The 41,098-nt window shown below is 65.8% G+C and carries 39 protein-coding genes and 1 rRNA gene; 17 read left to right on the forward strand and 23 right to left on the reverse strand.

Going from position 1 to position 41,098, the window contains the following annotated elements:
• Both ACT3HL_RS16665 and ACT3HL_RS16670 read right to left on the reverse strand, forming a co-directional pair.
• A 16S ribosomal RNA gene (locus ACT3HL_RS16665) occupies window positions 1–222 on the reverse strand; the annotation flags it as partial.
• A gap of 880 nt (window positions 223–1,102) precedes the next feature.
• Window positions 1,103–1,435, reverse strand: coding sequence for a non-histone chromosomal MC1 family protein (locus ACT3HL_RS16670; protein WP_445087884.1), 333 nt, complete (start codon window positions 1,433–1,435; stop codon window positions 1,103–1,105).
• Between the two features lie 184 nt (window positions 1,436–1,619).
• On the opposite strand from ACT3HL_RS16670, the gene ACT3HL_RS16675 reads away from it, so the two are divergent.
• Together ACT3HL_RS16675 and ACT3HL_RS16680 are read left to right on the forward strand one after the other, a co-directional pair.
• Entirely contained in the window at window positions 1,620–1,817 is a 198-nt protein-coding gene (locus ACT3HL_RS16675) for a hypothetical protein (RefSeq protein WP_049987936.1), read from the forward strand.
• A 57-nt stretch (window positions 1,818–1,874) separates the two neighbouring features.
• A complete protein-coding gene (locus ACT3HL_RS16680) occupies window positions 1,875–2,954 on the forward strand; it encodes a quinone-dependent dihydroorotate dehydrogenase (protein WP_445087885.1) in 1,080 nt (359 codons plus the stop codon).
• A 123-nt stretch (window positions 2,955–3,077) separates the two neighbouring features.
• Here ACT3HL_RS16680 and ACT3HL_RS16685 read toward each other — a convergent pair whose 3' ends face one another.
• From ACT3HL_RS16685 to pheS, 5 genes are all read right to left on the reverse strand, one after another.
• Window positions 3,078–3,521, reverse strand: coding sequence for a hypothetical protein (locus ACT3HL_RS16685; protein ID WP_445087886.1), 444 nt, complete (start codon window positions 3,519–3,521; stop codon window positions 3,078–3,080).
• Between the two features lie 291 nt (window positions 3,522–3,812).
• Window positions 3,813–4,106 carry a hypothetical protein gene (locus ACT3HL_RS16690; protein ID WP_445087887.1) on the reverse strand — a complete coding sequence of 98 codons (294 nt, stop codon included), beginning with the start codon at window positions 4,104–4,106 and terminating at the stop codon, window positions 3,813–3,815.
• A 201-nt stretch (window positions 4,107–4,307) separates the two neighbouring features.
• Complete coding sequence (locus tag ACT3HL_RS16695; protein WP_445087888.1) at window positions 4,308–7,019, reverse strand: valine--tRNA ligase; 2,712 nt, start codon at window positions 7,017–7,019, stop codon at window positions 4,308–4,310.
• Window positions 7,020–7,120: 101 nt separating this feature from the next.
• On the reverse strand, window positions 7,121–8,968 hold the full coding sequence (locus ACT3HL_RS16700; protein ID WP_445087889.1) for a phenylalanine--tRNA ligase subunit beta: 1,848 nt from the start codon (window positions 8,966–8,968) through the stop codon (window positions 7,121–7,123).
• Window positions 8,968–10,500, reverse strand: a complete 1,533-nt coding sequence (gene pheS / locus ACT3HL_RS16705; RefSeq protein ID WP_445087890.1) for a phenylalanine--tRNA ligase subunit alpha — start codon at window positions 10,498–10,500, stop codon at window positions 8,968–8,970. Before pheS ends, ACT3HL_RS16700 begins: the two co-directional genes overlap by 1 nt.
• Window positions 10,501–10,884: 384 nt before the next feature.
• Here pheS and ACT3HL_RS16710 point away from each other — a divergent pair, with 384 nt between their 5' ends.
• Window positions 10,885–11,172 (forward strand): amphi-Trp domain-containing protein, encoded by a 288-nt coding sequence (locus tag ACT3HL_RS16710; protein WP_445087891.1) that lies wholly within the window; start codon window positions 10,885–10,887, stop codon window positions 11,170–11,172.
• A gap of 37 nt (window positions 11,173–11,209) precedes the next feature.
• Here ACT3HL_RS16710 and ACT3HL_RS16715 read toward each other — a convergent pair whose 3' ends face one another.
• The 3 genes from ACT3HL_RS16715 to ACT3HL_RS16725 all read right to left on the reverse strand — a co-directional run bounded on the left by ACT3HL_RS16715 (window position 11,210) and on the right by ACT3HL_RS16725 (window position 14,799).
• Window positions 11,210–12,892: a tryptophan--tRNA ligase gene (locus ACT3HL_RS16715; protein WP_445087892.1), complete on the reverse strand. Its 1,683-nt coding sequence runs from the start codon at window positions 12,890–12,892 to the stop codon at window positions 11,210–11,212.
• Window positions 12,889–13,992 (reverse strand): tRNA-intron lyase, encoded by a 1,104-nt coding sequence (gene endA, locus ACT3HL_RS16720; protein WP_445087893.1) that lies wholly within the window; start codon window positions 13,990–13,992, stop codon window positions 12,889–12,891. The genes ACT3HL_RS16715 and endA overlap by 4 nt, the downstream gene beginning before the upstream one ends.
• 66 nt (window positions 13,993–14,058) lie before the next feature.
• Entirely contained in the window at window positions 14,059–14,799 is a 741-nt protein-coding gene (locus tag ACT3HL_RS16725) for a DUF91 domain-containing protein (protein WP_445087894.1), read from the reverse strand.
• A gap of 125 nt (window positions 14,800–14,924) precedes the next feature.
• Between ACT3HL_RS16725 and ACT3HL_RS16730 the strand changes: the two genes are divergently transcribed.
• Window positions 14,925–15,575, forward strand: coding sequence for an HAD-IA family hydrolase (locus tag ACT3HL_RS16730; RefSeq protein ID WP_445087895.1), 651 nt, complete (start codon window positions 14,925–14,927; stop codon window positions 15,573–15,575).
• An 11-nt stretch (window positions 15,576–15,586) separates the two neighbouring features.
• On the opposite strand, the gene ACT3HL_RS16735 is transcribed toward ACT3HL_RS16730, so the two are convergent.
• Entirely contained in the window at window positions 15,587–17,929 is a 2,343-nt protein-coding gene (locus tag ACT3HL_RS16735; RefSeq protein WP_445087896.1) for a DEAD/DEAH box helicase, read from the reverse strand.
• A 453-nt stretch (window positions 17,930–18,382) separates the two neighbouring features.
• Window positions 18,383–18,814, reverse strand: a complete 432-nt coding sequence (locus ACT3HL_RS16740; protein ID WP_445087897.1) for a hypothetical protein — start codon at window positions 18,812–18,814, stop codon at window positions 18,383–18,385.
• Between the two features lie 91 nt (window positions 18,815–18,905).
• On the opposite strand from ACT3HL_RS16740, the gene lipA reads away from it, so the two are divergent.
• Complete coding sequence (lipA, locus tag ACT3HL_RS16745; protein WP_445087898.1) at window positions 18,906–19,838, forward strand: lipoyl synthase; 933 nt, start codon at window positions 18,906–18,908, stop codon at window positions 19,836–19,838.
• 48 nt (window positions 19,839–19,886) lie between these two features.
• Here lipA and ACT3HL_RS16750 read toward each other — a convergent pair whose 3' ends face one another.
• Window positions 19,887–20,291, reverse strand: coding sequence for a hypothetical protein (locus ACT3HL_RS16750; protein WP_445087899.1), 405 nt, complete (start codon window positions 20,289–20,291; stop codon window positions 19,887–19,889).
• 170 nt (window positions 20,292–20,461) lie between these two features.
• On the reverse strand, window positions 20,462–21,856 hold the full coding sequence (codB, locus tag ACT3HL_RS16755) for a cytosine permease (RefSeq protein ID WP_445087900.1): 1,395 nt from the start codon (window positions 21,854–21,856) through the stop codon (window positions 20,462–20,464).
• Between the two features lie 128 nt (window positions 21,857–21,984).
• Here codB and ACT3HL_RS16760 point away from each other — a divergent pair, with 128 nt between their 5' ends.
• Both ACT3HL_RS16760 and ACT3HL_RS16765 read left to right on the forward strand, forming a co-directional pair.
• Complete coding sequence (locus ACT3HL_RS16760) at window positions 21,985–23,283, forward strand: amidohydrolase family protein (RefSeq protein WP_445087901.1); 1,299 nt, start codon at window positions 21,985–21,987, stop codon at window positions 23,281–23,283.
• Between the two features lie 147 nt (window positions 23,284–23,430).
• Window positions 23,431–24,486: a DNA (cytosine-5-)-methyltransferase gene (locus ACT3HL_RS16765; protein ID WP_445087902.1), complete on the forward strand. Its 1,056-nt coding sequence runs from the start codon at window positions 23,431–23,433 to the stop codon at window positions 24,484–24,486.
• A 27-nt stretch (window positions 24,487–24,513) separates the two neighbouring features.
• Here the strand turns inward: ACT3HL_RS16765 and serB are convergent, their stop codons facing one another.
• Complete coding sequence (serB, locus tag ACT3HL_RS16770) at window positions 24,514–25,164, reverse strand: phosphoserine phosphatase SerB (protein ID WP_445087903.1); 651 nt, start codon at window positions 25,162–25,164, stop codon at window positions 24,514–24,516.
• 131 nt (window positions 25,165–25,295) lie between these two features.
• On the opposite strand from serB, the gene serA reads away from it, so the two are divergent.
• Both serA and ACT3HL_RS16780 read left to right on the forward strand, forming a co-directional pair.
• A complete protein-coding gene (gene serA / locus ACT3HL_RS16775; protein ID WP_445087904.1) occupies window positions 25,296–26,888 on the forward strand; it encodes a phosphoglycerate dehydrogenase in 1,593 nt (530 codons plus the stop codon).
• A 240-nt stretch (window positions 26,889–27,128) separates the two neighbouring features.
• Window positions 27,129–28,070, forward strand: a complete 942-nt coding sequence (locus ACT3HL_RS16780) for a ferritin-like domain-containing protein (protein ID WP_445087905.1) — start codon at window positions 27,129–27,131, stop codon at window positions 28,068–28,070.
• Between the two features lie 61 nt (window positions 28,071–28,131).
• On the opposite strand, the gene thrC is transcribed toward ACT3HL_RS16780, so the two are convergent.
• From thrC to ACT3HL_RS16800, 4 genes are all read right to left on the reverse strand, one after another.
• Complete coding sequence (gene thrC / locus ACT3HL_RS16785; RefSeq protein ID WP_445087906.1) at window positions 28,132–29,397, reverse strand: threonine synthase; 1,266 nt, start codon at window positions 29,395–29,397, stop codon at window positions 28,132–28,134.
• 76 nt (window positions 29,398–29,473) lie between these two features.
• Window positions 29,474–29,860, reverse strand: a complete 387-nt coding sequence (locus ACT3HL_RS16790) for a helix-turn-helix domain-containing protein (RefSeq protein ID WP_445087907.1) — start codon at window positions 29,858–29,860, stop codon at window positions 29,474–29,476.
• Between the two features lie 87 nt (window positions 29,861–29,947).
• Window positions 29,948–30,187 (reverse strand): hypothetical protein, encoded by a 240-nt coding sequence (locus ACT3HL_RS16795; RefSeq protein WP_445087908.1) that lies wholly within the window; start codon window positions 30,185–30,187, stop codon window positions 29,948–29,950.
• A 120-nt stretch (window positions 30,188–30,307) separates the two neighbouring features.
• Window positions 30,308–31,018, reverse strand: a complete 711-nt coding sequence (locus ACT3HL_RS16800; RefSeq protein WP_445087909.1) for a DUF5828 family protein — start codon at window positions 31,016–31,018, stop codon at window positions 30,308–30,310.
• 336 nt (window positions 31,019–31,354) lie between these two features.
• Here ACT3HL_RS16800 and ACT3HL_RS16805 point away from each other — a divergent pair, with 336 nt between their 5' ends.
• The 3 genes from ACT3HL_RS16805 to ACT3HL_RS16815 all read left to right on the forward strand — a co-directional run bounded on the left by ACT3HL_RS16805 (window position 31,355) and on the right by ACT3HL_RS16815 (window position 32,770).
• Window positions 31,355–31,774: a cupin domain-containing protein gene (locus tag ACT3HL_RS16805; protein WP_445087910.1), complete on the forward strand. Its 420-nt coding sequence runs from the start codon at window positions 31,355–31,357 to the stop codon at window positions 31,772–31,774.
• Window positions 31,775–31,776: 2 nt separating this feature from the next.
• A complete protein-coding gene (gene upp, locus ACT3HL_RS16810; RefSeq protein ID WP_445087911.1) occupies window positions 31,777–32,457 on the forward strand; it encodes a uracil phosphoribosyltransferase in 681 nt (226 codons plus the stop codon).
• Window positions 32,458–32,557: 100 nt separating this feature from the next.
• Window positions 32,558–32,770, forward strand: a complete 213-nt coding sequence (locus tag ACT3HL_RS16815) for a DUF7569 family protein (RefSeq protein ID WP_445087912.1) — start codon at window positions 32,558–32,560, stop codon at window positions 32,768–32,770.
• Between the two features lie 62 nt (window positions 32,771–32,832).
• Here ACT3HL_RS16815 and ACT3HL_RS16820 read toward each other — a convergent pair whose 3' ends face one another.
• From ACT3HL_RS16820 to ACT3HL_RS16835, 4 genes are all read right to left on the reverse strand, one after another.
• On the reverse strand, window positions 32,833–33,681 hold the full coding sequence (locus tag ACT3HL_RS16820) for a hypothetical protein (RefSeq protein ID WP_445087913.1): 849 nt from the start codon (window positions 33,679–33,681) through the stop codon (window positions 32,833–32,835).
• Between the two features lie 61 nt (window positions 33,682–33,742).
• Window positions 33,743–34,459, reverse strand: coding sequence for a YigZ family protein (locus tag ACT3HL_RS16825; protein WP_445087914.1), 717 nt, complete (start codon window positions 34,457–34,459; stop codon window positions 33,743–33,745).
• A gap of 165 nt (window positions 34,460–34,624) precedes the next feature.
• Window positions 34,625–35,128 (reverse strand): ACT domain-containing protein, encoded by a 504-nt coding sequence (locus ACT3HL_RS16830; protein ID WP_445087915.1) that lies wholly within the window; start codon window positions 35,126–35,128, stop codon window positions 34,625–34,627.
• 39 nt (window positions 35,129–35,167) lie between these two features.
• Window positions 35,168–36,916 carry an AAA family ATPase gene (locus ACT3HL_RS16835; protein WP_445087916.1) on the reverse strand — a complete coding sequence of 583 codons (1,749 nt, stop codon included), beginning with the start codon at window positions 36,914–36,916 and terminating at the stop codon, window positions 35,168–35,170.
• A gap of 754 nt (window positions 36,917–37,670) precedes the next feature.
• On the opposite strand from ACT3HL_RS16835, the gene ACT3HL_RS16840 reads away from it, so the two are divergent.
• The 5 genes from ACT3HL_RS16840 to ACT3HL_RS16860 all read left to right on the forward strand — a co-directional run bounded on the left by ACT3HL_RS16840 (window position 37,671) and on the right by ACT3HL_RS16860 (window position 41,001).
• A complete protein-coding gene (locus ACT3HL_RS16840; protein WP_445087917.1) occupies window positions 37,671–38,312 on the forward strand; it encodes a GTP-binding protein in 642 nt (213 codons plus the stop codon).
• 5 nt (window positions 38,313–38,317) lie between these two features.
• Complete coding sequence (locus ACT3HL_RS16845) at window positions 38,318–38,707, forward strand: OapB/ArvB family protein (RefSeq protein ID WP_445087918.1); 390 nt, start codon at window positions 38,318–38,320, stop codon at window positions 38,705–38,707.
• A gap of 276 nt (window positions 38,708–38,983) precedes the next feature.
• Window positions 38,984–39,934, forward strand: coding sequence for an OapC/ArvC family zinc-ribbon domain-containing protein (locus tag ACT3HL_RS16850; protein WP_445087919.1), 951 nt, complete (start codon window positions 38,984–38,986; stop codon window positions 39,932–39,934).
• 128 nt (window positions 39,935–40,062) lie between these two features.
• On the forward strand, window positions 40,063–40,152 hold the full coding sequence (locus tag ACT3HL_RS16855) for a hypothetical protein (RefSeq protein WP_445087920.1): 90 nt from the start codon (window positions 40,063–40,065) through the stop codon (window positions 40,150–40,152).
• A gap of 42 nt (window positions 40,153–40,194) precedes the next feature.
• Window positions 40,195–41,001: a DUF7089 family protein gene (locus ACT3HL_RS16860; protein ID WP_445087921.1), complete on the forward strand. Its 807-nt coding sequence runs from the start codon at window positions 40,195–40,197 to the stop codon at window positions 40,999–41,001.
• Window positions 41,002–41,098: the final 97 nt, after the last annotated feature.

The raw sequence follows: 41,098 nt of genomic DNA on the forward strand, positions 1-41,098 counted from the left end.
CGGCCGCAGCCACATCCTGCAGCGCCGGAGCGTTTCTGGCTTTCGGCAATTCCAGCGTGAAAGCGCTATGACGCATTGGCCTCAGTTTCCCGAGGATATTCGTCTCTGCAGGGTAGTTTGGCCACGTGTTACTGAGCTTTTCGCCGCGAGTCTGAACTCGCACGACTAGCATGGCTAAATCGGACTCCGATAGCAATGGCCTCCGGCAGGATCAACCGGAATGGGTTCCCAGCGGTCTGTGACGACCGCGGGGAGGGTGGCGGGATTCTCACTCTCACAAGGAGAGTGAGGATCACCAATATATCACATTGCGTGGTCCGTTCGATTGGGTGGTTCGGGTCACCGGACAGGTGACACCGAACCACCAAGGCTAACATCAGATTCCATCTGTACGGCGGACCGCAGGGGTGGAATCCTCATCTCTTGCGGACATAGGGATACGTCGGACTGCGCCATAAAGGCACCGGTCCTCGTTCGCCTGCCGGCCGAAGCCGGCTGTCCGAGCGGGCGCGGGGTCGAACCGCACCCAGTCGCGGTGTGTCGTTCGCATTCGATCGGAGATGACTCGAACACTTAAGCCCGTCGTGTCGTCCCCGGCTCGTTCGAGCCGGAGGCGACGGCGACAGAGCGGATCGAGTCCGGTCCGACCGAACGAAGCTCCCGGGCGACCCCGGGTGCGTTCCGCGTATTTCTACGGATGCCGGGTAAATATAAAAGGCCGTCGAACCGTCCCCGCCTCGTTATGCGATTTCACACCGTGAGTGCGTGATTCGCTCAGCGGTGTATCGTAACGGTCCGTAGATTCTCGCCAAACGAGACGGCGGGAAGCTGTGATGCCGTGGGATGACTCCGATCAGCCCTCGAGGCGGCGTCGCAACTCGAGGGGTGCGAGGATACGGCGCGGTCGGAGGCCGACGCGTCATCCCACGCTGAGCGCGTGCGGTCGGGTCGGGTAGTAACCGCGCGTCCGACACTCACGGGGGGACGAACAAAGCGATGTCGGAGACGGGACGAAAGAAGTGTCGAGGACGGAGCGAAGCCGCCAAGTGTGTCTGCTAACGCCGATGCGCGTATCGCATAGCCGCGGGGGCACTCGCGCGCGTTACTCCTCGAGGTGTTCGATCCCCTGTTTGGCGACGTTCCCGCGGGTCACCGTCGAGACCTCGTTATCCTGCATCCACCCCGGCTTGTCGCTCGGCGCCGAGTCGTGCCACGCCCACGCGTGATAGACGTGTACCCGATCGGTCCCGCGCTCGAGCAGCCTGATCTCGGTGGGATCGGCTTTCGCCCCGTCCTCCGACTCATAGGAGTCGTAGCCTTCGAGTCGACGGGCGGCCTTGAGCGCCGCCTGTCGCGGCATCCGTCCGGTGAACTGTTTGGTCTTCTCCCCGTTCTCCAGCATCACGAAATTCCGTTTACCGTCCTCGCGCACCATTGGTGTGGTCCTCTATGACAAGGAAGCGCAGGGTCTGGTATAAATATATCGGCAAAATAGACTGCTGCGTCGGGGTCGGTACCCGATATCGCGGCCGACGCCGTGTCAGTTCGTGAGGGACCGAGGCAAGACGTAAACAACACTTATGTATATCCTGTGGCGAATCTTCGCCTAGACAGCTCCGATGGTTCGGAAAAAGAAGCTCAGCCCGAGTGGCGCGAAAGACGAAGACGGCGAGTACCACAACGTCCACGTCAATCTCCACGAGGACGAACTCGCCGTGGCCGGGATGGAGATCGGCGACGAGGTGTTCGTTCGGGTTCGAGACGGCAAGATCATCATCCAGAAAGCCGACCCCGACGCGGTCGAACACGACTTCTGAGGGGCCGATGATCCGACGCACCGGCCGGTCGGCGTCCGATCGCCGATCTGACGACAGATGCAGCACGCACTCGCCGTGATCCAGCAGACATACCGCGCACTCAGGCCCGCGCTCTTCTCGCTCCCCGCAGAGACCGCACACCGAGTAGTACACCGCGGGCTCCGGACGGTCCAGCACACGCCGATCGAGGACGCCCTCCGAGACCGACTGCGAGTCGGCGACGGCCGGCTCGCGGTCGACGCGTTCGGGCAGTCGTTCGACAACCCGGTCGGCGTCGCCGCCGGGTTCGACAAGAACGCCGAGTTACCCTCGGTCCTCGGCGCGCTCGGGTTCGGGCACGTCGAAATCGGCGGCGTCACCGCGCGCGCGCAGCCGGGGAACCCGCGGCCGCGGATGTTCCGCCTCGCGGCGGACCGCGCCATCATCAACCGGATGGGTCTCAACAACGAGGGCGCCGACGCCGTCGGCGAGCGCCTCCGGGCGAGTCGGGACCCCGGGATTCCCGTCGGTGTCAACGTCGCGCTCTCGGAGGCCGTAGACCCCGCTGCGGCCCCCGAAGACTACCGATACACCTACGAGCGCGTCGCTGACGTTGCGGACTACCTCGCGGTCAACGTCTCCTGTCCGAACAGCGAGGGAATGCGCGACCTCCAGAACCGCGAGTCGCTGGAGGCGATCCTCGGCGAACTCGTCGACGCCGGCGCGTCGCCGCTCCTTGTGAAGCTCTCGCCGGACCTCCCCGACCCCGCCGTCGAAGACGCGCTGGCGGTCGTCGAGGAGTTCGACCTCGACGGCGTTATCGCGACCAACACGACGACCGAACGGCCGTCGGGGCTCGAGAGCCCGAACCGCGCGGAGAAAGGCGGACTCTCGGGCGCGCCGATCGAAGGCCGCGCGACCGAGATGGTCCGCTTCGTCGCCGAGCGGACCGACGTCCCCGTCGTCGGGGTCGGCGGCGTCGCCGACGCCGCGGGCGCGTACGCGAAGATCCGCGCGGGAGCGAGCCTCGTCCAACTCTACACCGGCTTGGTCTACGAGGGACCGACGCTCGCGCGCGACATCAACGAGGGACTGCTCGGACTGCTGGACCGCGACGGCTTCGACAGCGTCGAAGACGCCGTCGGTGCCGATCTGTAACCGGAGACGTCGTCGAACGCTTCACAGGGGAATTGTTACCCTCGATTCGCTGAATTCGCTGTGAGGCAGATCCTGCGTATTGATCGTAACGGATACGTTCAAAACCCACCTCCACAAGAGAACTCAGTTCTGACTATCACACTCACCTATTGAGCCATAGATTATCCTCGGATCCCCGGAGCCGTTTGGTTGATTCGTCGTAATTTCAAGTGTGATCTCGATACAGGATTGCCCATCCGCGTCTTCGACGAGATCGGCTCGAACAGCGTCACCGGTGTCAGTTTTTGGAATATGTGCATATAAGATGTATTCACCAGTCTCGGCGGGTAGTTCATCGAAGGTCACAAACTGATTTGGAGCAGGCGAAGCTGTGACCGTGCGCCAGAGAACGATCTCGTCACCGTCAATTAAGAGGACGCTTGCTCGCACATCACGGGCAAGTCGATTTCGAAGGGTTATCTCCGAAATTTCGATTCCAGATGATGAACTCGCTTTCGGGAGAGAACAGCCGGCCGTAGTTGCGAGAAGCAATGATCCACCGAGTTGGAGGGCAGAACGGCGCTTCACGTTGCGGACTAATCGAGTCACTGGTGAATATCTGTGGAAGTACACGTATTATTGAACGGATTTGCTGAATCTACTCTCTGTATCTCGTACGGGGTTTCTGGTCTACTCTCTGTATCTCGCACGGGGTTTCTGGCAAAGTTCAGATAAACCTCCATCTATATTGGTGTGTGAATATCCTGCCTTGATTGATCTCCAAACGTTGTTTTCACGTCCAGTCACGGCGAACCAGCCGATAGAACAAGCCGTGCGAGTACCTCGGTTATTGCGAAGGTCGTCCTGAGTCCGGTTCACTTACTCGACTTCGAGCGTGTCCAATGCTTCACTGAAGGTTGTCACGGGAACCACGTCAGCCGTATGGTCGTGCAGGAGCGGCGGGCCGAGCAACGAGGTCAGCCCTTCGAACGTATCTGACTCGATCAGCAGGTAGAACGTATGCTCGTTTGGTGCCACGAACGAACTCTGTACGGTCACACCGAGTGATTCCGGGGCGTCCGTTAACCGCGTGATCAACTCGCTCGCCTTCCCTTCGTGTTCGTCACGCGCCCAGCAGTTCTCGGGGCTATGGGTCAACTGTACGTGGAACATCATAGTCAACTCCCATACGACGAGTGAGACGGTAACTGTATGTACTGATAACATACAACATACACCGGTATAGACGCAGGTAGTTGACTGAGCTGTGACGTTGCTCATCTACACCGACCAATCAGAGATTCCGAAGGAAGTGTGGAACCCGTTCTCTGAGCCGCCCGTAAACGGCAAATAGCGGTGGGGGCCCGGCGGCGTCTACTCTCCGCGGTGGACGATCACGACCGCGTCGCCGGCCTCGATCATCTCGCCGTCGCCGGTGTAGCGCCGCTCTTCCTCGATCGCAAACATCTCGGCGGCTAACTCGACGCCGGCGACGTGCAGTTCGTCGCCGACAGTCTCGTACTCGCCCGCGTCGAGCGCGGCGTCGATCTCGGAGACCTGACTGCCGAACTCCGGGCCGACGAGCGAGTACTCGAGGTCGACGCCGGTCACGACCGACTCGATCGACGGCCGCTCCTCGAGCGTCGCCAGCTCGTCGACGTGCATCACGCCGGAGATGTCCTCTTCGAAGCCTGCGATGTCGCCCCAGACCTCGACGCGATCGAGTTCGGCGTTCATCGGGAGCTGGCGGTCGCTCTTGTACTTCCGGAGGGCGCCGACGACGGCCATCGCCGTCTCGCCCGCCGCGAAGTCGGCGTCGACGCCGAGCGGGTCGGGCCAGCCGCTCCGGTGGACGCTCGCCTCGGCGTCGTACATATCGCGCCAGAGCTCCTCGGCCGCGTGCGCGAGGATCGGCGAGAAGAGCTTGAGGAACCGACGGTGAGCGACAGAGAGGGTGTACGCCGCGGAGGCCGCCGAGGCGTCGGCGGCGACGCCGTCTCCGTCCGCCGCGTCGCGAACGCGCTGTTTGGCGATCTCGAGGTAATCGTCGCAGAACGTGTGCCAGAAGAACCCGCGGAGGCCGTCGCGGGCCTTCGAGAACTCGCGGCTCTCGAATCGCTCCGTGACCCGTTCGATCTCCCGGTCCAACTCCGCGAGCAGCCAGCGGTCCAACTGCGTGAGATCGGCGTGATCGAACGCGTCGCGGTCGGGCGCGTCCTCGGTGAGGCTCTCGACGAGTTTCGAGGCGTTCCAGAGCTTCCGCAGCAGCTTTTCGCCCGCGCGGAGCCCCTTCTCGGAGTAGGGGAGGTCGTCGCCGACGGCCGAGCCGGCGGCCCAGTAGCGCGCGGCGTCGACGGGGAACTTCGAGACGACCTCGTCGGGGGCGACGACGTTCCCCTTCGATTTCGACATCTTCTCTCGGTTCTCGTCGAGCACCATCCCGTTGATCATCACGCTGTCGAACGGCACCTCGCCGGTGTGCTCATAGCACTTGACGACCGTGTGGAACAGCCAGAAGGAGATGATGTCGTGGCCCTGCGGGCGGAGGTCGAACTGGTAGAGCTCGGGGTTCTCGAAGGCGAACTCCTCGCTCTCTTCGTCCCAGTCCCAGCCGGCGTTGATCAGCGGCGTGAGCGACGACGTCGCCCACGTGTCGAAGACGTCGTCCTCGGGGACGAACTCGTCGTGGCCGCACTCGGGGCAGGCGTCGACCGGCGGGTCGTCGCTCAGGGGATCGACCGGCAGGTCCCCCTTCTCGGCGACGACGACGTGCTCGCACGCCTCGCAGTACCACACCGGGAACGGGATGCCCGAGGAGCGCTGCCGGGAAATCGCCCAGTCCCACTGGAGCCCCTCGATCCAGTTCTTATACCGGGTGAACATCTTCTCGGGATACCAGTCCATCTCGCGGCCGGCTTCGAGGTACTCGTCGGTTCGATCGAGCAGTTCGATGTACCACTGGTCTTTGACGAGGAACTCGACGCTCGTCCCGCAGCGCTCGTGGACGTTCACCGTGTGAGTGATCGCGCGTCGGTCGAGCAGCGCGCCGGCGGCGTCGAGGTCCTCGACGATGGCCTCGCGGGCCGCCGACGAGGAGAGCCCCTCGTACTCGCCCGCGACGTCGGTCAGCGTCCCCGACTCGTCGATGGCGATCCGGAGGTCCAGATCGTGCGCTTGGTACCACTCGATGTCGGTCTGATCGCCGAACGTACAGCACATCACGATGCCCGAGCCGGTCTCCATGTCGACCCGCTCGTCCGCGATGATCGGGACCTCCTGATCGAAGAGGGGGATTCGCGCCTCCTCGCCGACGAGGTACTGGTTCTCTTCGTCGTCGGGATGGACGAACACCGCGACGCACGCCGGCAAGAGTTCCGGGCGGGTCGTCGAGATGGTGAAGGTCTCCGCCCCGGCCCCTGCGGCGTCGGCGTCGCGCTCGCCCCCGCCGACGTCGGTTCCGGCAGCGCCGGTCCCGACGACCTCGAAGGCGATGTCGTGGAAGTGGCTCGGCTGCTCGTCGTCTTCGGTCTCGACCTGCGAGATGGCCGTCTCACAGTCGGGACACCAGATCGCCGGCGCGCGCTGGCGGTACTCTCTGCCCTGTTCGTAGAGGTCGATGAAGGAGAGCTGGGACGTCCGCTGGACCGCCGGCGAGATGGTCCGGTACGTCTGGTCCCAGTCGATCGAGATGCCGAGGTCCTGCATCTTCTCGGTGAACTCGGCCTCGTACTGCTCACAGACCTCGCGGGTCATCGCTTGGAACTCCCGGCGCTCGTAGTCCTGGTGGCGGACGCCGAGTTCGTCCTCGGCGAGGCGCTCGGAGGCGATGCCGTTGTCGTCGTAGCCGAACGGGAAGAAGACGTCCTTCCCGCGCATCCGGTTGAACCGAGCGACGAAGTCCTGCAGCGTGAAGCCGTAGACGTGGCCCCAGTGCAGGCTCCCGGATACCGTCGGCGGCGGCGAGTCGATCGAGAAGGCGGTGTCGGGGTCCGCTACGTCGCCCTCGTAGGCGTAGAGGTTCTCCTCGACCCACCGGTCCTGCCACTTCGCCTCGACGGTCTCCGGGTCGTATTCTCCGCTCGGCATTCTCGGGCGAAAATACCGGCGGGAGGGCTGTTAAGTCACTCGATTACTCGATCGCTCGCGCGAGTGTCGCTCCACATCCGAGGTCGCACGCGACCGTGGGACTACTCCGCCAGCGCCGCGAGGTCGAACTCGAACGCCGCGACCGGGAGTTCGAGGTCGTGTTCGACCAAGACGCGCGGGTGGAGTTCACCGACGACACCGACCGCCTCGCCGTCGATCACGACCGACGCCGCGCGGCCGTCGATGAACGAGGGGTGCTCCGTCGCCGGCGTCGACAGCTCGACGTCGAAGTCCCGACAGATCGCCTGCAGGCGGGCCTTCGCGTCCTCGTACGTCGCGTCGTGGCTCGCAAGCACGCCCGCGACGTGCTGTCGCTCGCGGACGCGCGTGTTGACGTCATCGTCGCGCTCGGCAACGAGCCCGACCTCAGCGAGGTTCTGCGGGTACGCGCGGTGAGTGTTGTTCTCCAAGACCATCACGAGCGAGGGGAGCGCCCACGTTCGGAGGATCCCGTAGTCCTCGCTGTACGGTTCCGTGATCCGAACCGGCTCGCCGCCGCCGAGGTAGTCGCTTCCGGGTTCGACGTTCATCCGGTCGTACACTTCCTCGGCGCTCGTCATATGGAAGTTCAGGAGGTCCTCGAAGCCGAGACCGGTCAGGACGCTCCGCGCCGCGGCCTCCAGCCGCGAGCGCTCGTGGCGACCACCGACGGTCCCGACGTCCGGGTACCTCGGTTCGAGCTCGTCGAAGCCGTACGCGCGGCCGACGTCGTCGACGAGGTCCAGCGGGTGGAGCACGTCGACGCGGTACGGCGGGATCGACACCTCGTAGGTGGTGCCGCTCGCGTCGCCGTCTGCCGCGTCGCCGTCTCCGTTCGCGGCCGTCTCCGTGTTGTCTCCGTTCGCGGCCGTCTCCGTGCCGTCTCCACCCGAAACGACGGCGTCGAGTCCGGAGCGCTCGAAGAGGTCGACCACCTCGCTCGGTTCGAACTCGACGCCGAGCATCGTCTCGATGCGGTCGTGGGAGACGGACTTCGTCTCCACCTCGAAGTCGGGGCGGGCGAGCGTTCGGCCGGCGCCGGACGCGCCGTCGGCCGCACCCTCGGCCGCGCCGCCTCCGGAGCCGCCGTACTCGACTTCGACCGCCTCGATGGTCGCGCCGCGGGCCGACAGCGCGTAGCAGATGATGTTGCACATCCGGTCGATCGTCCACTGGTCGGTCCCGGTGAGTTCGACCAAGAGGTCCGTCGAGTCCGTCGAGACCTCGGTCCGGCGGCCGTTGATCACCGGCGGGAACGAGAACAGGCCGAGTTCGTCGTAGATCGCCGGGTAGCGGTCGTACTCCGCGATGAGGTCCGCGTACGTGCGCCCGGTCGGGTGCGCTTCGAGCACCTCGGCGGGCGTCATCTCTCGATCGCTGTCGAGCGGGACGAAGGTGTCTCCCTCGGGGTCGATCCCGGTGTAGGTGACCGAGTTGCCCCCGCTGTCTTCGGAGAGTACCTCGCCCTTTATCGCCACGAGGTCGTGGATCCCGATCGCGCCCTTCGCGCGCTTTCTCCCCATCGTGGCGTGAAGCTTCTCCTGCAACTGGATCAGCGAGTCCAGTCCGGCCTCGTCGAGGTCGACGCCGCGGACGATCGCCCCTGTGACGTAGGGGCGCTCGTCCGGGACGTCCTCGTCGACGACGAGCGTGAAGTCCGGGTCGTTCGTCTTCGGGACGTCGACCCCCCGATCGTCGCCGTAGTGATAGCGCAGCGATCGCGCGACGCCCTCCACGGAGAGCCGGTCCAAGCGGTCGGGGCCGAACTCGAACTGCAGCAGGCCCTCTTCGGTCTCGCCCTCGAACTCCAGGCCGAGGCCGAACAGGTCGGATTTGAGCGTCGCGTCGTCCTTCTCGTCGTGGCCGGTCAGTTCCCGGAGCTCGTCGGGGTCGATGTCGACGACGGGCATCAGTACGTCACCTCCGCGCCGCGGAGGAACTCGAGGTCCGCGAGCGTGCCGTGCAGGTCGCGGATGTCCTCCGCGCCCGTTGTGAGCATCGCGAGCCGCTCCAAGGCGAGACCCCACGCCATCACGTCGTGTTCGACGCCGAGCGGTTCGAGCACCTCGTCGCGGAACATCCCCGAATTGCCGATCTCGATGAGTTCACCCGTCGTGGGATGGCGGCCGAACAGCTCGAAGGACGGCTCGGTGTAGGGGTTGTAGTGCGGTTTGAACTGGACGTCCGTGATGCCGAACTGCTCGTAGAACTCCACGAACGTCCCCATCAGGTCCCGAACGGAGAGGTTCTCGGCCATCACCCAGCCCTCGATCTGGAAGAACTCCAGCAGGTGCGTCGAATCCAGCGTGTCGTTGCGGTACACCTTCTCGAGGGAGAAGTACCGCTGGGGGGGTTCGAGCTCGCCGACCTCGGTCCCGGAGAGGTACCGCATCGACAGCGATGTGGTGTGACCGCGCAGGGCGATCGCCCGCGCGAAGTCCTCGGACCACGGCGAGTGGTAGCCGTCGCCGTCGGGACCGACGCCCTCGCGGTGGGCGCGCTCGACGCGGTCGACGAGGTCCGCGGGGAGGTCTTCGATCGGCGGGACGTCGAGGGCGAAGCGGTCCCAGTGGGTCCGCGCCGGGTGGTCCTGCGGCATGAAGAGGCAGTCGTTGATCCAGAAGTCCGCGTCGGCGTGGGGGCCCTCCATCTCCTGAAAGCCCATCCCGACGAGGACGTCCTTCACGCGCTCTGCGGTCTGTCTGAGCACGTGTGTCTTGCCGCTCCGAACGTCGGGCGCGTCGGCCTCGACGTTGTACTCGGTGAATTCTACTTCCCGCCACTCGCCGGAGGTGAGCAGCTCGGGGGTGAGCCGATCCACCGTCTCGGCGGTCTCGACGCCCTCCATCAGCGCCGTGACGCCCGCGTCGGTGAGCGTGACCGTCCGAACCGTCCGCTCGTGACGGTCGAGGAGGTTGCGGGAGACGAGCTGATCGAGGACGTCGTCGCCGACGTCCGCCGGACCCGCTCCGGGCGCATCGTCCGCATCGTCGGCCGCGAATCCGGCGAGCGCGACCGCCTCGGGATCGGACTCGGCGTCCGCGTCGCCCTCGGCGGAGAGTTCGCCGCTGTCGATTCCGCCGTATCCCTTCCGGCCGAAGTTCGCGAGCGCGATGTCGACCTCGGGGCCGTCGAGGTCGGCCGCGCCGATGACGCGGCCCATCTGCACCGGCTCGTCGGCCGCGCCGGCCTCGACCGCCGCGCGGTACAGTCGCACCTCGGGGAGACCGGCGTCGACGTAGTCGCGACCCTCGTCGGTCAGTTCGTACTCGGTCGACTCCGACTCCTCGACGTCGAGGAGGCCGTCGTCGCGGAGCTCGAAGGCGGCCCGCGTCGCCGTCTCCGGCTTCAACCCCGCTTCCTCGGCGAGTCTGTCTATCGGCGTTGCGTCTGTCGCACTCGCGGCGTTCAGCACCGCGACCTGTGGTTGGGAGAGTTTCATTCTGTATCGGGTGTCGTCTCTGCGAATCGGTCGTTGTCGCGTCTACCGACCGGCCGCCAGTTAGCAGTTCCGAAGACCGCAGCGCGAGCGCGGCCGGGGGACCGAATCGAACGGTTTCGACGCCCGCCGCGACGCCGGGTGGGGACACGGCGCGCTGGCCCGGCGGTTCCGCCGCCCTCAGGCGCTCCGGAAATCGAACGTGGACCCGTCGCAGTCGGTCGGTTCGAGAGCGACGCCGCAGGCTGAGTACTCGGGTCCGTGGCGCATATCCCGAGCGTCACCGCCGTCGGGCAAAACGGTTCCGGATTCGTGCGAACAGTTGCCACGGGACGGACGCTCCCTCGGAGGCGCGCGTTTATCAGTCCACACAGCGAACTGTCAGATATGCCCGAAGAAGTGCTGTTCAAATCGGAGAGTCGACAGAGCCGAGAAGCCATCGCGTCGTACCTGCGGAGCGTCGCGGACAAACTGGACGGCGGCGGCCCGATCACGCTCGCGGCCGGCGAACAGTCCGTGACGATGGAGCCGCCCGCGCAGCCGACCTTCGAGGTGAAGGCCGAGCGGGAGGGCCCGGCCGACGGTCCCGGAGAGCTGAGCATCGAACTCGAGATCGAGTGGGACGAAGGCGGCGACGACGGCGCGGGCGGCGACGGCGATCTGACGATCGAATAGCGGAACGGCCCGCCGAGGGGGCGCGTCCGACCTCGACTCAGTCGTCGCCCGGCGCGACGCCCCGCCGCGGTGATTCCAGCGAGATGTCGAGGTCTTCGAGAACCGCCTCGGCCTCCGCGCGTTTCTCTTGGTGGTCTGCTAAGAACTCGCGCATCAGTTCGGCCGCCTGTTCCTTGCAGCCGCCGCAGAGGCGCTCGCCGCCGACGCACTCGTCGTAGACCTCCTTTGCGAACTCGTCGTCGTCGCCCGCGAGCAAGTAGGCGTACAGCTCGTAGACGGGGCACTCGTCGGCTCGTCCCCCTAACTCGCGCTGCTCTTCGGCGGTGTCGCGGCCGCCGGTCGTCGCGGCTTTCACCTTGTCGTAGCCCTCCTCGGGGTCGTCGAGCAGCGAGATGTGCGAGGCGGGGATCGACGAGGACATCTTTCCCCCGGTGAGGCCGGTCATGAAGCGGTGATAGATCGACGATGGCGGGACGAAGCCGTAGCCGCCGTGGTCGAGTTCGACCTCGCGCGCGAGCGCCTCCGCCGCCTCGGCGTCGAGGTCGAAGGCGTCGACGTGCTCGTCGTAGCGGCGCTTCTCGCCGTCGACCGCCTCGACGAGCGCCTCGAAGGCGTCGTCGGTCGCGTTGAGGTCGAGGAACCGAACGCGGGGGCGAAGCGGCTCCATCCCGGCGTTCCCGAGCTTCTCGACCGCGGAGTCGCGAACGTCGTCGGCGACGACCACGCCGAGCCCGTCGAGGGTCGCGCGGTCCGCGTCGGCGAGCCACGCGCCCGCCTCCTCGCAGCGCGGACGCGCCGGGTCCTCGGCGTACGCCTCGCGCTCGTCGTGGACGGCCGCGACGAGCGCCCGTTCGGCGTCCGTCAGCTCGAAGCTGGCGAACGCCTCGGTCACCTTGAAAAAGCGCATCCGCGCGGCGAGGTCGCGGGCGAACCGGACGTGCGGGTCCTGATCGGGGCCGACCGGGATAACCGTCGGCTTCGGCTCCTCGAGCTGCGGGTAGAGGATGTCGGCCATCTGCGTGACGACCGACTGCATGTGCGAGACGTTCGTCTCGCCGTCGAAGCCGTAGATGCCTTGGAACTCCGAGAAGTTCGCCTTCGAGCCGAGTTCGAAGGCGAGGTCCTGAAGCTCGCGGTTGTCGGACTGACGGTAGAGCTCCCCCTCCGCGGGGTCGAAGCCGAGCGCGAGCAGGCTCAGGAGGTAGTCGCGGGCGTGCTCGTCGATCTCGCTCCACGTCATCCCGCGGGCCGCGTGGGCCTCCAAGTCGGCGATCAGGCCGTAGGCGTCTGCGCCCTGCTCTTGATGCCAGATGATCTCATCGAAGACGAGTTTGTGGCCGATGTGGGGATCGCCGGTGGGCATGAATCCCGAGAGGACCGCCGCGTCCTCGCCCTCCCGGAGCGCCTCGGCGACGGGGTCGTAATCGCGGTGCCCGAAGATGACGCCGCGGCGCATCAGGTAGTGCGGGTTCGGGACCGCGGGCAGGACGTCGTCGAACTCCTCGATGCCGAACTCCTCGAAGAGCTTCCGGTAATCGGAGACGGTCGAGGACCCCCACGGGTCGAGCGCGACGTCGTCAGCGCCGGCGGCGGCCGCATCGTCGCTCCGGTCGACGTCCTCGGCGCCGCCGTCGGTCGCGACCGGTGGTTCGCCGTCCGCAGCAGGCGCTGGCTGCTCGTCTGCCGAGTCGGTCTCGCGGGCGTCGTGGTCTCGTGTCATGGGGTGAGTCGGGCTACCGAGAGCCAGTCTATCTCGCCGTTCGCCGCGGTGAGCGCAAAAACCATTCGCTTCCGGACCCCGCCGGCGAGGCGGACGTCGAGTGAGAGGTCTCGCGGGTAGAAGGCGTGGCCGGGTTCGAGAACGCGCACGAGGTCCGCCGAGTGACTCAGCGAGTCGACGCCCGTGAACGCCTCGTAGACCCGGAAGTCCGCGCCGAATTTGAAGCCGCTCTTGGGGACGACGCCGCGGTCTCTGAGCGCCGCGTACGTCCGGAGCCGGCGGTCGAACCGCTCGCCCTCGACGTCGCGGCCGCGGCGGACGACGGCGTCCGCGTCAACGTCGGCGACGCCCCGCTGTGCGAGGTACGCCCCCTCGACGAGCGAGAGCTGAATCGGTCCCGAATCGGCGTTGCGCCCGAGCAGTCGCTGGCCGTAGAAGCGGCGCTCGTAGAGGTCGTCCGCGTCGTAGCAGACCACGCGGTCCTCGAGCAGATCGGTCGCGACGCCGGTGGGGAGCGCGGCGTCGTGATCGGTCGCGTCGTCGCTTGGTTCGTCGACGCCGCCCGCGGTGTCGCCTGACTCACCGATCGTCGGGGCGGCGTCGGTCTCGAAGTACGTGAGTTCGCCGTCCTCGTCGACGACCGCGAGGACGACGTCGCCGAGCGACGCCGCCGGGACGGACTCGCGCTCGCCGACGACGCGGATCCGATAGGCGACCTCGTCGTCCCACGGGCCGTTTCCCCTCGGATAGACGACGAAGTCGAGGCCGTCCTCGGCGGCGGCGTCCCCGCCGACGCCCGGCCACTCCGCCCGCGCGGGCGAGAGATAGAATCCCCGGTCGCGGAGGTCGCGATAGACGATGAACCGCAGCGCCGCGCCGGTCCGAGCGAGGAACTCGCGGAATCCGAGCCGGTCGTCGTCCGCCGCGTCGCCGGCGACGACGGCGTCGAGGTCGCCCCGCGAGAGGAGGTGCGCCGCCTCCACGGGAGCCAGCTCGAGGCGGTTGCGGTCGAGCGGGCGGCCGTAGCCGCGGGAATCGTAGAACCGCTGTCTGGCGTCGCCGCCGACGCGGACCGCGCCGTCGACCAGTGTCCCGTCCATACCCGTTTCCGGGGCCGGCGAGAACATAGGGCCTGCGATCAGGTCGGTTGGACGCGCGAGGGGTCGCTACCGCTCGAACCGCTCGCAGGTCCCGTCGAGACACCGCCGACCGCGCGCGGTCTCGAAAACGGGGAGGCCGCAGTCGCACTCGTCGACGACGACTCCCGCGGGGATCGCAAAGGCCGTCTCACAGTCGGGATACGCGTCGCAGCCCGCGAGGAGGCGGCCGCCGCGGCGGATGATCCGGAGGTCCGAGCCGCACTCGGGACACGTCCACTCGCGGTCGAACCGCTCGCGGACGGCTTCGTCCAGCGACTCGCAGGCGCGGTCGAGACAGAGCTCGAAGGCGTCGCCCGCCTCCGCTCGGATCTTCGGGAGGCCGCAGTCGTCGCAGGTGTCATCGAGGACGGTCGCGCCCGCCGGGAGGGGGTACCGAACGCCCGTGTCGAGGCCGCGGACCGCCCCGCCCGCGCGGACCAGCGGGTCGCCCGTTTCGGGGTGGGAGCCGACCGGCACGCCGGCCTCCGTCACGGGGTACTCGACCCACCCGGAGCTCTCGTGGGAGACGACCCGAAGGACCTGCTCGCCGGCGCGAGCGAGGAGCCCGAAGCCGCCCTCGTCGGTCTCGACGGTCAGCGAGTCGGGGCGGGTCAGCCACGCGACCGGCTGGTAGCCGTCGGCGTCGTGGACTAAGACGGTGCGGTCGGGTTTGACGACGATCGCGACGCGACCGCGCTGAGTGCGGGCGCGGGCCCCCTCGAAGGTCGTCGTGCAGTCGCCGGCAAAGACGCGAATGGTCTCGGACATACAGGGGGCGTGGTCCCGTCATTGATGATATACGTTCGGCCGGACGGGACGGGTGACCCCCGGCCTGTGAGCCGTGAAACCGCATCGCACGAAGGCATTTGGGCGAGCGTCCCGGACCGGACAGTATGGACGTTCCCGACGACGCAGTGCTGTTCGATATGGACGGCGTGCTGGTCGACTCCGAGACGTACTGGCACCGCTTCGAGGACGAGTGGGTGTTCTCGGAGGCGATCGTCGGCGGTACCCCCGCACACGAGGAAGTGACGGGGATGCTGTTCTACGAGATCTACGACTACCTCGATTCGACGTACGGGGCCGCGGTGTCGAGAGACGAGTTCGCCGCGGCGTACGACGAGCGCGCGCAGTCGCTGTACGGTGAGGACGTCGCGCTCACGGCGGGTATGCCCGAGTTGTTCGCCGACCTCCGGACCGACGGGCGGGCGCTCGCAATCGTCTCCTCGGCCCGGCGGTCGTGGATCGAGACCGTCCGCGAGCGGTTCGATCTCGGGTCGCTGGACCTCGTCCTGAGCGGCGAGGAGATCGACGAACCCGGAAAGCCGGAGCCGTACATCTACGAGCGCGCCGCGGCGAAGCTCGGGGTTGACCCCGAAGCGTGCGTCGTCGTCGAGGACTCGATCAACGGCATCGAATCCGCCGTTCGCGCGGGCGCGTTCACCGTGGCGTTCCGATCGACGCACAACGCGGATCTCGACCTCTCCCGCGCCGACGTCGTCGTCGACGGCGTCGAGGAACTGCGCGCGGCCCTGGTCGGGTAGTCCCGGTCTCCCTACTTTTCGACGCCGACCGTCCGCGTCGCCCTGACTGGGTGCAGCGGCTCGTCGGGGAACGTCACTTCGACGACGAACGCCAGTTCCTCGGCGTTCGCTCCGAAGACGCCCACCGGGACGCTCACCGAGTCCGAGAGGTAGGCCTCCTTGGTGGTCATCTCGACGCCGTTCACCGTCACGCGGATCCCGACCGCTCCGCCGCCGCCGGCGTTGCGGACGGTGACCTCGCACATCTCGTTCGTTCCGACGGCGATGCTGCTCGGGAAGTCGCCCCACGAGACGTCGATCGCGGGGAACGACCGGGCGTTCTCGACGATCCGGTCGGCGACCCCCGCAGCGAGGCCGGCGCGCTGGAGCTCCTCGGAGCCGGCGTCGACGACGTCTGCGGGGCTGTGAAGCCCGCCCGTCGCGAGCGTCCGCGCCCGGTTCGGCCCGATGCCGTCGACCGCGGTGAGCCCGACCGCGTCGCGCGGGACGCCGTGTTCGACCCGCGCCTCGACCCGGCGGGCGAGGTTGGCCGCGCGCGGCCCGGCGAACTCCGCGAGGAACTCGCGGAGCGCCGAGAGCAGCCTAAGCGCGTTCTGTCGGATGATCCACGCGTCCGAGCGGAGGTCCGCCGGCGTGCGGTCCTGCATCCCCGCGTGGAGGATCGCGAGCACCTTCCGCGGGCCGTCCTCGAGGTCGGTCGCGACCTCCGAGAGGACCGCGTCGACGGCGTCGGACTCGGACTGCCGCGGCGAGACGGAGTGGAACTCCTCGGCGCCAGCGACCGTTTCGAGGATCCCGTCGGCGTCGATCGTTTCGCGCTCACAGAGGTCGTGAAATCGCTCTGCGGTCTCCAGTCTGAGGTAGTACTTCGAGGCGAGCCTGCCGAGTGCGGTCCCGCCGACCGAGAGGTCCTCGCCCATCTCGACGAAGCCGCGCGCGACGAGCGATTCGAGCGTCTCGCGGACGCGCTCGCGGAGGTTCTCGAAGTCGTACTCGGCCGGCTTCGACTTCGCTCGCCGGTAGTAGAACGTCGTCTCCAGCCACGAGAGCACGTCGTCGAGGTCGCGGATCGTCCCCATCGCGATCTCGGCGTTGAGATGGGAGTCCAGATCCTCGGAGAGCCGCGATTCGATCTCTTTGCCCTCGCGGAGCAACCGCCGGTATTTGTCGGCGTCCGAGCCGTCGCAGACGACCCACCCGTAGCCGACGTCGTCGTAGCCGGGGCGGCCCGCCCGCCCGAGCATCTGGAGGATGTCGAGCGGCGAGATGTCGACCTCGCCCTCCAGCGGGTCGTGGTATTTGGTGTCTCGGATGACCACACACCGCGCCGGGAGGTTCACGCCCCACGCGAGCGTCGACGTCGAGAAGAGCAGTTGGATCTTCCCCTCCTTGAACCACTGCTCGACGCGGTCGCGGTCGCGCTTCGAGAGCCCAGCGTGGTGGAAGGCCACCCCGTCGGGGGCGGACTTCGCGAGCGCGTCGTCGTCGAGTTCCTTCGCGTCGGTGTGGAAGTCGTAGTCGCCGCGCGCGCCCATCGGGATGTCGCGCTCTGCGATCACGTCCCGGGACTTGCCGGCCGCGCGGACCGTGTCCTGTCGCGAGGAGACGAACACGAGCGCCTGTCCGTCGTCGCGGATGTGCTCCTCGGCGAGGTCGAGCGCGCGGTAGAGTCGGATGTACTTGTCCGCGAAGGAGTTGTCCCCGTGGGAGTAGGTCTTCACGCCCGCGTGCAGGTCGACCGGGCGGTAGCTCTCGTCGAACTCGAACGTCGTCGCCGGCGGGGCGTCCAGCCACGCCGCGACGTCCTCGATGTTCGGCATCGTCGCCGAGAGCGCGACGACGCGCGGGTCGCAGATGCGCCGGAGCCGCGAGACGGTCACCTCGAGGACCCCGCCCCGCGTGTCCGAATCCAGCAGGTGGACCTCGTCGATGACGCAGCAGTCGACGTCCGCGATGAACGAGTAGCGCGCGGAGTCGTGCTTTCTCGTCGCGGAGTCGGTCTTCTCCGGCGTCATCACGAGGATGTCCGCGCGCTCGGCGCGCCGGGGGTTCAGATCGCGCTCGCCGGTGACGACGTAGACGGAGTACCCCATCTCCTCGAAGCGTTCCCACTCGGACTCCTTCTCGTTGGTGAGCGCGCGCAGCGGCGCGATGAACAGGGCGGTCCCGCCGTCGGCGAGCGTCCGACAGATCGCGAGTTCCGCGAGCGCGGTCTTCCCCGACGCGGTCGGCGCGGCCGCGACGACGTTGTCGTCGCGTTCGAGGATCGCCGGCGCGGCCTCGCGCTGCATCCGATTGAACTCCTCGAAGCCGAACGCGTCGGCGAACTCGGGGACGACGTCAGCGACTTTCACGCGTCGCACCTCCGAGCGGGCGGGACAGAAGCGACACCCGTCGGAACGAAGTGAGTCAGGGGGGAGACCGAAGCGGAGCGAGTCATACGCGATAGGGGACCTCCGGCGGCAAAGTCGTTTCTCCATCCGCGCGGACGCCACCGTCGGGTCGCCGGCGGGTCGGCGGCGGCACCGAGTCGCCGGCGCCGGCGAGCGTTTATACGCGAAGGCGCGGCCAACACGCTCGTGATCTGACAGCAGCCCCGCGTCGGGTCGCGGTTGCTCGGCACGTCGACGCGGGATCGGAGATCGACGAGCCGGCGGCGAGGCGTCGGCTACGAGGGTGTCGACTGTTTGCCCACACCTCGATCCGCAGTGTCGCGATCGTTCCGAAGTGCGGTGAGTTATCCGCAGTGTCGCGATCGTTCCGGGGCTCTCGTCCGCTCAGGGGCCCCCGATCGGGAGACGTCCCGCTCAGGAAGCGTAGTCGACGACGACGTACGGGAGGGCGATACCGCTACAGAGTTCGCCGAGTGTCTCGCCGAACGTCTCGTCGGGGCCCGGGCCGCCGAGGAGGTTGAAGTCCTCGTCCAAACTCAGCCCGGCCGGTCGGAGGAGCCGGTTCAGATCGGCCTTGAGCTCCTCGATCTCCGCGGTGGTTTCGGGGTTCTCGCTCGCCCATTCGCGGACCGCGTCGCTGTTCGCGCCGAGGCTCCCGACAGTCACTGGCTCGCCGCCGCCGGCGACATCGCGAACGAGTTCGCCGGCTTCCTGTTCGATCTCCTCGTACCGCCGGATCACGCCCCGGAGATCGTCGACCAGCGAGTCGCGCTCGGAGTCCGAAACCGACTGTTCGTCGAGGAGGTCCTCGAAATCGCCGATAGCCTGAGTCGTGTTCACGCTCATAGTACTGTCGCCACGGCAGCACTACTTAGCCGTTCTGGGCAGAGCCGCCAACAACCCGCAGGCTTTTGCGCGGCCGGACGAAGGGAGAAGTATGAGCGGGAGGCGGAAGCCGGACTGGCTGAAGATGCGTCCGCCGTCGGGACGGCAGTTCACCGACATCAAGCAGACGCTCCGCGACCGGGACCTGCATACGGTCTGTGAGGAGGCCAACTGCCCGAATATGGGTGAGTGCTGGAGCGGCCGCAACGGCCCGGGCACGGCGACGTTTATGCTGATGGGCGATCGCTGCTCGCGCGGGTGTAACTTCTGCGACGTCGAGACCGGCGGGATGGACGCGCTCGATCCCGAGGAGCCGGCGAGCGTCGCCGATGCGGTCGCCGAGATCGGCTTGGACTACGTCGTGCTCACCTCGGTCGACCGCGACGACCTACCCGACCAGGGCGCGGGCCACTTCGCGCGGACGATCCGAGAGATCAAAGACCGCGATCCCGGGATCCTCGTCGAGGTGCTCATCCCCGACTTCCGAGGCGATCCGGCGCTCGTGGGAGAGATCATCGAGGCGGGCCCGGACGTCATCGCGCACAACATCGAGACCGTCGAGCGCCTCCAGTGGCCGGTTCGGGACCGCCGTGCCGGCTACGAGCAGTCGCTGTCGGTGCTCGAACAGGTCTCGGCGGAGTCCGGCATCTACACCAAGACGTCGATTATGCTCGGGCTCGGCGAGTACGACCACGAGATCTACCAGACGCTGTCGGATCTCCGGGAGGCCGACGTCGACGTCGTCACGCTGGGGCAGTACCTCCAGCCCTCGCGGTCGCATCTGGACGTCTTCGAGTACGTCCATCCGGACGCCTACGAGACGTGGCGTCGCGTCGCCGAGGAGGAGCTCGGCTTCCTCTACTGCGCGTCCGGGCCGATGGTCCGCTCGTCGTACAAGGCCGGAGAGTTGTTCGTCGACGCCGTGCTCCGCGAGGGGAAGAGCGTCGAATCCGCGCGGCGGGAAGCGCGCGCCGCGGGCGGCTGAGACGGACTCTGTCGGCTCAGCACGACGAGGCGGCCGTTGCGGGACCCGCTAGGCGTCGAAGAAATCGCCGAGGACGGCCCCGACCCAGATCGATCCGATCAGCAGGAGACTGCTCGGCGTGAACACGGGTACCGAGTGCAGCGGCCCCCCGAGGAGACCGACCACGAGCCCGTTCGAACTGAGGTAAAACCCGAGTGCGGCCACGGTGCTCGCGATGAGCCCCTTCTTGATTCCAGCCAACCGGCCGAGGCTGACGTCCTGTCCCGTGATTCCGGTTGCGAGATCCCCAGCGACAACACCGGCGAAACAGCCGAGGATCCAGCTGAGGACCGCGGGAAGCGGGCCGAGGCCGGTGAGATTCAGAAGGGCCGTTCCTAGGATACCGAACTGTCGCTCTATCAGTGCCCCCGCGACGCCCGTCAGCCCGAGCACCGTTCCGCGCCGGATACCCATAGTCTGTAGATACGTGTCGGTAGAATAAAAATTCTGGGCGCGCGGACAGGGTTGTGGTCAGGCGCGCGGTTGCCGGCCGGAACGCCGCTTTCGGGTGGGACAGACGGGGCCGCACGCTCGTGACACACGAGCGGCGGGCGTCGCTGGAGAACGAATTCGACGGCGAACGCTCAGAGATGCGCCGCGTCGTCGGCGACGTCGTGGCCGTCGACGACGCCGGTCGCTTCGAGCAGATGGTAGACCGCGATATGAGCGACGAACGCCGCGATGAGCCCGTTCAGCGCCGCGCCGACGGGACCCGGAACGATCTGCGGGGCAGCGAGGCCGGGAACGATCTGGCCGGCCGTGAATACCGCGACGACCGCGCCGACGACGTAGGCTATGACGCCCGTCCAGCGGACGTTCACGAAGCGGACGTCGTCCATCTTCGGGACGCGCATCCGCCAGCACAGGAGGAAGTCCGCGATGAGCACGCCGCCGAGCGGCGGGACGTACTGTCCGAGCGTCGACAGCCACGGGATCAACAGGCTGTCGGCACCGACGAGCGCGAGGACGATCCCGATCGAGCCACCGACGAGGATGAAGGGCCGCTTGCGGTCGAACTCGAAGGCCTCGCTGCCGGCGACACCGAAGGCGTAGGCCGCGTTGTCGTTGGTCGTCCAGATGTTCAAGATCAGCGCGAGGAGGCCGACCGCGGCGAGCCCCTGGGCCGCGAGCACTTCGTAGAGGTCGCCCGCGGGCGTGACGTTGTAGACGGATCCGCCGACGGCCCCGGAGAGAAAGAGAAAGCCGTTGCCGACGAGGAACGCGATGAGCCCCGCCCAGAATCCGATCCGGGTGCTACCGGCGAAGCGCGCCCAGTTCGGAGCCTGCGTCCCGCCGCTGATGAACGTCCCGACGACGATCGTCACGGCGGCAGCAAAGCCCATCTGGCCCGCACCGGACGCCGAGAACAGGCCGTCGAGGCCGCCGACGTCCTGTACGGCGATAGCGATCGACAGCACGCCGACGACGACGAGAACCGGGACCGCGACGAACGAGAGCGTCTCCATTCCTTCGTAGCCGAAGTACGCCGTTGCGAGGTGGAGGACGCCCCAGACGAGGATGAGCGCCGCCGTGAACGTGGGCGTATCGAGGCCGAAGAACGTCGCCGTCGGGATGGCGACCATCGGGATTGTGACGCCGAACCAGCCGACCTGCGTGCCGCCGAGCATCAGGTCGGCGAACTTGGCTCCCCACCTCCCGAAACTGTACCGCGCCAGAAGCACGGTCGTGAGCCCGGCCTTGGCGGCGATACCGCACAGCGTCGCGACGTAGACGCCGAGAATGGCGTAGCCGACGGCCATCGCCGTGAGCATCGGGCCGAACCCCATCGCCGCGCCGACCTCCGCGCCGGCCCAGAGCGTGCCGGCGAAAAACACGAAGCCGAGCAGGACGGCGGAGATGCTCGCGAGACCCTTGCGTTCGTCCCCCGGGACGTGATCGAGCGGGTAGTCCGGGTCGGGGAGGTCCTCGTTCCCGAACACGAACCGTCGCCACGCGGACGTGTCGTCTTCTGTTGCCATTAGTCTCCGCTTTCGCCGTGTTTTTATAAAATTGAGGGATGGTGACTACATTTGTTGTCACAGACGCGTACTGATTCCCGGAGAGAGCAGAAATCGTTAACCGTGAGACGGCCGCGTCTGCGAGTGAAATGTCCGACTATATCGTCACGAACGGACGGACGATCGACAGCGAGGCAGTCGACGTCGAGATCCGCGGCGGGGCCATCGAGAGGATCGCGCCCGCGGGCGAGGGCGACCGAGACGCGTTCCCCGCAGATCACCGGCACGACGCCGACGGTCGACTGGTGACGCCGCCCCTCATCGAACCGCACGTCCACCTCGACGCGACGGGGACCGCGGGCGACCCCTCGTGGAACGACAGCGGCACGCTCGCGGAGGGGATCGAGGTGTGGGCCGAATACAAACGGGACATCACCGTCGAGGACGTCCTCGAACGGGCGACGAAAACCGTAGAGTGGTACGCCTCCCACGGCGTGACGCGCATCCGGACGCACGCGGACACGACGGACCCGTCACTGACGACCGTGGAGGCGCTCGTGGAGCTGAAATCGCGCGTCTCCGACCTCGTCGACCTCCAAGTGGTCGCGTTCCCGCAGGACGGGATCCTCACCGACGAGAGCCACGAGGACCTCCTCGCGGAGGCCGTCGAGGCGGGCGTCGATCTCGTCGGCGCGATCCCGCACAACGAGTACACCCGCGAGGACGGCGTCAAGAGCGTCGAGATCGTCTGCGATCTCGCTGAGAAACACGGCCTCCCGCTCGATCTCCACATCGACGAGACGGACGATCCGGGATCGCGCTTCACCGAAGTCCTCGCCAGCGAGGCGATCAAGCGCGGGATCGGCGACCGCGTGACCGCGAGTCACACGACGGCGACGCACTCGTACAACAACGCGTACGCGGACAAAGTGATCTCGATGCTCGCCGAGAGCGGCGTCTCGGTGGTGACGAACCCCCCGGACAACTCCGTCCTGCAGGGCGCGTACGACGACTACCCGCGGCGGCGCGGTCACACCCGAATCGACGAGCTCCGCGCCGCCGGCGTCACGGTCGGCATCGGTCACGACTCCGTGCTCGACCCGTGGTACCACTACGGCGTCGCCGACCCGCTGGACGCGGCGTTCATCCTCGCACACTACGCCCACATGGCGGGTCGCGGCGACGTCGACGTGCTCTGGGAGATGCTCACCGGAGCGAACGCCGAGGTCTTCGGCGCGGGCGGAGGCGACGTGGGGAAGTACGGACTCAGCGAGGGCAACGAGGGCTCGCTGGTCGTCTACGACAGCCCCAACGGATTCAACGCGCTGCGGCGGCGGGCGCCGCGAACGCTCGTGCTTCGAAACGGCGATCCGATCGCCGAGACCGAGCCGAGCGCGACGACCGTCCACCGGGCGGACGGCGCGGTCGACGTCGACTACAAGCGGTAGATCGCCCCGTCGTTCCCGGCATCTCCCGGCCCATCCGTCCTCGACATCTCCCGGCCCCGCCGCTCGCGACAGATCTCACAATCGTCGTTCGCGATATGTGCCGCGGCGTTTAAATACGATCGCGAACGAATCCCCGGCAGACGCCGAATGTCGGGCCGCGACTCCGATCGCTCATCGATCAACGTACTCGATCTGTTCTGTGGCGGCGGCGGTCTCTCGGAGGGCTTCCTGCAGGCCGGCTACGACGTCGTCGCGGGCGTCGACGCCAACCCGGACTTCCTCGCGACGTACGAACACAACCACGAGGACGCGCTTGCGATCCAGGCGGACCTCTCTTCGGTCGGTCCCGAGGAGTTCTTCGCGACGCATCCCGTCGAGCGCGGCGAGATCGACGTCGTCATCGGGGGACCGCCGTGCAAGGGATTCAGCATCGCGGGCCACCGCGACCCCGACGACGAGCGCAACTACCTCGTCGGCAACTTCATCGACTTCGTCGAGTTCGTCCAGCCGGCGGCGTTCGTGATGGAGAACGTTCCCGGAATCAAGTCGATGGAGGGCGGCGACACGCTGCGGGCGATCCTCGAGGGCTTCCAGCGCGCGGGCTACGAGAAGCCCGCCTACGAGACGCTGAACGCCGCCGACTACGGCGTTCCGCAGAACCGCCGACGAGTGATCTTCCAAGGCCGACGCGACGGCTCGCGGGCGACGTATCCCGAGCGGACCCACGGCCCTTCCAAGCAGGCGGCGCTGACGGGGAAGCAGTTTCGGCCCCACGTGACCGTCGAGGAGGCGCTCTTAGAGCGCGAGGGGGACCAGCGGGCCATCGAAGACCTGCCGAACCACGACGAGACGGACCACTCCGAGGAGATGGTCGAGCGGATCGCGGAGGTCGAACCCGGCGAGAGCCTCTATGAGAGCTACGGCGACAGCTGGCGGCGACTGCCGCGCGAGGAGCCCTCGATCACCGTCAAGGAGAACCACAACGCGCCGTTCATCCACCCCGTCGAGGACCGCGTCGGGACCGTTCGGGAGTGCGCCGTCCTTCAGTCGTTCCCCGACGACTACGTGTTTCAGGGACCCAAGAGCACGCAGTTGAAGGTCGTCGGAAACGCCGTCCCGCCGGGACTGTCGCGAGCCATCGCGGAGGCGCTGGCGGGCGATCTGGCGGCGATGCGGCGGGCCAGTGTCGCCGACGCGGAGTGACCCGCGCGAGGGGGGTTCCGCGATCCGCTACTCCCCGTCTCGGCGGAGCACGTTGTGCCCTTCCAGCACCTTCCCGAGCCGGTACATCGAGGCGACGACGGCGTCGCAGGCGGGCCGGACGGCGTCCTTTGGGATGTAGCCGACCGACAGGCCGGCGACTTCGAGCATCGGCAGGTCGTTCGCACCGTCGCCGACGGCGACCGTCCGCGAGAGCGGCACGTCGAGGTCGTCCGCGAGCGATTCGAGGGCGTCATCCTTCGTCCCGGTGATGAGCGGCCCCTCCACCTCGCCGGTGAGACGGCCGCCCTCGATCGGGAGTCGGTTGGCGACGATGGTGTCGACCTCGACGCCCTCGCGTTCGAGGGCGCGCTCGACGCCGCGCTCGAAACCGCCGGTCAGGATCGCGACGTGGTGGCCGGCGTCGCGGAGGCGCGCGATGAGGTCCGCGGCGCCGGGGCGGAGCCGAACCTCGCCGAAGGCCTCCTCGGCGTCTTCCTCTTCGAGCCCGTCGAGGAGGGACGCGCGCTCTCTGAGGCTCTCGGCGTAGGAGAGTTCGTCGTTCATCGCGCGCTCTGTGATGTCCGCCATCCGATCGGCGACGTCCATCCGCTCGCCGAGCAGCACGGTCATCTCCGAGTCCGAGAGCGTTCCGTCGAAGTCGAAGGCAACGAGTCGCATACGCGAGGGTCGGGTGCGGAGGGTTTTAACTCACCTATCCGACGACTTCCTCGTCGGGTGGTAACAGGACACAGGAGGCCGTATACGACGATGAAGAAACGTTTAACCGCGAACCGGAGGTGGGTTAGAATATGAAGGTCCTTATTACGGATCCGATCGACGACGCCGGGCTCGAACGCCTTCGGGCTCTGGGCCACGACGTCGAGACAGCCTACGACGTTGCGGGTGAAGCGCTTCTGGAGGCAGTCGCAGACGCCAACGCGCTCGTCGTTCGCTCCGGAACCGAAGTGGACGAGGCGGTGTTCGAGGCCGCGGCCGACCTCGTCATCGTCGGTCGGGCCGGCATCGGCGTCGACAACATCGATATCGACGCCGCGACCGAACACGGCGTCATCGTCGCGAACGCGCCCGAGGGGAACGTCCGCGCGGCCGCAGAGCACACCGTCGCCATGTCGTTCGCCGTCGCGCGCTCGATCCCGCAGGCACACGCCCGACTGAAGGCCGGCGAGTGGGCGAAAAGCGACTACCTCGGGACCGAACTCAACGGAAAGACGCTGGGCATCGTCGGGCTCGGCCGCGTCGGACAGGAGGTCGCAAAGCGCCTCGACGGCCTCGGGATGGACCTCGTCGCCTTCGACCCCTACATCAGCGAGGAGCGCGCCGACCGCCTCGGCGCCGAACTCGTCGAACTGGATGCCTGTCTAGACCGCGCCGATTTCCTGACCGTACACACGCCGCTGACGCCGGAGACGGAGGGAATGATCTCGACCGCGGAACTCGAACGGATGGGAGGCGGCTTCCTCATCAACTGCGCCCGCGGGGGCGTCGTCGACGAGGACGCGCTCGCGGCCGCCGTAGACGATGGCACGCTCCACGGAGCGGCGATCGACGTCTTCGCCGACGAGCCCGTCTCGCCGGACAGCCCGCTGCTGGACGTCGACGAGATCGTCGTCACGCCCCACCTCGGGGCGTCGACCGAGGCCGCCCAAGAGAACGTCGCGACTTCGATCGCCGACCAGATCGACGCCGCCTTCGCCGGCGAGCCGGTGATGAACGCGCTGAACGCGCCGTCGGTCGACGAGAGCGTCTTCCCGCGCATCCGCCCGTATATCGGCCTCGCCGAGACCGCCGGGAAAGTCGCCGCACAGTTGCTCGACGGCCGGATCTCCGAGATCGAAGTCACATACGAGGGCGACATCGCCGACGAGAACGTCGAGCTCGTGACGGCCTCGGCACTGAAAGGGGTCTTCGAGCCGCTGGAGTGGCAGGTCAACGCGGTCAACGCCCCGCAGATCGCCGAAGAGCGCGGGATCGACGTCACCGAGACCAAGCGGCTCCAATCGGAGGACTTCCAGAGTCTCGTGACCGTCACTGTCGGAAACGAGGACGAGTCGCTGGGCGTCTGTGGGACGCTCTTCGCCGGCGACGACCCGCGGATCGTCCGCATCGACGGCTACCGCGTCGACGCGATCCCGCACGGAAAGATGCTCGTCGCGCGGAACGCCGACAAGCCGGGCGTCATCGGCTTCATCGGCTCCGTCCTCGGTGAGCACGACATCAACATCGCGGGAATGTTCAACGCCCGACGCGACAAGGCCGGGAGCGAGGCGCTCACGGTCTACAACCTCGACGACCCCGTTCCCGCGGAGGTCATCGAGACGCTCCTCGCCGATGAGCGGATGATCGACGTGCGATACCTCACGCTCAACGGAGAGGACGAGTAGCCTGCACGGAGACGAGTAGGCTGGACGGTGACGAATCGGCCGTCACAGCAGTCTCCGGGTTCGTATTCCCGTGAGATCCGGCTGTCGAATACCTAGTTCTGCCTGTACGTACCGCGGCACTGTTTCGGCGGAATACGGCGATCTTACCGCAAGTATTGGCCAGCCGTACCCCTCACGGGTGAGCGTATAACAATTGATAGGTGGACCCTTGAGGGCATGTTGGCGAGACCAACGACACCTATGACAGGACCTACAGACCCGGAGACACGCGCAGAGCGGATCGCAGCGTCGGTCAAGAAACAACTCGGCGAGCAAGACAGTTCTCGACGGAGCTTTTTGGGCCGTTCGGCGCTGGTCGGGGGCACGCTGCTCGCGCTCGGTAGCGCAAGCGGATCCGTCTTAGCGCAAGACGACGAGGAGGACACTGAGCCCGAAGCGGAGATGGCTCCGGCGTTCGACGACGTTGACGGGACTGACATCGACGTCCTGAACTACGCGCTATCGCTGGAGCACCTCGAAAACGCGTTCTACCGCGAGGGCCTCGAGACCTTCGACGAGGACGACTTCGTGGACGCCGACTCGCTGGATTCCTACAGCGAGGAGATTCGGATGGACGTGTACAGCAACGTCGAGATCATCGGCGAACACGAGTCGATTCACGTGGACGTCCTCACGCAGGCAGTAGAGCTTCTCGGTGGCACACCCGCCGAAGAAGCCTCCTACGACTTCGGCGTCGAGACCGTGGAAGATTTCCTCGGAATCGCCCAAGTGCTCGAGAACACCGGGGTCGCGGCCTATGCGGGCGCGGCACCGTTCGTGGAGAGCCCCGACCTCCTGTCGGCCGCGCTTTCGATTCACAGCGTCGAAGCGCGCCACGCCGCGCTGCTGAACGAGGTCACGGGAGAGCCGCCGTTCCCGGACGCCTTCGACGCAGCGCAGTCACAGCAGGACGTCCTCGACGCGATTACTCCGTTTGTCGTGTCGGAGGAGACAGAAGATGGTGAAGAGGACGAAGAGGAAGAGGAGACGGCAGAAGACGGAGAGGAGACGGCAGAAGACGGAGAGGAGACGGAAACCGAAACAACGACAGAGACCGACGAACCGACGCCGTTCGGTGACGAAAACGAAACCGCGACAGACGCGAACGAGACCACGACGATATTCGAAACCGAGACGGAGTAGCGGGTCGGCTGCGAGACCGGCACCCCATAGCGAACTTCGACGTCCTCGGCGGTGATTTCGCTCAGTTCGCGCCGATGTGCTCGAGGACCGCCGCGGTGTCGTTCGGCACCGGTTCGGGTTTGTTGCCCGCCTCGAACGCGGCGTCGGGATCTTTCAGGAGGTGACCGGTGGTGAGACAGACGACGTCTTCGTCGGCGTCGACGACGCCGCGGTCCCGGAGTTTCCTCAGTCCGGCCACGGACGCGGCGGAGGCGGGTTCGACGCCGATACCCTCGCGTGCGAGCTCCCGCTGCGCGGCGGTGATCGACTCGTCGGAGACGGCGACGGCGGTGCCGCCGGTCTCGCGGATTCCGGGCAGCGCCTTCGGCGCGTTGACCGGGTTGCCGATGCGGATCGCGGTCGCGCGCGTTTCGACCTCGTCCCAGCGCTCGGTGTCTGCCCAGCCCTTCTCGACGGCCTCGACCATCGGCGCGGCTCCCTCCGCCTGCACGCCGGTGAGTTTCGGTACGTCGGTCGGGTCCAGCGCGCCGGACTGAACGAGCTCGCGGAACGCCTTGTACAGCGCGGCGGTGTTGCCCGCGTTGCCGACGGGCAGGACGATACGGTCGGGGAAGCGGCCGTAGTCGTCGCGGAACTCCTCGAGGATCTCCAGTCCGATCGTCTTCTGTCCCTCCAGCCGGAAGGGGTTCAGCGAGTTGAGGAGGTACACCTCGCCGCGGTCGGCGAGGTCCTTGACGATGTCGAGGCAGGCGTCGAAGTTGCCGTCGACCTCGAGGATCCGAGCGTCGTGCAGCGCGGCCTGGGCGATCTTGCCGGCCGCGACCTTCCCGGACGGGAGCAGCACGAGCGTCTCCATCCCGCCGCGTGCGCCGTAGGCGGCGAGCGCGGCCGACGTGTTTCCGGTCGACGCGCACGCGAGGCGGCCGACGCCGAGTTCCCTCGCCACGCGGACGCCGACGGTCATCCCGCGGTCCTTGAACGACCCCGTCGGGTTCATTCCCTCGTGTTTGATCCGGAGCGTGTCGACGCCGATGTCCTCGCGGAGGCGCGGCGCCTCGTGCAGGGGCGTGTCCCCTTCCGGGAGGCTCACGCCCGCATCGAACGGGAGCGCGGCGCGGTAGCGCCAGACGCCGCGGCCCTGGCCCCGGAAGTCCTCGAAGGTCGGCGGCTCGGCGTACCGGACTTCGAGCAGGTTGCCGCCCTCGCCGGTGTATCGGATCTCGTCGAACGGCGCGTACGTCTCGCCCGTCTCGATGTCCGCGAGCCAGACGCCGTCGTCGGCGACCTCCGGAGCGTCGGGCGCGGGTGCGGTGAGTTCGAGGCTCATTGTCCGATGCGTCGCGTTCGGCCGTGAAAAGGTGGGCGGTTCGAGCGCGGTCGATCACACGTCGAGCGCGACCAAATCACACCGCGTCGTCGGAGTCGGTACCGTACTCGTCGATACTGCGGTGGACGCGTTCGACCCACTCCTCGAGGGCGGCGTGAAGCATCTCCTTCGCCTCCGGGAGTTCGGTCGCCGTGTACTGATAGATATATCCCCCCGAGTCGAGGAGCCGCCGCCTGCGCTCTGCGAGCCCCTTCTCCATCAGCGTCGTCAGCGAGCGGTTGACGTTGCTCCGATCGCGATCCAGACTGTCTGCGAGTTCCGCAACAGTGCTACCCGGGTTCTCGAGCAGCGTGAGGTACGTCCGGCTCTCGTGTCGCTGGATCCCGAAGACGCAGGCGAGGACCTGCTGGAATCCGGGTTCTTCAGTCTCCAGGAGGTCGCTCATCTCAGGCACGTCGCTCATACACACCACTTCGCCGCCGCCGCGACTAAAGTCTCGCGTCGCCGGCAGTTCGCGGAGAAACGGGGAAACGCGAACGCGAATCGGAGGTCACTCGACCCGCCCGTATCCCATCTTCTCGATGCAGGCGAGCATCTCCGACTCGTCCGCGTGTTTGTGCAGCGTCGTGGGCGTATCGCAGTAGTACGTCTCCCCGTCGTGGCGGAGCGAAAGCTCGTGTATCCCGCCGAGGAGTTCGGCTTCGACGACGACGCGACGTCCCTCTCTGAGGGCGTCGAGGATCTCTTTGCCGGTCAGTTCCCCGGACTCGACACGGAGCGGTTCTGCCATACTGACCGATGCGTCGCCGGGGATATCACTGTTGTCCGTTCCAAGGGAATAGAATGCCTAGACGATCGACCGTCGGAACGATCGTCCAGACGATCGACTGTCCGAACGATCGCCCCGCGATCAGTTCGTCTTCGAGCGGGGAGAACCGTTCGTGTTCGCCTCGGATCGGCCCTCAGACGCCGGCGGCTCCACGCCCTCGACGGCCTCCGCGGTTTCGGTTTCTTTCTCGGTGTCGACGTGCCAGCGCGTCACCGTCTCGTCGAACTCGCCGAGTCGCTCGCTGACCTCGGTTTTCAGGTCGTCGTCGTTGACGTTCACCTCGAAGATGAACGACACGTCGCCCTCGCCGCGGGTCGACTTCTGGATGTTGGCGCTGACGAGTTCGTTGTCGAAGTAGTACGGCGCGAGCTGGGTCATCACGCGTCGGTAGACGGTGTCCTCGACGCGTCGGAGAGCCCGACGACCGGCCGAATCGGCCGCGCGGGCGACGTATCCGAGCGACTCCGACCAGCGCTCGACCGCCTCGTCGCCTTTACCCTCCTCAACGTGCTCGTATGACTCGGAAAGCCGCTCGCCGGCGGTCTGGAGGTCCTCGTCGGGGCCTTTTCCGGCCTTCTCGCCCTCCCCCTCGGCGACGCTCGCCTGTTCGGCGGTCTTCTTGTTCACGTCCTCGCCGAGTCGCTCGTGGGACTTCGGCCGCCACTCGTCCCACTCCTCGAAGGGCGCGCCGTCGACTCCGGCGTCGCGCAGCGCGCGCGTGATCCGCTCGCCGTGTTCGACGACGTCTCCCCAGGTCCCCCGAACTTTGAAGCCGGAGACACTCTCTTCCATCGTCTCGGAGGAGGTTGGGCCGGGGAAGTATAAAACTCTACTCCGGGTCTCCGTAGCGCGGGACTGAGAGACTCGATGTGCGGTACCGTGTGTCGTGTCAGTCAGTGATCGGTGCGCTTTGACATCCTCCCCGCGCTAACGCGCGAGGATTCCACGAAGTGGATATTCAGGTTGCGCGTTTCCTCGGGATTCAAGTACGCTTTCGCGTGACCCGTCGAAGGTTGCCACCGAGTTGTTACCAACGGTGTGCGTTACAGCGCGTCCGACCACAGCAACTCGGCCGAACGCCCACCGTCGACCCGAGAGGCTTTTGTGCCGAACCGAAATGTACCGACTATGGGATACGCCGTAGTGAGCGATGACGCGGTGGAACCGGTCGAGGGGCGGCCGTGCGAACTCCGTCGACTCTCGGAGGCCGCGGGGATGGAAAACGTCGCGATCAACCGATTCCGCGCGGAGCCCGGCGAGCAGATTCCGCTCGCGTACCACTACCACGACGAACAGGAGGAAGCGTTCTACGTCCTCTCGGGCACAGCCGTCATCGAGACCCCCGAGGAGACGTACCGGGTCGAGTCTGGATCGCTGTTCGCCGCGACTCCGGGATCGCCGCACCGTGCACACAACCCCTCTGACGCCGACGAGGCCGTCGAAGTGCTGGCGATCGGCGCACCGGCGGTCGAGGGCGACGCGAACGAGTACGACCCGGAATCTGAGTCGTCGTCGGAGTCCGGCGAGGCCGCAGACGGAGGAGCGTGACTATGGCCATCGAACAGCGGGACGGGACGAACCTCATCACGCACGCGCTCGCGAGAGACACGCTCTCGCGACTCCGCGACGTCGAGACCGAGCAGGTGGCGTTCCGCAAGGGGCTCGTCAAACTCGGCCGGATCTGCGGCTACGAGATCATCGACGGCGCGATGGAGACCGAGTACGTCACCGTCCAGACGCCGCTGACCGAGACGACCGGCGAGCGCGTCAAGGGCCTCGACGACGTCGTCATCGTGAACGTCCTCCGGGCGGCGACGCCGTTCGTCGAGGGGCTGTTGAAGGCGTTCCCGCGAGCGAAACAGGGCGTCATCAGCGCCGGACGCGACGAGGAAGCCGGAATGGACGAGGCGGGTGAGTTCCCGATCAGCATCGACTACGTCAAACTGCCCGAGATCTCCCCCGACGACACCGTCATCGTGGCCGATCCGATGCTCGCGACCGGTTCAACGATGTGCGCCGTTCTCGATCACGTGCTCAACGCCGGCGGTGCCGATCCCGCCGATCTGTTCGTTCTCTCGGCGGTCTCCGCGCCCGACGGCCTCCTCCGCGTCGGCGAGGAGTTCCCGGAAGCCGACCTCCTGACTGTTTCCATCGACGACTACCTCGACGACGACGGGTACATCGTCCCGGGACTGGGAGACGCCGGCGACCGCGCGTTCCGGACGAAGTGAGCGGGTGCGGTTGCCATCGTCGGTGCGGTTGGACCGATGGGTCGCAAGCGGACCCGATTCGACGTGAACACCTTTACCGCCGCGCCGCGCAGGGGCACGTATGGCCGGGAGCGAGCCCTGTGACGCCTGCGGTGATCCGATCGAAGAGCCTCTCGCGCGGACGGTCCAGCTGAACGTCGACCGGTCCGAGGTCGACAGCCAGCGTCTCTGTCCGAGCTGTTTCGCGGACTGGATCGAACGCTATCGGACCGAGATGCAGCCGCGGCGGCGCGAGGAGACTCACGACGCGGACGCGGACATCATCGTCGACTGATCGGATACCGTCGCGACTGCCGGAGACTACATCGAAGAGACCGCAGAACGGGTCTCCCTCGCTCAGACCGCGTATACGCGCGGGTCGTTCTCGTCGCCCTCGTATATCGCGATGAAGGGCGATCCGGAGTCGTCGTCGGGGCACCCGTCGGTCCGCTCGATCGGGAACGTCTCGCCGGTCGTGTTGGCCGCGTCGAGGTACAGCGTCGCCGGATACGTCTTCGAGGAGAGCCCCATCACGTGCTCGTTGTATCCGTCTTGGACGTTCAGGTGAGCGCGTATCGGGGGGCGCTCGTGTCCGGGATCGGCGGCGGGACGGTGCTCGCTCCAATCGCCCGCGAGACAGACCGCGTAGGTCGGCGTCTCGACGGGCTCGGGCAGCGGCGTCGGATTCGTCACGACGACCGACGCGGCGCGGACGTCCCCGCGGGGCGATTCGACGAACTCGACTTGGCTCTTCGGTTGCAGCTCGTACGTGAGTCCCCCAGTCACGACGTCGGTGACGAGAATCACGGCAGTGAGAACCGCGAGCGCGCCGAGGAGATACGCCGTCTGTCGACCCGTGAGCAGTCTGTTGTGCTCGTCGAAGCGCGTCCGCAGGGCGAAGAGGACAGCTGCGATCACTAAGAGGCCGAGAACGGTCGCTTCGTTGCCCAGATCGAAGGTGTTCACGACGTCGAAAAAGAGGACCACGACAGAGACGACGATTACGCCGTAGCCGAGTAGCGCCAACTGCCGGTCGTCGGTCCGCTGCGTGATCGCGAAGATCCCGGCGAGGAAGAGCACGGTGATCGCCGCCTTCGATACCGGAGACCCGCCGAGGTCGACGTTGAGGACGAACACGAAGACGGCGATCGTCGCGATGACCGCCGCCGCGCCGTTGAACAGCGTCTCCGAGTCGATATCGACCATACCCCGGATTCGACCGCGCGCAATAAGTATCCCGAGGGAGACACAAAGACGCGTTTCAGCGTTACTGTCCGGGATCCGCCCGGCGTTCGATGTCGGCTCTGCCGCTCGTCGCGCTCCGGATCCGATCACGGAGGTCCGGAGCCGTCGCGACGGGCGCGCGGACCGCGAAGGAGACGTCGGCCTCGTACGTCGCGTCGAACTCGACGTCCGCGCTCTCCAAGAGGCCGCGGACCGTCCCGGAGTCGTCGTACTCCACAGTGATCGAAAAGCGCTCGTGGGGGACAGTCGTGACGACCCCCGCATCGTCGACAGCGTCCGCGACGGCCCGGGAGTACGCGCGGGCGAGGCCGCCGACGCCGAGGTTCGTCCCGCCGTAGTACCGGGTGACGACCGCGACGACGTTTCTGACGTCGCGCTGGGCGAGAACGTTCAGTGCGGGCTTTCCGGCGGAGCCGGTCGGTTCGCCGTCGTCGGAGTGATACTCCCGGAGCATAGTCCCCGGGTTCGCGCCCGCCGCTGACCCACCTCGGGTTTCAGTGGAATTCCCCGCTCCACCGGCGGGAACGCGGTACGCGGGCACGTTGTGGGTCGCGTCCGGGTGGTGAGCACGAATCCGTTCGACGAACGACTCGGCCGCGTCGACGTCGTGTGCGGGCGCAACGTAGCCGATGAACTCGGATCCCCGAACCTCGAATCGGGATTCTCCGGGGCCGGCTACGGTCCGGAACGACTCGGGCGCATTATCGGGCGCGTCCTCGTTACCGGGAGTCTCGGGCACGGAAAGAGGTACGCTCGGCACCGTTCAAAAGGATTCTCGTCGTGGCACGAGCGGTCGACGTCTGGTTGTACCGCGACCGGCCGAGGTCCCACCAGCACGCGAGTGGCCGAATTCCCGTCAGCACGTGAGCGACCGAGACCCTACTATAGCACGCGAGCGGTCGGCTCACGCGATCGAGATGCGACGGACGAACTCGAACGCCGAGAGTTCGTTCAGGAGCGCCCCCGGAATCGGGTCGTCGGTGACGACGTAGAGTTTCGGCTCGTCGGTGAACTCCGGGTCCTCGCTGATCGTCTGCCGGATCGAGATTCCGTTGTCCGCGAGGAGGGTGGTCACGGCCGCGACGATTCCCGGCTGATCGGCGTCGTTCGGCTCGATCGTCAGCACCGAGAGGTCGAGGACGGGCGCGAGATCCATCAGGCTCGGAATCGACGAGATGTTCTGAAAGATGCGTCTGAGCTCCTCGTCTTCGAGGATGGCGGTGGTCGTCGAATCCACGACGCGGCGGTCGACGTCGATCTCGCGGGCGATTCCCGTGTTCGGGATCTCGATGCCGCCGGAGACGACTCGTCCGTCGTTGTTGACGGAGAAGCCGCGTTCGAGAAGCAGACGGATGACCGCCTGCTGACTCGGGCTTCCCTCGAATTTCTCCATTATTTCGTCGAACATATCGGGGTGGGATAGCGTGACAGTTGTCGAGTGGTCGTATCAGTTGTCGAATCGGGCCTGCACGAACGGCTGTGCGTTTTCGATGTCGCCGAGTCGGGAGTCCGAGAGGAGCACAGCCTCGGTCTCCTCGATCGGGACGGACAGCGAGATCTCCTTTGTGCGCCCGTAGCGCCCCTTCGAGACGACGACGGCGTTGACGATGCCGAGCATATCGAGTTCGGAGATGAGATCGGTCACGCGGCGCTGCGTGAGGATGTCGGCATCGATCTCCTCACAGAGGCGCTTGTAGATGTTGAACACCTCACCGGTGTTGATGTTGTGAACGCCGTTTTTCTCGAGCAGGATCGTCGAGAAGAGGACGATCTTCGACTGCGTCGGGAGCGTCCGGACGACTTCGACGACGCGGTCGAGTTCGATCTTATCCTGTGCCTGTCGCACGTGCGCCTCCTCGACGGTGTCGGCCTGTCCGCGCTCTGCGAGCTCACCCGCCGTCCGCAGGAGGTCGAGCGCGCGCCGGGCGTCACCGTGTTCCTGTGCGGCGAAGGCGGCACACAGCGGGATGACGTCGTCGGTGAGCGCGTCGTCTTTGAACGCGACGTTCGCGCGGTGCTGGAGGATGTCCCGGAGTTGATTCGCGTCGTACGGCGGGAAGACGATCTCCTCCTCGCCGAGGCTGGATTTGACCCGCGGATCGAGAAAGTCCGTGAACTTCAGGTCGTTCGAGATCCCCATAATCGAGATCCGGGAGTTGTCGAGTTCGGAGTTCATCCGAGAGAGGTTATACAGCGTGTCGTCGCCGGATTTCTCGACGAGCTTGTCGATCTCGTCGAGCATTATTACGACGACTCGCTCCCGATAGTCGACAGCGTCGAAGAACGTGGAGTAGACGCGGTCGGTCGGCCACCCGGTCATCGGAACCGGCTCCATCTCCTCGCGGTCGGCGTCGAACCGCTCGATCTGACCCTCGACGTCGGCGACGGTGTCGAATTTCGTCTCGGCGAGCAGGGTCGGGTTTTCTTCCGCGCGCGAGCGGAGACCCCGTAGTTCGTCGAGTTCGGCGTCGATTACGTCCTGATTTTTCTCGATGAACTTGTTCGCGAGCTGAGCGAGAACGCGATACTGCGTGTCAGTCACCTCGCAGTTGATATACTCCACCTCACAGGGGACATCGTACTTCTTCGAGGTCGACTCGAGCTCTTGGCTGACGAACTTCGCGCTAGCGGTTTTCCCGGTCCCCGTCTTCCCGTAGATCAGGATGTTCGAGGGCGTCTCGCCTCTGAGCGCCGAGACGAGAATCGTCGCCATCTGGTTGATCTGTTCGGTCCGGTGTGGGAGTTCGTGGGGCGTGTACGAGGGACGGAGAACCTCCTTGTTTTCGAATATGGGCTCCCCGGAGAGGAGGTCGTCAAAGAGCCCCTGACTGTCGCCGTCGTCGTCGAGGACAACTTCGTCGAGGCCCAAATCGGGGGACCCCGAAGCGTCATTAGAGGGGGTTGAGCTGGTGTCATCGGCGTCGCTAGCTACGCCCGAGTCGGAATTGGTCTCGACCTTCGTCTCGATCGCGTCCGCATTAGCCAGCGGTGTCTCGATATTGCTCGATCCTATGCTCTCTTTGATGTCGACATCCTCCGCAGTCGTCGGTTCATTTTCTGCAGTCGTCTCTCTGTTTGCGGCGGGAACGCCCTCGGATCCATCACGCTCACCTTCGGATCCACTCTGGGTCACTTTCGTCCCCCCGATTGGACCGCTCGAGTCATCCTCCTCGTTTGATTCCGTGTCTTCGTCCATCGATGTACCCCCCAATTTCGACTGGAGATCACGCCCCGAAACCGAGAGATCGGGTAGTCTGTTGCGAGATAAACCGATTTTAGGCTATCTCCGAATGAAGACGTGTCCAGTTGATGCAGCCGAACCAGAGGAACACGTGGTACAAAAAACTTGTCTATTATTATTCCACCGACAATAGACGCTGATTCCATCGGCCGGAACAGAAAATATAACGATCGTAAATTATTATTTCGATTCTAGTAGTTGCGAAATATAATTAATCTCATTCTTAGCCTCATTCTACTAATATCCAGATTATATTTAATAACTACTGTCGGGTGAACAACCAATCCTGCACTAGCCCCCCACCCCTTCGTTTCGGGTGGAACACGTACAAAGGGGGTACCCCGGTGAGAACGACAACTTAGATAGCGGCACACTTATTACTAAGTACGAAAAACCAAATCCGTACTGCATTATTGTCTTCTTACTAGATGGAAATGTGTAGGTAATATTACTTTTCTACAGCTCATCAGGCGCGAAGATCTCGCTACCCCCATCACCGTCGGATTGTTCCACCCGAAACGAAGGGGTGGGGGGGTTCCCGTGTACAGACCTCGCCGAGAATTGGGCCAACCGATAGTGAAGCGAGCGAACGAGACTCCGAAGTGGAAACACACCAGTAGGCCGTCTGACGCAGTGTTTAAGTGAACACGGGAATGTGGTACCTCCATACGCCCTCCACGACCGGAATCGGGAGGCGCGGGAGGCCAGGATGGGACTGTTCACAGATCTTAGAGACAGCATCTCACGGGCCGTCGACCGGATGTTTTCGGACGCCGAACCGAAGCGGATCGGAATCTACGGGCCACCGAACGCCGGAAAGACGACCCTCGCAAATCGAATCGCACGTGATTGGACGGGTGACGCCGTCGGACCCGAGAGCCACATCCCGCACGAGACGCGCCGCGCGCGCCGAAAGGAGAACGTCGAGATCGAGCGCAACGGCAAGACGGTGAGCATCGACATCGTCGACACGCCGGGTGTCACGACGAAAGTCGACTACAAGGAGTTCCTCGAACACGACATGGAGAAAGACGACGCCGTTCGGCGATCGCGAGAGGCCACCGAGGGCGTCGCCGAGGCGATGCACTGGCTTCGGGAGGACGTCGACGGCGTCATCTACGTGCTCGACAGCACGCAGGATCCGTTCACGCAGGTGAACACGATGCTCATCGGCATCATCGAGAGTCAGGACCTCCCGGTGCTCATCTTCGCGAACAAGACCGACCTCGAAGACTCGAACGTCCAGCGCGTGGCGAACGCGTTCCCACAGCACGAGACGGTCCCGCTGTCGGCGCTGGAGGGGAACAATATGGACGAGGTCTACGGAAAGATCGCGGAGTACTTCGGGTGAGCGAGATGCCGGAAGTCACACCCGGAGACGTCGGAAACGGCGTCCAGATCGATCTCATTAGCGGCGCTCGAATGGACGGGCTGACGAGTATGGAGAAGATCAGGCTCATCCTCGACGGCGTCCGCGAGGGTAACATCGTTATCTTAGAGGAGGGGCTCTCCCCCGACGAGGAGTCGAAGCTCATCGAGGTCACGATGACGGAGATCAGCCCCGACGAGTTCAACGGGATCGAAATCGAGACCTACCCGCAGACCGGCGGCGGAAACCAGGGGTTCATCGGCCGTTTGATGGGTAAGGAGTCGACGAAGAAGCTCACCGTCATCGGCCCCGCGAACCAGATCGAAACGCTCCATAAAGACGAAAACCTCATCAGTGCGCTCGTCTCGAGGAAGTGATCTCAACGTGAACAGAAGCGACTCCCGCGTGATCGGATCCAACCCTCGAAACGTGATCGGATCCAACCCTCGAACGGTCGGAAACGATCACCGTTTGACGGAAAATGATCGCGGCTCGATGAGGAATGACCGCCGTTCGACGAGGAATGACCGCCGTTCGACGAGGAATGACCGCCGTTCGACGAGGAATGACCGCCGTTCGACGAGGAATGACCGCCGTTCGACGGGAAACCGTCCTGACGCGACCCGACGGACGCGAGCCCAGTAAGTACACAGATGCCTCACGAATGCACCAACTGCGGACGAGTGTTCGCCGACGGGTCGAAAGAGATGCTGTCGGGCTGTCCGAACTGCGGCGGAAACAAGTTCCAGTTCCGTCCCTCGTCGGCAACACCATCGGAGTCGACCGAACCGGCGAACGCGTCCGGGACTGATTCGCCGTCGACCGAACCACAAACGACAGACCCATCGTCGTCAACAGCGTGGAGTGGGAGTGCAGACCGCGCGCTCGACGACCGACCGGATACGCCGACTGAGACACCAACTTCTAGCGATCCGTCACAGGCAGACAGACGGGGAGAACCCCCCTCTCCGGAGGGACCGGAAGGAACTGACTCGTCTCGACAGTGGGTCAGCCAACGTCGGGAGGACGCGTCGTCGCGTGGACGGTCCGACGAGCGCGAACAGTCCGATGACCGCAAACCGTCCGATGAACCCGCACGCACGGGTGCCGCCGACACGCGCGAAGGCGGCACCGCTCCACGCGAAGGCGGCACCGACTCAGGCGATCGCGACACCGGCTCCGACCGAGCGGGTGCGTCGACGTCTGTCGACGATCAAGCGATCGAAGACACAGCACAAGCGAGCGCGCGGAGCGATGTCGTCTCTCCGGACGAACTCGCCGCTGCCAGCGCTTCGCAGCCCGACAGTGACGCCCCCGAACCGGAGCAGTCACCACGCAACGCCGGCGACCGACCCGCGACCGACAGCGAGGGCCGGGTCATCGAACCGTCGAGCGAGGAGCGCCCCGGTCTCGACGAACTCCGCGAGGAACTCAACGAGCAGTTCGAGAGCATTCGGATCGTCGCTCCCGGCGAGTACGAGCTTAATCTGATGGAGTTGTACGATCGGACCGAATACATCATCTCGCTGCAGGAGGACGGCCGCTACGTCATCGAAGTCCCGGACACGTGGGATACGACGCCTGACGAACCGGAGCGATCGTGAGCATCTCTCATTGACGAACAGATTGAGACGCTTCGTCGACGAACAGATTGAGCATCTCTCATTGACGAAGTGAGAAACCCCGGCGACGGATTGAAGCCTTTAAGCGCCCGCGCTGAAAGAGTGCCACTATGAGTCAAGCGACCAAGATCGTTCTCGGTACTATCGGGGTGTCGGCCGTCCTCGCGATCGCAATCATCTTCGCACTCGCCTTCGGCTGATCGAGACCTGCAACTGATCACATCCCGATTCTTATTTGGGGTATGTTCGATCGAAGCGAGCTCACAGACGATGTCGAGGCCGTTCGAAACGCCCACGCGCCCGAGGCTCTCGTTCTCGATACGGCCGCGGACTTCGAGACGATCCCACCCGCCGCCGCGGAGGATCTCGGGCTCTTCGTCGATTCGCTCGACCCCGCGACGTACCCATCCGAATGGCTCCCCCACGACGCTCCGAGCGCGCTGGTCGCCTACGCCGGCTCCGACTTCACCGTCGGGATGCCCGGTGACGGCACTGTGGTCTGGACCAGACAGACGACGCCGCCGGTCGTCCTCGTCAAAAAGCGTGCCGACGGGACCCCGACGGAGTTCCTCGATTTCCTCCTCTCGGAGGCGTTCGTCCAACTCGGGACCGGGGCGCCCGAGCACTTCCTTCCGTTTTTCGAGTCACAGTACCGCGACCTCGACGAAGCTGTCCCGCTCGGCCCCGCAGCCGTCTATCAGATCGCGGCGGCGCTCTACGACGCGTGGCTCGGAATTCAGACCCGCGAGGCGTTCGCCGCGTGGGAGGGGATACGACCGCGCCTGTTCGACGCGTGGATCGATGCCGGCGACCGACTCGAAGGCCGGCTCTCGGGGCTTCCACGCGAGGTCGCACGGGGGCAGACCTCCTTCGCGGCGGCGACCGAGTACGCCTGTTCGGCGATCAAACATCGCCTCGACCTTCCCGCGCCGTTCGCTGCGCTCGATACGCAGGCGTTCGTCGAGTACGGGCCCGAGTACGGCGTCCGATGGGCGCAAAAGACGTTCGAGAAACTCGAAGCAGACGCCGATTCAACGGAATCAGTGTGATAGGTCACCCGCGGGTTTGAGTGTTCTCTCACCCGCAAGGTCAGCGTGTTCTCTCACCCGCAAGGTCAGCGTGTTCTCTCACCCGCAAGGTCAGCGT

The organism is Halobellus sp. GM3, assembly GCF_052545375.1.

Bases quoted from the DNA above. Each gene is read 5' to 3' on its own strand.
- ACT3HL_RS16670 (WP_445087884.1), bottom strand. From the start codon at position 1,435: ATGGTGCGCGAGGACGGTAAACGGAATTTCGTGATGCTGGAGAACGGG.
- ACT3HL_RS16675 (WP_049987936.1), top strand. From the start codon at position 1,620: ATGGTTCGGAAAAAGAAGCTCAGCCCGAGTGGCGCGAAAGACGAAGAC.
- ACT3HL_RS16680 (WP_445087885.1), top strand. From the start codon at position 1,875: ATGCAGCACGCACTCGCCGTGATCCAGCAGACATACCGCGCACTCAGG.
- ACT3HL_RS16690 (WP_445087887.1), bottom strand. From the start codon at position 4,106: ATGTTCCACGTACAGTTGACCCATAGCCCCGAGAACTGCTGGGCGCGT.
- ACT3HL_RS16695 (WP_445087888.1), bottom strand. From the start codon at position 7,019: ATGCCGAGCGGAGAATACGACCCGGAGACCGTCGAGGCGAAGTGGCAG.
- ACT3HL_RS16700 (WP_445087889.1), bottom strand. From the start codon at position 8,968: ATGCCCGTCGTCGACATCGACCCCGACGAGCTCCGGGAACTGACCGGC.
- pheS (WP_445087890.1), bottom strand. From the start codon at position 10,500: ATGAAACTCTCCCAACCACAGGTCGCGGTGCTGAACGCCGCGAGTGCG.
- ACT3HL_RS16710 (WP_445087891.1), top strand. From the start codon at position 10,885: ATGCCCGAAGAAGTGCTGTTCAAATCGGAGAGTCGACAGAGCCGAGAA.
- ACT3HL_RS16715 (WP_445087892.1), bottom strand. From the start codon at position 12,892: ATGACACGAGACCACGACGCCCGCGAGACCGACTCGGCAGACGAGCAG.
- endA (WP_445087893.1), bottom strand. From the start codon at position 13,992: ATGGACGGGACACTGGTCGACGGCGCGGTCCGCGTCGGCGGCGACGCC.
- ACT3HL_RS16725 (WP_445087894.1), bottom strand. From the start codon at position 14,799: ATGTCCGAGACCATTCGCGTCTTTGCCGGCGACTGCACGACGACCTTC.
- ACT3HL_RS16730 (WP_445087895.1), top strand. From the start codon at position 14,925: ATGGACGTTCCCGACGACGCAGTGCTGTTCGATATGGACGGCGTGCTG.
- ACT3HL_RS16740 (WP_445087897.1), bottom strand. From the start codon at position 18,814: ATGAGCGTGAACACGACTCAGGCTATCGGCGATTTCGAGGACCTCCTC.
- lipA (WP_445087898.1), top strand. From the start codon at position 18,906: ATGAGCGGGAGGCGGAAGCCGGACTGGCTGAAGATGCGTCCGCCGTCG.
- ACT3HL_RS16750 (WP_445087899.1), bottom strand. From the start codon at position 20,291: ATGGGTATCCGGCGCGGAACGGTGCTCGGGCTGACGGGCGTCGCGGGG.
- codB (WP_445087900.1), bottom strand. From the start codon at position 21,856: ATGGCAACAGAAGACGACACGTCCGCGTGGCGACGGTTCGTGTTCGGG.
- ACT3HL_RS16760 (WP_445087901.1), top strand. From the start codon at position 21,985: ATGTCCGACTATATCGTCACGAACGGACGGACGATCGACAGCGAGGCA.
- ACT3HL_RS16765 (WP_445087902.1), top strand. From the start codon at position 23,431: ATGTCGGGCCGCGACTCCGATCGCTCATCGATCAACGTACTCGATCTG.
- serB (WP_445087903.1), bottom strand. From the start codon at position 25,164: ATGCGACTCGTTGCCTTCGACTTCGACGGAACGCTCTCGGACTCGGAG.
- serA (WP_445087904.1), top strand. From the start codon at position 25,296: ATGAAGGTCCTTATTACGGATCCGATCGACGACGCCGGGCTCGAACGC.
- ACT3HL_RS16780 (WP_445087905.1), top strand. From the start codon at position 27,129: ATGACAGGACCTACAGACCCGGAGACACGCGCAGAGCGGATCGCAGCG.
- thrC (WP_445087906.1), bottom strand. From the start codon at position 29,397: ATGAGCCTCGAACTCACCGCACCCGCGCCCGACGCTCCGGAGGTCGCC.
- ACT3HL_RS16790 (WP_445087907.1), bottom strand. From the start codon at position 29,860: ATGAGCGACGTGCCTGAGATGAGCGACCTCCTGGAGACTGAAGAACCC.
- ACT3HL_RS16795 (WP_445087908.1), bottom strand. From the start codon at position 30,187: ATGGCAGAACCGCTCCGTGTCGAGTCCGGGGAACTGACCGGCAAAGAG.
- ACT3HL_RS16800 (WP_445087909.1), bottom strand. From the start codon at position 31,018: ATGGAAGAGAGTGTCTCCGGCTTCAAAGTTCGGGGGACCTGGGGAGAC.
- ACT3HL_RS16805 (WP_445087910.1), top strand. From the start codon at position 31,355: ATGGGATACGCCGTAGTGAGCGATGACGCGGTGGAACCGGTCGAGGGG.
- upp (WP_445087911.1), top strand. From the start codon at position 31,777: ATGGCCATCGAACAGCGGGACGGGACGAACCTCATCACGCACGCGCTC.
- ACT3HL_RS16815 (WP_445087912.1), top strand. From the start codon at position 32,558: ATGGCCGGGAGCGAGCCCTGTGACGCCTGCGGTGATCCGATCGAAGAG.
- ACT3HL_RS16820 (WP_445087913.1), bottom strand. From the start codon at position 33,681: ATGGTCGATATCGACTCGGAGACGCTGTTCAACGGCGCGGCGGCGGTC.
- ACT3HL_RS16830 (WP_445087915.1), bottom strand. From the start codon at position 35,128: ATGTTCGACGAAATAATGGAGAAATTCGAGGGAAGCCCGAGTCAGCAG.
- ACT3HL_RS16835 (WP_445087916.1), bottom strand. From the start codon at position 36,916: ATGGACGAAGACACGGAATCAAACGAGGAGGATGACTCGAGCGGTCCA.
- ACT3HL_RS16840 (WP_445087917.1), top strand. From the start codon at position 37,671: ATGGGACTGTTCACAGATCTTAGAGACAGCATCTCACGGGCCGTCGAC.
- ACT3HL_RS16845 (WP_445087918.1), top strand. From the start codon at position 38,318: ATGCCGGAAGTCACACCCGGAGACGTCGGAAACGGCGTCCAGATCGAT.
- ACT3HL_RS16850 (WP_445087919.1), top strand. From the start codon at position 38,984: ATGCCTCACGAATGCACCAACTGCGGACGAGTGTTCGCCGACGGGTCG.
- ACT3HL_RS16855 (WP_445087920.1), top strand. From the start codon at position 40,063: ATGAGTCAAGCGACCAAGATCGTTCTCGGTACTATCGGGGTGTCGGCC.
- ACT3HL_RS16860 (WP_445087921.1), top strand. From the start codon at position 40,195: ATGTTCGATCGAAGCGAGCTCACAGACGATGTCGAGGCCGTTCGAAAC.